Origin of the sequence: Amphritea sp., assembly GCF_050300915.1 — a bacterium.
Lineage (GTDB): Bacteria > Pseudomonadota > Gammaproteobacteria > Pseudomonadales > Balneatricaceae > Amphritea.
This window is the reverse complement of the sequence record NZ_JBNKYN010000008.1, coordinates 17,454-75,124: the sequence shown is the minus strand read 5'-3', so window position 1 is coordinate 75,124 and position 57,671 is coordinate 17,454. Positions and strand designations below refer to the sequence as shown.

Here is a 57,671-nt window from a genome sequence, read left to right as displayed (position 1 = left end):
AATTTGTGTGAATCACTGCGGCTGGATCTGCAGGGCAGTGGGGTAAAGCTACAGCTAATCAACCCCGGTTTCGTCCGCACACCGCTGACCGATAAAAATGAGTTTTCGATGCCTGCCCTGATGGAGCCGGATGAGGCGGCCAGGCGGATAATCAAAGGCCTGTTGAGTGGGCGGTTTGAAATTATTTTTCCCCGACGCTTTGTTTATCTGCTAAAACTATTCAGGGTGCTGCCCTATCGCTGGTATTTCTGGCTGATTAGCAGAGCAACAGGAGCAGGTGGAGATGTCTGAAACAATTGATCATAAATATACCGAAATTTTGAACCACTACGCGATTAGTCTGGCACAGCTCAGGCCTGCAAAAGTGGCTGCGCTGGGTGAATTGGTGGCTGATGATATCCGCTTTACCGACCCCTTCAATCAGATTCAGGGAAAAAGCGCCTTTCTTGGTGTGATGGAGGAGATGTTCCGGCAACTCAGTGATGTCCGCTTTGATCTGCTGGAGTGGCAGATTCGGGGGCGTACCGGTTATCTGTTCTGGCGATTTTCGGCTGATTCTTCTCTGACGGGGGCGTTTTCTACAGAGGGCACCAGCCGCATCTGTTTTAACGAAGCGGGGCTGGTGATCAGTCATCAGGATTTCTGGGATGCCAGCATCCTGATGCAGCAGTTTCCGCTGCTGGGCAGAGTGATCGGTTATATCCGTAAGCGAGCGGCTTATAAAGAGGAATAATCACTCTTGTTCATTTGTTTTGACTTACGGCGCTTGGCTAGCGTGAGGATAAGCACCATCGAGGCCAGCACCAGGGTTACCACATTAGCCAGTATCACCGGAATATCCCCAAGTATCAGCCCGTAAACCAGCCATAAAGCAACGCCGATGGTGAACACTGAATACATCATCAGGGATATGCCGTCGACATTCCCTGTGCGTAATATATGTATCACCTGAGGCACAAAAGAGCAGGTGGTACAGGTGGCGGCGAGAAGCCCTATCAGGGTGAAATTTTCCATCGTTTGCTAATCAATATGCGATAAATGAGCGACGATCATAAAGTCACTGTCATGTTTATACAAATGATGTTTTCTAATAATTAAAGGACGTTTTGTTGCCTTCAGGGAGTGCTGTTTACCAGTTGGTATAGCCCGACATCAATACTACCCTCTTCAAAGCCGCCTTCGCAGTAACAAAGATAGTAACGCCATAAACGTCTGAATTGTTCATCATAGCCCAGCCGTGCCAGTTCGGCCGTCTGCTGTTCGAAGTTTTCTCGCCAGCGTCTCAGAGTGCGGGCGTAATCTTTGCCGAATAGCTGTTTCTGTTGCAGGGTAAAACCATGTTCGGCGAACTTTTGTTCCAGTCGGCTGATACTCGGCAGCATGCCACCGGGAAAGATATAGCGTTGAATAAAGTCGGCCTGATTGCGGTAGGTTTCAAACCGACCTTCTTCGATACTGATCACCTGAAGTACTGCCGAGCCTCCCGGTTTAAGTGATTTTTTCAGGGTAGTGAAATAGCTGTCCCAGTATTTTTCACCCACCGCCTCGAACATCTCGATAGAGACAATTGCGTCATACTGACTGAGCAGATCGCGGTAATCGGTGAGACTGATGTTGGCTCTTTTATCGAGTCCGGCGGATGCGAGTCTGTTACGGCTCCACTGTAGTTGTTCTGCCGACAGGGTAATGCCATGAACCCTGACATTATGTTGCTGCAATAGCTGCTCGGCAAAGGCTCCCCAGCCACAACCGATCTCCAGTATATGAGCATTGTCCACCGGTTGCAGAAGATCAATGATCTGTTGGTATTTGGCTGTTTGAGCCTGCTCCAGTGACTGCTGTTCGGAACTGAACAGCGCCGATGAATACGACATGGTCGGGTCCAGCCAGAGCTGGTAAAAATCGTTACCCAGGTCATAGTGGGCCGCAATGTTGCGCCGACTGCCACTGCGGCTGTTATGGTTGCGCCAGTGGTGAATATTATCAAACAGTTGTTTGATAAAGCTGGCTTTGGCGAATCCCTTCAGGATTGCTTCGTTTTGCAGGGCCCAGCGAACCAGTGCCGTCAGATCAGGGCTATCCCACTCCCCGGCTATATAACCCTCAGACCAGCCGGTAATACCTCCGGTAAATAAGCGCACAAGACAGCGCAGACTGTGCAGTTGCACCGTGACCTGGAGCGCTTCACAGGATTGCTTCTGGATAGTTTCAGTGCGGAGATGGTCGTCATCAGTAATCCCTTTACCAAACGCCTGCTGATAACCGCCAGGCATGATCAGATGGATGCGTCCGCGGGTTTCATTGAGGGGAGCACTGAGTCGCTTAAGCAGCCGTTGTTCAATCCAGCTTGGCGCAATCGAGCCGCTAAACTCACGTTTATAGTCGTGCGGATAGCGCTGTTGTGAGAGTGATTGATGCGCCAGGGTTTTTACCTGTGACCGGCCAGCAGTTGGGGGCGTCTCGTAATTACAGGTTTTCATAGTGCGTTTCTCCGTTGCGATCTGACCAGCTGATGCTGAAACTTTTTGAGGTGTGGCGCGGCACGAGTTTTAATCCTTTCAGCCACAGTCTTAATGCTTCCCAGTGGATTGCACCCATAACCTTGAAAGTCATCAGAGGGTGGCTGAAAAACAGCCGGAGCAGGTTTTTGTCGTTAATCTCCTGGCGCTGCCCGGTAAATGTGGCGTTGAGTATCGGTTTGATATCAGTTCCCCGCTGGCTGCTCTGATGAATACAGACGGAAACGCTCTCCCGTGGCGGCAGAATTCTGAAACTGTAGGCGGTATCCATCGGCATAAAGGGGCTGACATACATCAGCTTATGGCAACTGTGGCGGACAATTTTTGCATTCGGTTTATCATTTACCAGCAGGTAGCTGTGTCGCTGGCCGAAGGTGTTGCTAACTTCATAAAGAATCACTTCCACCTCGTTGTCAGGGTTGTAGCAGAAGTAAACGCTCAGTGGGTTGAAGGTATATCCGAGAATGCGTGGATAGCAGAGCAGTTCTATCCGGTTTGTGGCTGAAGCGTATCCCCGTGATGACAACAGTTCGGTGATCTCCTGACGTAGCAAACCCTCTCCCCGGCCATAATCTTTCTCATGAAACGAAAACAGGTTGAAGCGGTTGATGGCAAAAAAACGGCAAGAGCGGTTTAGCTGCGGCAGTTCATCGAGATCGACGCAGAGGGAGAAAACCCGGTAGATAAAGCGGTGCCGTTTAGGGGTAAAACGGTGATGCATCACTACGCCGGCGAACACCGATGAGTTGAGTTTAGCCATGAATACGTGCCCTTAACTCAACGTTGCTGCTGTCATGGGCGGAAATATCAGCAACGAAAATCCGGCTGTTGGGATTGTCCAGGCGCCAGGGGCGGGGAATACCGCCCAGCTGCTCCGCCACCGCCAGACCGGATTGAATACCATCTTCGTGAAAGCCGTAACCAAACCAGGCACCACAAAACCAGGTGTTCTGGCGTCCCTGCAGACGCCAAAGGTTTTGCTGTTGAGACAGGGAATCACGGCCAAACGCCGGATGGTCATAGAAAAAGCTGCGTATCAGTTTATCTGCTGCGGGCTCTTTGAGTGGATTAAGAGAGACGATAACCGGCTGTTCGGTTGGCAGTGGCTGCAGACAGTTCATCCAGTAACTCACCGACACCTCCCGGTCATTCCGGCCGCTGCCAGAAGCCATATAGTTCCAGCTGGACCAGACCGCTTTATCCTTGGGAAGAAGGCTCTGATCCAGATGCAGAAAAGCCCGGTTTCTCTGGTAAGGGAAACTGCTCAGCAGCTGTTGTTCATCCCCGGTAGGGTTAACCAGCAATGCCAGTGCCTGATCCGCATGGCAGGCCAGGACAACATCGTCATAATGCTCCCGGCCACCGTGCAGGTCCTCGATTATCACCCCGTCTTGCTGACGGATCACTTTGTGGATATGGCTGTTGAGGCGTACCTTGCCTGTTAATGTCGCGGCAACTTTGTTGACATAACCGATGCTGCCACCAGGAATTGTATGCCACTGAGGGCGGTCACTGACTTGCAGAAGTCCATGATTTTTGCAGAATCTGAGGAAACTTATGGCCGGATAATCGAGCATCTGGTGCACCGGTGTGGACCATATAGCCGCGCCCATCGGCAGCAGGTGGTCATAGATAAAACGCTCGCCATAACCATGTCTTTCAAGCAGTTCGCCCAGGCTGATGTCAGCCAGAGCGGGATCAGCCATCATGGTGTCAGCGGTGCGATAAAACCTCATCAGGTCTTTAATCATCGACCAGAAAGCGGGGTTTATGATGTTCCGTTTCTGAGCAAACAGCCCGCCCAGTCCTGAGCCGCTGTATTCTAACCGGCCATTCTCGATGGAGACTGCGAACGACATGTCGGTCTCGCAGGTTGGCAGATTGATATGCTCAAAGAATTTCACCAGATTCGGGTAGTTTAACGGATTAAAGACGATGAAACCGGTATCAACATCGACTTGAGTTCCATCGAGATTAAAACTGACAGTATTGGAGTGACCACCCAGCCGGTCATCCTTTTCGTAGAGGGTGACCCGGTGCGCTTTATTCAGCAGCCAGGCGCAGCTTAATCCTGCAATACCTGAGCCGATAACAGCAATCTTTTTCGGGCGGATAGCGGTAATATTCATCTGTGCAGTCCATACTGTGATCTGTTTGAGGCGCTTAGAGCAGCTAAAACAACGTCATAGTCAGCGCTCTATTTGCAGGGCTATACGTGAGGGTTGCAAAATAGGATCACAGGTTCTGTTATGAATACACAGCGCTCATGGCAAGTTTTTTTCAGTCAGGATGATCCGGAATGTTTAACTAATACGTAAAGAGGCATATGAAAAAAAGACCACCGGGAGAGGATGTGGACAACATTGTGCAACTTAGTCAGACCGAGGCGGCCAGTTCCGATTGGAGCGATCTGTTAGGCCGCCTGGCTGCCAAACCTGACAAAAGTATCTATGCCCGGTTGTTTAACCATTTTGCACCCCGGGTTAAGGCTTATATTTTACGTCTTGGCGTTGCGGTATCTGCCGCTGAAGAGGTAACCCAGGAGGTTATGCTGTCGGTGTGGCGCAAGGCGCATATGTATCATCCGGAAAAGGCTGCGGCCAGTACCTGGATCTTTACCCTGGCGCGAAATCAGAGCATCGATTGGATGCGAAAACAGAAATACCCCCAATATAGCCTTGATGAGTGGAGCGAAACCGCTGCGCAAGCAGGACAGGGGGAGCAGGAAGTGTTGTCAGACCGGGTCGCTAAAGCGATCAGCCAGCTTCCTGAGAATCAGGCGCAGGTTATCTATATGTCATACTTCGAAGGGCGATCACATGGGGATATCGCCAGCCGTCTCGATATCCCTCTGGGAAGCGTTAAATCCCGAATCCGGTTAGCATCGGAAAAGCTGAAGCAGATCTGGGGAGGTGAAGAGTATGAGCATTAATCACCACCTCGATGATGCAACCCTGGTGAGTTATTCTGCCGGTGCCCTGTCTCAGGGAATGGCGCTGGTAGTCGCGTCCCACCTGTCGATCTGTCCGCAGTGTCGGGAGCGGGCCGGGATCAGTGATGCTGTTGGCGGTGCGCTGCTGGAATCACTGGAAGCGGAAAGCGTTGCCGATGACATGCTGGCCTCTCTCCTGGCTCAGTTTGATAACCTGCCGGCATCGCCTGCAACCCCGGTCGTCACTATTATGGCTGATCCTGAGCTGCCTGCGCCGTTAGCCGAGTATATCCACTGTCCTCTGGACCAGCTGGAGTGGAAGCGAATTGTGCCCGGCGTTGCCTACTATGATATGCCCTGGGAGGGGCGTGGCGTCTCTCGTCTGCTGAAAATTGCACCGGGTAAAGCGATGCTGGCGCACACCCACAATGGCAATGAACTGACGATGGTGCTGCGTGGCTCATTTTCCGATGAAGTCGGGCGTTTCTGTCGCGGCGATGTCGCTGACCTGGATGACCAGATTGAGCATCAGCCGCTGGTAGACAGTGAAGAGGATTGTATCTGCCTGATAGCGACTGATGCGCCGCTGCGGTTTACCACCCTGTTTGGTAAGCTGGTACAGCCAATCACCGGTTTCTGATCCGATGGCAGCAAACAACAGATTCAACCCTGATAAACTGCAGCTAAGTAAATGGACCGCCGTTAAGCCGCAAAACAAAGAGAAACATTTTTTAGTGACACAGTTACTACGGGATGAGGCCGGCGTGGTGCAGCAGTGTGTTCTGGAGGCTATATTGAGTCGCCGAGAGCAGACTGTACCCTGGCAAATACTGACGGATAGTGAGAACTGGAAGCAGGGTTGGCGTTAAAATATTGTGTTAAAAAGCCGGATATCGTTGTCCGGCTTTTTTATTGCGCTTCAGCAATAGCATCGGAGATGCTCTGGTTACAGTTTTAACGCCTTCATCTGCCGCTTAAACTCTTCGGTCACCTCCCTGGCCTGGTCGCGGTTTTTGATTGCCGTCGGGGTGATCATCACCACCAGTTCAGTGCGGCGGCTGGTTTCACTCTTCGAACCAAACAGATAGCCAAGACCGGGCACATCTTTTATTCCAGGTAAACCGGCATCTCCCAGATCTTTGTTCTCTCTGATAAGGCCGCCCAGTACCAGGGTATCGCCACTTTGTACCGCGACGGTGGTTTTAATCTGGCGCTGGTTGATGGTTGGTGACTGAATACCGGAAGAGGTTGTGACTGAGGCATCACTGACGTCCTGATTGATCTCCAGCACGACCATGCCACCATCTTTAATTTGCGGCGTTACTTCCAATAGAACACCGGTGTCCCGATATTGCACCGAGGTGGTGATCAGGTTGCCGCTGCTGTTTGAGGTATTGGTGGTTTCAGAGGTTGAGATGGGCACCTGATCACCGACTTTGATCGAGGCTGACTGGTTATCCAGCACCATCAGCGAAGGGGAGGAGATCACATTGATGCGGCTGTCTGAGGCCAGTGCCGTTAGCAGGGCCAGTGGGTTGTTGAGTCGATCCAGAACCTGATATTTGAAGCCCGTAGAACTTTGCGGGCTTGTCAGTGAACCGTTACCGGTATCACCGTTGCCAAAGCCATTTTTGAAGAACCAGTCGATGCCGTATTTCAGATCTCCGGAGAGCTGAACTTCCACAATGGTCGCTTCAACCAGCACCTGCTGGGGCAGCACATCCAGCTTCTGCAGCGCCAGTTCGACTACGCCGTAATCGGCCTGAGTGGCCAGCACCAGCAGCGAGTTGTTCTCTTCGTCGGCAATAATACTGATCTCGCCAAGGTTGGACAGTGAAGTCTGACTAGCCAGCGGTGTTAACGTCCCCTGACTGGTCAATACTGCCGGTGTCGCCGCTGATGGCGCTGCCGCAGAGGTCGGTGAGGGCGAGCGGGGGCCGCTGCCCTGGCTGCCTGACTTTGAGCGCTGCCCTGAAAAAAGCTGCTCAAGCATGCCCGCCAGGTGCGAAGCTTTGCCGTATTTGACCTTGTAAACATGCAGTGAGGTGCTGGCCAGATTGTCCATCCGGTCGAGCCGCTCGATCCACTGCTGAGCACTTTTCAGGTATTGTGGCTGAGGGGTGATCACCATCACGGTATTCAGTCGTTCGATCGGGACAAACTTAACCAGCCCGGCCATTGGCCCCGAGGATTTATCGCCAAAGACATTTTCCAGTTCTCCGAGAATCGTCCGGGTATCCACTGACTGTAAACGGAACAGGCCGATTGACATCCCCCGTAGCTGGTTAACATCGAAGGTTTCAATGGTGTTGAGCAGGGTGTTCAGCTCGGTGCGGGAGCCGGACATCAGCAGCAGATTATGGGGTTCGTCGACGGTGATTCTGGCACCCTCTGAGGCCACCGATTTGAGAATCTTCTCCATCTCTTTGGCGGCGATATAGCGCAGTGGCGTCACCAGTGTCTGGAAACCCTGATCATTCTGCAGCTTCAGCTGCGGCGCACCACCGGCCAGGGTATTGCTCTTGGGCATGATCTCGATCAGGTGGCCGTTATCCCGCAGCACGGCGCCATGCATAAACAGCAGGGAGTCGAGAGTGGGGATCAGGGCATCACGGTTAAGCGGCTGGCTGGTGTGCAGGGATACCTTAATGTTGACGGCGTCATTGATCGCATAGTTGCGGTTAAGAATATCTCCAAGAATGGTTTTGGCCACCTCATGGATATCGGTGTCGTTAAAGTTGAGGGTGATATTCCCCTCGCCACTGCCGCTTTCTGCCGGTTGGCTCTGGGTGATCATCGGCCGGGCTTCAGATACCAGTTCAAAGCGCTGTTTATCAGGGGCTGAGCCCGGATTGGTCTGATTCTGCTGAAGTGCAACCGCTGTCGTGTTGTTGGCACCGGCAGTGCTGTTGCGGTCCTGATTGCGCTGGTGAATAATCTGACCAACCGGCTGGTTAGGGGTAAGGCCCTCATCCTGATAGATGGCTGAACTGTTACAACCTGTCAAACCTGAAAGGGGGACCAGCAGCGATATAACTTTCCACATAGATATGTTGTTCATCAAACTCTCCTGCTACTGGTTATCCAATGGACGCACGACTTTGCCATACTGACTCTGATTGGTAAAAAGAGAGGAGGAGCGGCTGCGTGGTGCCTGTTCGGCCCTCGGCGCTGATGGCTTGATCAGCGGCATCTCCATTTCATTGCCATTGTTGCTGAACGTTACGCTGTCCGGCGTGATGGTATCGAGGGTCCAGTCGCTGAGTTTCATTCCGCGTCTCAGTGACTCGAAGTTTTTCTTGCCGATAGCGCTGAAGAGTGCCACGTTATCCTCTCCATTGATAATAATGCCTGACAGAATCCAGTCCTGTTCCGGGGTACGATCGGGTCTGCGGGTGGCAGTCATGGCGGTGCTGATCTCCTGAGGCCTGCGGGTAGAGTAAAACAGCGGACGTTCACTAATCTCGATAAACTGACCGGGCTGCAGATCGGCTTCCGGAATCGATGGTAGTTCCGGGAGAACAGGCTGCTCAGCGAGTTGCTCATGTGTCACCCGTGTCGGCGCAGCCAGCGGAATCATAAGTTGAGCAGCAAGAATAGCGCCTAGTATCGCCATCACACTCAGCTGCAGCAGGGTTAGCCGGGTCAGGTAGCGTACTGCTTTCATAACGCCTCCCTGCCAGTGGTGTAGCCTGTGAGATTAAACCTGATATCCAGTGGTGGCAGCACCTGTTTGCGGGCGTAGCTGGAGGTGCGTATCGGGGCGGAACTGATACTCAGGTCTTCGACATAGAGTCCGGGTTTACTGGTTTCAAGGGCAAACAACAGCGCTTTAAGTTCATCGATGCCAGCCTTATATTGCACTTTCAGGGTAATGCTGCGTAGTGACTGGTCATTATTCTGGCTTGATGGAAGTCCCTGGGTGCTGACGATCTGGCCGCCGGTGCGGGCAACAATCTGTTTCAGATGCTGTTGTAACTTAGCGGAAACCACTGAGCGGGTTTCCCCTTCAAGAAAATAGGCTCTCAGAGGCGAGTCCTGTTTAACCTGTTGCAGTAGCGCTTCTTCATTGGGACGGTTGTCGTTCAGGTTTTGGTAGCGTTGCAGCTGAAATGTCAGGGTTTCAATCTGTTCATTGGCCTGCTGATAGTGGCTGATAACCGGGCCGATAATGAGTAGATAAAGCAGCGTCAGCAGTATTGCCAGTATGCCCAGGGCCAGATAACGTTGCTGCGGTTTATTTAGTTGCATGGCGCGCTCCCTGACTCTGATTGGCTGAGATCATGAAACGCTCTTTACCGGTACGGGGGTCCTGAGTCACCGGAGAGTAAAAACTGACATCGGTGAGCTTGCCTGAGTTTTGCAGCAGGGCAATCAGTTCTGATGCGTTGTCTGCTTCACCCTGAATGCGCAGTGAGCGGCCCTGCATCGACATCTTACTCAGCCAGACTTCATCCGGTAACAGCCGGGTCAGTTCGGCAATCAGTGACAGAACTGAGCTTTGTTGCTGCTGCAGCGTGATATAGTCTTGCTGTTGTTGGAACAGGGTCTGCCGCTCTTCACGAATCTGAAACACCTGTTCAGCCTGGCTGCGCAGCTGTGCTACCTCATCTGTCAGTGCTTCTATCTGCGACTGTTTCTCTGACAGCGGCAGGCTGATAACCGAAACCAGCAACAGCAGGTTGATACAGATCAGAGCAAACTGAAAGCGCTGATAGCGGGACCGTTGTGATACCTCATCGGATTCAGGCAGTAGATTGAGGTTGCTGTCCTGTTGGCTGAGAAATGCCTGCGGTATTATTCTGTCAGGGGTAATACCCAGTAGCTGCAATTGATTGAGGAGCGTCTCAAGTTTATCTTTGGGAACCAGGTACAGCTGCGTATGGCACTGCTCTGTTCCCGGCTCATCAGTCACGGGGCCTGTATCGAAGTAGACCTGATCAGCCCTGAAGGGTGTCAACCGATCCATCTCAAAACGAACCACATTATCGATATAGTCTCTGGCATTGCGGGGCACTGTGACGCGGGTCTGCAGAATCATATTCTCAGGCAGGCAGAGCGTCGCATTTTGTGCTTTGGCGATGAGCGGTTTTAAAGTATCAGGCAGGGAGGCTTTTTCCCAGGGAGCTTGCAGCGTCCAGCGTTGCTGACCCGCGCTGAAGGTCAGCTGCTGATCCTGTAGTTGCAGAGTGAGGTTAAAACTGTCCTGCTGCCATCCCGCACGGATTCTGGCCGGCAGCATCTGGCCCAGTTGACTAAACCACCAACTGAGGGCACTGGAAAGTACCGCAATAGTCCCCCGTAACCTCTGCGTAAACAGGCCGGGTGTTGAGCTGTCTGTCGTCATCTGCTGGTAACCCCCCGGTTTTCAGCATCTGTTATAAGCAACTGGTTTGCTTCAGTTGCACCATTGTTACGAGATTTATAGAACTGTAATGACTACTCTGGCTGTATTTGAACGCATTTTCAAACTATCAAACACCTTGTAGGTGAAGACTTCACGTCCTGTGAATCCTTCTACTGGTGTATAAGAGACTGTTCCATTCAGGTTGACAGAAACAGCCCCGCCCATAGAGGGCTGATGAATAATTTTAACCGATGTAGGATCGATATTATTCTCCGCGTCCGTATCATTCGCAACCACATCTATAATTTTAGTCCGGTTCCGTCTGAGTCTTACATAATCTGTATTTGCTACTGGTGCTGTGTCAAGGTTCAGTGTAACAGTTACTTCATTGCTGAAGGCCTTGCCATCGAATGAAACATAAGTGAATGTGTCAGTTTGAGCCGTATCTGTATGTACATATATTAGCCTTCCGCCTCTATTCATAGTCAGGCTACCATGTTGAGGTGGAGTGACTAAATGTGCACTTAATTTATCAAGGTCTGCATCTGTGTCATTGGTTAAAACCCCCTCTGTCGCTTTTATGACGGTTTTGAGTACTGGATTGAAGTAATACTGGTCATTTCGGCTGACTGGAGCACGATTGGGTTGGGCTAGAATATTTAATAGATTTAAATAGGCAGACTGGGCATTGATGAGTCCGTGCCCGGTATTTTCATCGGCCCCCGACAGGTCGATATCGGTTGCAGTCTCTATTATCGCTTGCTCCAGTTGATCAACTGTCGCTGTTGGCATTGCACTTTTTAGCAGTGCCATTACACCGGATACATGGGCCACGGCAAACGAGCTACCGCCAACCCACTCGGTATAAGGCTGGCCGCTACCGTAGGACATCCCGGTGGTCTGAACATCAATGCCGGGTGCTGAAACGGTTGGAAATACGGCGTTTACATCGCAGGGAGATGGACCCCGACTGCTGCTACGGGCAACACTCAGTGAACCGTCTGGGTTTTGTTGCAGAGCCCCTACCGACATTACCCCCGGTTGGTTAGCCGGACTTAAACTGCTGTTGCTATAAGGGCCGGAGTTGCCAGCCGCAAAGGTAACGGCAATATCTGAGTCTTTCAGCGCCTGAATATCCGCCTGGAACTCAGTATTGCAGGTTCCCAGTGTGCCGTATAACCCCCAGGAGTTATTAACAATATCGGGGGCATCATCGGTGCTGGGGTCCCCATCGGGATCTAGTGCCCACTGCAGACCCGCATGCAGGTCACTGAGAGAACCATAACCGGTACGATCGAAAACCCTGGCAGCTATCCACTGTGCATTAGGGGCCATACCCAGTGCATTTCCAGAGCTGTCTCCCCCTAGGATGAGTCCGGTCACGTTGGTGCCATGGCCAAAGCCATCAATGGGCGTGGTACTGCTGCTGTGCATATCAAGCCAGTCGTGACTACCTCCGCGAAATTTTCCGGCCAGATCCGGGTGTTCGCCATCAACACCACTATCTATGACTGCGACGACGATACCGTCACCGGTAATTCCCTGACTCCAAAGAGGTGGCACATTGATACTGTCGATGTTCCATTCGGGAGTTGAGGGGGGAGTATAAGCCTGACCCGGTGCTGCGGTTAGCAGATCAGCTCTCAGGGAGGAAACCTGGGGTAACTGTGACAGTGTTTCAACCATATAAGCGGGCAGGGTCAGAGCCACTGAGTTAATCAGCCAGAGATCTTTAATCTCTCCCTGTGCAGAAAAATCCAGTAACGGATCAAGCTCTTTTCGTGAACTTATCAGCTGTTCACGAAGTGAGTGAATAATATCGGAGCGTAATAGTCTGCGCAGCTGCTTTCTTTCCGTTTTGCTCAGCTGATTGTTCGTTTTAAGCAGTTGCCGAATAGCTTTGCGGACCTGCCGCAGGGTTTGTTGGCTGCGGTTCTGATCGTTGAATTGTAAGATAACCATTACCGGATCAAAACTTCCGCTAGCATCCAGTTGCAGTTGTAACTCTTCAGAAACCACCGCTGCGCTGCTGATTACAGAAAATAACAGTGCCGTCGAAAAGCAGAGAGGGCTGAATAAAGGCCAGATAGTTTTCATTATGCTGATAACTCCATCTTTAGCTATCACTGACCTTTATCCCAGGTATTTCTAGTTTGCCTATCTGAATGCTGACCTCATCACCAATATTTACCTGGCGACGAGGATTGGCAAAGAAGATGAAATAGTTAGTATCAGCCCTGGGTTCTCTGGATGACTGGCGTAGCGGGCCTATCTTGGATGGGGCTGGGACCTGCAGATGGTTACCGGTTCGGGTAACGATCAGTTGTGGTTTGATTGACCTGTCCAGCACTTTTTTAGCCTTCACCGGGTCAGTCACTTTGTAGCGAAAGTCGAGCATATAGCCTGCAGCAGACTGGCGCAGAGAGATAACGCGGATGCCCCATTGCTGTTCCAGTTCTAGCTGAATATTTTCTGGTAAAATTGCGGATGCGGCCGCTGGCTGGAGAAGTAGCGCGGCGCAACAGAGCAATAGTATCTTCAGTGAATTAAGCGTGTTGATTCTGAAAAAGCTGTTCATCGCTCTTCCTCCCCCCATTGATTAACCTAGGACTGTCTCCAATTCCATTACAGACAGTGTGTTAAGAGATAGGCAATAAACACACCATTATTCTACTCTTATTTTTTTATTCATGTTTTTCATAGTGTTACAGGTGTTGTCTTTTGGTGACAGTTGTGCGGAGCAAAATTATCTGCTTTTTTTCTCAATATCGACAGAGCGCCAATATACGTTTTGTCAAAACTGAGAATGAATAGAAAGTGAACTACAGTATATGGATTGATGGTCAGGTGGACTTAATAGATAGTGGGTACCCGTTCATGTTAGTCTTAGTCTTAGGGTCTATCTGATAGCAGACTTTGCTTAGCATAGGGACAGAATTATTAGGCGAGCTTAGAATGATAGATATTTATTTCATCTTAGTGCACAGAGAAGGTTATTCAAATAAGAGCGAGAATATAGTACTTAATATTACATAATATTAAGTGGTATTCTGATATTTTTTTGTTTTTAGTGGCTTCTAAGAAAATTTTAATTGGTTTTGTAATTGCTATTATGTGTTTGAATTTAAGGAGGATATCTTGAGGAAATGTGTTTTACATATAGGGATGCATAAAACAGGTAGTACTTCGATTCAATGTTTTCTGGATAAGTATAGAAGCTGTTTGGGTGACGGGGTTGTATATGCGGACTTAGGATTTTTAAATCACTCGATGGTATTTCAATTCGGATTTATGAAAGATCCAGGGTCTCTTGCTTTAATAGCTAATATGAAACTTTCTGGCGAAGAGATGGATAAAAAAAGATTCATATTTAGAAATAAAATTGAAGAGTCGTTAGAGTCAGACTTTAAAGTAATTTTTTTTTCAGGTGAAGGTATTTGTCATCTTTCAGAAGATGAATTGATTAACCTTAAGTCTAAACTTCTTGAGTATGTTGATGAGATTGTTGTTTTTGCGTATGTCAGGCCCGTTGTTGCATATATGAGCAGTGCCTATCAGCAGCGATTGAAGCTCAAGTGCATTGATATTTCATCGAGTCTGGCGCCTAACTATAAAAATAGATTCTCTAAATTTGAAACTGTTTTTGGTGAGGTTACATATAAGATATTTGAAGCTAAATCATTGTTGGGTGGAGATGTAGTCAAGGACTTTTGTAACAATTTTGGTTTACCCTATTATCCTATAGAATCGGCTAATAGTTCTTTGAGTTTATTGTCGATTAAGTTTTTATATCATATTCAAAATAATGTGTCTTTGACGAGCAATGTTACTCCAAAACCTGGAATTTTTACTCGATCTTTAAAAGTAATAGGAAAGGAAAAGTTTTATTTACCCAGTTATCTGGTTGAAGAGGTATTGGAGAAAAAGTCCTCTGATATAGCCTGGATGAATGAAAGATTGGGTTTGGATAACAGAATTTCTGAGATCCCTTATAATGTTGTAGATGAGATGGAAAGCTTTGATATCATTTCTTTAGCGGATAAAGAAGAGATTTTAGGTCTGGAGTCAGATATTATTTTTGCTAATCATGTTTTTGAACTTACGGGCAAAAGAATAAGCGAATTGGTTGAGGAATGTTTTATTATTAAAAAATAAATGAGTAACGATCTCGTATATTAGATTATAAGATTGAGCGCTAGGGAATCTCATGGTTCTTATTATTGCCTGCTATCTCTAGCGTGTCCGTTTAAATAATTTGGTCATAAAAAAAGGGGAGCCTCTATAGGCTCCCCTTTGGCAAACAGCGATCCTGCCGTGGATTCTGCTTGCTGGGGGGTAGTTTCTAGTTAGTGGTTACGTTGACGATAACCTTCCCAGGACGGGAGATTAAGCCAAACTCATCTCTTACTCTGTATTTGAATACATCAGTCCCTACAAAGTTAAGAGCAGGGGTGAAAGTGACCACGCCCGTTGCAGGATTGACAACGGCCGTTCCTCCTTGAGTAGGTTCCAACGTAATAACAAGAGTGGACGGGTTGATAATACCAGTGTTATCAGTGTCGTTGGCCAGTACATCGATCTCAATAGCGGTGTTCAAAGTCGTTGAAACACGATCTTTTACCGTTATGGGAGCTTCATTCACTGGATTTGTACTGGTGTCAACATTAATGGTTATTGTTCCCTGAGTAACGCCACCATAATTATCGTTAACCGTGTAAGAAACGGTATCGATCCCTGAAGTGATTGCTGGAGGAGTATAGATAAAACTTCCATCGGCTGTGATATCCAGGGTTCCTCCTAACGTGGTGGCTTTAGATTCAGCCTGAATAGAAATCGAATTCATATCAGGGTCAGAGTCATTAGCCAATACACCCGGTGCCGCAACCGCTAGCGACACATTCAACCTGAGATCCAGGTTATACACGTCATTAACGGCTACTGGTGCAGAGTTCACGTAAGGCAATCCACTACTCCAGCTCATAGCAGTAATATCAGCGTATCCTGGGAGACCTGCGTCTACCGTCATGTCCAGACGTTTTTTCAGTTGGCCTGTGGTGTTGTTTAGCCCAAAGCTACCGCTGTATGAGAGAATATCTTCATCCGTTGTGCTAGGAATCCCCACAAAAGGGTTGATATTACCAACAATGCTGAAGAGTAGCTGGTTGGCATCGGGATGTGTTAAAGCATCTATATCCGCTGCAGCTGCATTGAAGTCACTACTAAGATCACTACCATCGAACATCTGCTCCCAGGTTCGGGTGGCCTGGCTGAAACGAATGACATCTTCATCATATGCATTTTGAGTAAGCCCGGTAACGTAAGCTCCACCTACAGTTGAAATTAGCAGATCACCATTAACATCAACGCTGAGTGCATCGATATCCTCTGCATCTGTATCCAGACCAAGCTCTACAGCGGTATAAGCAATACTGAACTCATTACCTACATTTGAAGGATTAAAGAGTATCAAGTCTGAGTCATCAACAGAGCCGAGGTTAGGTACTATTGTTGGTTCGCTGAAAGATAACATCATCCGGCCATCGGCAAACACATGTAAGGCATCAATATTTGCCATGGTTACACCATCTGATGCTTCGACAAGATTGTAGGCAGAGCCATCAAGAACAAGTGTCCATACCCCAGTTGCAGGGTCGAAACTCGCCACATCTCGGTTTTCGATACTCAAGCCGCCAACCAGGGTTGTACCGTTTCTGGTTGTAAGGTTTGCAAACATGGAAAAGTAGTAGAGCGGATCCGTGCTCGCGGCGGCTCCCGAAACGGCAAACTGGTTTACCAGACCTCCACCCACACCACCGGCAATGGTGGTATTCAGGCGACGATCAAACAGGGACAGTTTTGTAGTACCTTCCCCTAGGGTTATCAGGGCATCCTTTGACTGTCCAGGCGCCAGATTCACAGAATACTGACGTCGAGGATAGGGGTAGGGATAGCCTGATTCAGCAACCAGATCCATCGTGTCGCCCAGCAGGACTGGGGCGTGGGTGTCAAGATCCATGTTGATCATCCGCAGCAGCGTTGTACTGCCGGCCGGACCGATATCTTCTGGTAAGCTACCGACATTGTATGTTGCTCCGTTAACCAGAAAATACTTCGGCTTATAGTCGATAGTACTGGTCATTAAACACTCATAATTGCCGGTAGCTGGGTTTAGGGCAGGGTTGGCACAATTAGCACCATACTCGCCATTGTTGACTGCGTCGTGTAAGACTGGATCTATGGCACTGTAGATCAGAACTTTATCCTGATCATAGGCTACGCCTGGATAGGCCGTATTGGCGGCCTCATTCTGGACCATTGCCCCATAGAGGCCCATTTGTACCTGAACCTGGACATGGGTCCCGGACTGGTAAGGGTAGGTACCGGGTTTAATGTTGTTCCAGGTATACACGCCAGTAGTTCCCGGGGCCGTTTCAGCGACAAAAGAACGAATTCTGTCCCGTCCCTGTGGATCGGTGAAGGTCACAGGCGTTCCGCCAACTGAGGGCAGTCCCTGACCCGGAACCATCACCGATGTGGCATCATTGGGCAGGGTATTACGCAGATTAATGGTCAACGACGTATCACCCACTGGCACATCAAGCTGAGGTCCCGGAACCGTTGCGTTACAGGTGGTTCCGGTGCCGCCGTCAATTCCATATCCCCACATACGCACGGCGAGTGGTACCGATGGAATGTTTGTTTGTGTTTCGCCTACGCACAGGTCGTAGGTTGCCGCTTGTATCGATCCAGATGTCAGCATCAGGGATCCGATTAGCAAAGCGGAGTGTCTCAGGATATTCATAATAAGACTCCTTTTTCCTTAATTCTCTGATGCCAATCCTATGGGATTGGTACGCCAGGTGGTTCAACAATCAGCATGGTCATCATGCCGCCGGGGAAGATATCATTGTTGACCAGTTCCTTTTCTGTGTGGGAGTGCCACATAAAGAACAGGCCGCCATTGAGGTTGAGACCTCCTTCACCGGGAGGCAGGGATTCCATCGAACCCAGGTATGGGCTACCGCTGTAGAAACCACCAAAGGTCAGGTCAAGGTTTTCAGGTAGATCAACGGGAATCGGAACGTTGTGGTAGCGACAGTCCTCAAAGCTAACGGGGTCAGTACTGTCTGATGGCCCTGGAAGATTGTTACAGAGTGCTCCACTACCGCTGGTATGACCGTAGATATCCCAGCCCATGTTTCTGCCAGTCCACTCGAAGATCGCATCATAGGTAGCGCCAGGCAGAACCTGCTGGGTATAGTCACCAAATGCAAGGTCAGCACCGATGGTGGCTGCATTAGCCGGGTCGCTGGTCAGTACCTGACCATCGCGGGCAATCTGCAGGAAATGGTTACCATGGGTATGCAGAGGGTGCATATCATGGCCAGCACCAATAATCCGCAACAGGACTTTCTCTCCTGGATGCATCCGTGTCAGAGAGCCGTAAGGCTGATGAGGCATCCAGGCAACATTGTTATCGAACATGGTGTCAGGACCATTGCGGCCATTCATAAACCACAGTACTGCATGGAAGTTACTGGTATCAGGTTGCAGACCCAGGTCCACCGCCTGATGAATAGACGTATCCATCTCGGTCAGGAAATAGAGATACTCATGGTCATAGGCCGAGTCAGCATTATTGTAAGCCTGGCTGTTGGGATTGTTAGCCGGGCGAACGATAAGAGCACCACTCAACCCCATCTCAACCTGCAGATCCGGGTTGGAACCGCTGTGGTATAGGTAGGTTCCGGGTTTGCTTGCAGTGAAACTATAAGAAACCGTTTCGCCTATGCTGGCCTCCTCTGTGAGTACAACACGGTCGGTACTGCCATCGATATGGAGGTCGTTAGACACGACAGCGGTAACATTTGCCATACCTGGAAATACTATTGACACCGGCTCGCCGATATCGGTATTGGTCAGGTTGATGGTGACCGCATCACCTTCATGCACGATGATAGTAGGCCCCGGATATTGCACCTCAGTTGATGGGTTATCCCGATCACCATAGGCCCAGATCAGCAAGTTATCACCGTCAGGGGTGCTGATGGCCGCTGCTGCGGCTTCGAGGTTAAAGGTTTTTTGGTGGCCATCGGTGGTAGTACCCTCGATGCCGATGATCTCCGCCTGCACTGTCAGGCTGGTGGCTGTAAGCACCAGCGCGCTGGTCAGTGCGGCAAAGCTGCGTAATAGTTTCATGATAATTCTCCTTGCCTGCTCAGACTCAGTTGACAATGATTTCAGTCATCATCCCGCCAAAATCTTCATCACCGTTACTCAGGTAGTTGAGATTACCCGTGTAGAGGTAATACTTACCTGCAGAGACATCAGCTGTATCCAGCAGCACATCAATTGCCTCACCGCCACCGAGAGTGACAGAGTTGGTTTTATAATAAAGTTTGTTCCCTGCGGGGCTGATGTGTTGCTTGGCGCCCATACCGACCACCTGCATGGGGATACCCAGAGTGTTCAGCGAGTAAAAGCGGGTGACGTTCAGGTTGGAAAGTCTTAATAGAATCTTCTCGCCCTGATTGGCCTCGATATGGGTAGATACCTTCTGAGTTTGCCGACCGGGTTTAAACGGGATGCCTGGATCTAGGTAGCTATCAACAGATGGCAGGGCTCCCTGGACAACAGTGTCCGGATAACCCCGACCATTCAGCATCGGGTAGTTATCCGCCATATTGGCGAAGGGCAGGGGCTGAACTCCTTCACTGGCATCATGGAAGCGTGAGTCAAAAGAGCCGATCTGAATCGGTACTTCGACATCGTAGCCAGTAGAGCCATCCCCATCGTTGTAAACAAACTTTGAGTGGCTGCGAATGCCATCGGGATCGGGCAGTACCTGGCCATCCTGTTTCGGATGGACATAGAGATTTCCCAGCATCCCCATCTGCATATGTTCAGTTGCCTCTACGTGACAATGGTACATATAGGTACCGGGGTCCTGAATATTGTAGTAATAGGTCAGGCTGGCGCCCATATTGATAGCTATTCCGGTATCCGGCAAACCGTCAAACACCGATGACGCATTGGGAAAACCGTGAAAGTGCACGGTGTGCGGGTCAAACAGGTCGGGTCGCATCACCATCCCTACGTTAGACAGTGTCAGGTAGAAAGGCTGGCCCTCTTTCAGCTCGATGCTGGGGGCGGGAAACTCTGCGCCAAGAACCCCTTCAGTCATGACCTGTCCGTCGGGTATACCAGTCATATTGCCAAAACCAAACATGTACATAGGGCGATCATCGGCCATTTTCAGGTAGCCATCACCGCCGGACAGGTGCATACATTTAACGGTAGAATCTTCTCCCGCGTCGATATTGTCGCCGTCACCATTCAGGTCGCCGGGGCATTGTGTATAGACGGTTGCGCTGGCGAGGCCGGCGCAGCTGATCATCGCACCGGCAATAACAGCTCTGACCATCAGGCTTATTGCTTTCTTGTTCATGGTTTCGCTCCTTTAACTTTTGAGCTGATACCTGTCAGGGGCGGCCAGCAGGCTGGCCGCACTGACTGTTATCGTTGCAGTGGGATGTTTCGCAGCGCACGGTTACCAATGCGAACGCTTATTTTGGTTATACCGGTTGGATCTATTCCCTGATCGTTTGCATAGATCCAGCGGCCGTTTGCCTTCGTGATTTTAAAATCAGCCATTGGTGTACCGGAAAGCGTACCATTGGGATAGATGCGAACCCGGGTTCCTATTGGGAATGTGCTCCAGCCATTGACCCGCCACAACTGATCACCGTTTGACTGTGTGCGAGCAAGAGCACGCATGACAGAGATGTCCTTAATTAGGGTGACCGTCGCTTCATTTGTCAGAGGGCTTGCAGAGTCTTTGTATTTGAAACTGAATGTACCGACTGATTCAGGGCCTGTCGGAGTGAACAGGCTGAACATATTTTCTGCAGGGTAGTTCCAGCGGAGAACCGTACCAGCAGTTTCGCTACCGATAACAGGTACTGCAGCTCTCCAGTCGAGTGCATTTATATCGTTACTCAGCAGGCTGTTTATCGCCAGTGAATACGCTTGCAGATCAGCAGTTGTCGAGCCTGCAACGTTCACAAAACGGGTGTCGTCAACGGCTACAGGAATAACTCCAGCCTGGATTTCCTCTGCACCCATTTCAGGGCCTGTATTGTAGAACCTGGGCGTGCCATAGAAGTCAGCACCGCTAAGGTTTGTATTGCCTGCCAGTACATCTGCCAGACCACTGTCAATGGCCCTGTTGGTGGGGTCATTCGCCAGGCGATAGTTACCACGTAGCTCAGGGTCTAATGATAGAGGACCAAAGCGAACATCAATGAAGTTTCCTCCTTCATCCAGTGCAGCAGCTATATTAAGGCTGGTTGTCTGTTCCTGTTGCATCAGGGTTTGCCCTGGCTGTCCATTTGCCAGGGGATTGGCAAAGATCATATGTACATCCTGATCCCTGGCCAGTAGGTTACCATCAACAGCATATACATTATTATCGGGCGTTTGAGTTAGCAGAGAGCTTTGCGGATGCAGGCTCAGAGTTGCGTCATCAACAACCGCAATATCACTGTATACTGGGATATCTCCGTTACCGATATCTGGAACCAGACCAAAGGTCTGAGGCGCATTGGCGCCATTGATAAACCAGTAGAAACTACGGTTACGCAGGATAATATTGTTGATCAGTTCAGGATCAGAATATGTCTGACCTGATGCCGCCGCAAGTTCAACAGTGTGGCGATGTGATGCAACACCTACACCCGGTTGTGGGCTGGACTCCCGGTTGACACCCAGAGCAGGGTTCATCACCAATGCGGTAGTTGCAGTGCTATCGTTATAAGCAATCGTGTTATGCACTATGCTGACAGCGCTGGCATCATGGATAGAGATACCACCACCATCACGTCCGGCGACGTTGTTAACAATAATGTTGTCGTACAGCTTGATGCTGTGCCACAGGCTGCTGGTGGCAGGATTTGCTTCAACGTCGGCGCCATTAATATAGCTCAGCTTGACACCACCGCCGCTACCGGCACCGGCCTGGTTGCCCATAATCATATTGCCTTCGACCAGTACGGAACCCGATCCAGGAGTCTGAGCAACACCACCAACAGCGTTGGCCAGGCCCTCTTTACCGGCGATATAGATACCACCACCGTGTACCTCAAGACCCTGATTAAAGGTCTGGTTGTAAGCGATAGTGTTGTTAGCGATTACACCATTGTTGCTCAGACCCAGATGGCCGATACCGGCACCTGAGCCCATGCTGAAGTTACCGCAGAGCATGTTGCTGGTGACCTGATAGTTATCGCTGCCGGTATAGAGTGCTACACCGCCACCGACACCGCCGTTGCCGCCGTTCTGGTTGATCTGGTTGTTGTGGATATTGATATTGTTGTTTTCAGCATCAACATGAACCGATGCATTGTTAACCGTGGTAACCAGATCAGGGTAACCAACACGGATACCACCACCGAAGTTACCGGAGTTGGTGTAGACTTTGTTGTTACTGATTTCGAGGTTATCGATATAGCCAGCAACAAAGATACCGCCACCATCAATGGCACCGGTGATACCCAGACCATCGATACGTGACTGGCTACCTGCATATTCACCGATATTACCAACGACAAGAATTGTCGGACCCTCTTCAGTACCGAAGATAGGCACCTGGTCGACGATATTCAGTCCACCCAGTGTCTGGCCTGGGAGCAGGTCAAAGGCCAGATCAACAGCCAGTTGATAAACCTTATCACGCCAGTTCTGCAGTTTGAGTGCAGGTGCACGTACCGCATTGATTGTGGTAGAAGCTGCACCGAAACCCTGCAGACGAACCGGCTTGTGCATAATGACCAGCTCATGGTAATCGCCAGGAGAGACCAGAATCAGGTCGCCTGGATTCGCAGCATCAATAGCATCCTGAATTGGAGTGCCGGACAGACTGTTGGTTGGATAGACGGTGGTAACGGATTCACCCGGTGCAAGAATATTCAGCGTAACGGAGTTAACAGACTTTTCTCCGGTAGCGCTGGTGATTTCCAACTGACCAGTTGATGCGCCTGCAGGCACATCGAAGGTGATTGTTTCGTTGCTCCAGATGGCATTGGTAATGGGCGTTCCACCCAGGGTTAAGGTGCCAGATGTGCCGAAGCCATAATCACGGGCAACTGTTTTCGTTGTGTTAGCGGTTCCATCAAACTCTGGGTTTGGTACCTGAGCGATGCCCTGAGAGGTAATCGTGACGGTATCGCCGACATTAACAGCCGGACCCGTTGATGCATTACTGCTGGTTACCGTTAAGATACCGGGAGTCTGCGTTGGCAGTGCACAATCCAGAGCAAACTGGTTTGGACCTGCGAAAGCTGCTACAGGAACAACCGGGGTATCCAGATAGGTGGTTGAGCCAGGCATATACTGGAAGGTATAACAGAACTGGCTGTATTGTGGGTCATGGAATGGATCTGCTTCCAGTTTGCCGGTCGCCGGATTAAAGATCGGGCTGGCATCGTTCATACATGCTGTCAGCATGTTAGGTGATACGCCAGTAGGCATCGGCAGGTTAACCGAATAGGTGGAAGGTAGCAGTGCGTTAAAGTGACCCCATTCATCGGAATAGGTACGCAGAATTTCACGGCCGGTCCAGTCTTTGAATGAGACTGGCAGCCATGGTGGCGCATATTTCTCACCAAAGTTCGGTGAGTTAGGGTCAAACTCGTTGGCAGTATCATCCAGAATACCACCGACAACATGCGCGGCGATTGGCACATCGGTGAACATAAAGAAGTCCGCTGCAGCGTTTTTACCGGTTGTCAGCAGTACTGATTTACGGTCACACAGAGGGCGGGTCTGGCCTGCAAATGGAGCTGCATCCGGAGTCGAACCGGTTACCAGAGGGGCACCATTAGCATCGGTCAGATAGCTCATATACGGTGGTACTGTGTGATTGTCACCAATACACTCAGGTGGTAGTTGAAGAGGAGCAGGTACATAGGTATCGCCGTAATCTACGTTACGATCTTCCTCTTTCACCAGCTCATATCCTGCGGGCAGAACCGCCTCAACGATATAGGCTCCCTTTTGCAGATCGCTGAAGGCATAACCACCATCGAATACACCGTTGGTAATCTGGTTGAAGTTACGCAGACCATCATAGCAGTCGGTAGTGAAATCACCGGTCGGAGCAAGCTCAGGATGCGCGGTAAAGCTATCCCCCTGGCAGGCTGTGGGATTGGAATCATCCCAGCTATCGGCATAGGTGACCTGAATTGCATCACCCAGATCGAAGCTACCGTTACCGTTACGGTCGGTGTCCTCTGGTCCGGGGAAGTTGCCTAATGGGTAGAGATCGATATCTGGTGGAGTATGCTGAGAAACGCCGTTAACACGTGGAGCATTACCACCGCCAGCAGTATCAATCAGACCATCATTTTCGGCATCTTTATAGAGGTTAACCTGCACCCTGGGGATACCCGGCTCCCACTCTTCACCCACGGCAAAACGGGGGTCATTTTCTGCCCGGGTAATGGCGTAGTAGATAATACCTGAGATGCCACCGTTTTCGCCGTCAGGGTAGTGTCTCTTACCAAATTCCAGGCGGTTGGTCTGGCCAAGGAAATCCTGCATCCCCAGGGTCAGAATCTGCCCCTGAAGGGTGGTTGACAGGTTGTTACCGGTATTCGGGTTAATGGCCGGGTCACCAGCGGTTGCTCCGATACAGGCGGTATCGCCCATATCAGCAGCGACATCAATACGTGCCTGAGTACAGAACTGAGGCTGTGGATTGAGTTTGTCGAAGGTGGGGTCATCCCAGCCCGCATCGGGACGGACTTCACCGCCGTTATCAACAACGTATGTCACCCCGGTTGCTTTCAGGGTGGCAAAGTCGACCTCGGCTACCAGCCAGTGGAAGAATGGGAACACCTCGTCAAACGGCGCTTCACCTTCGGTGTCGACAGGGAAAGACTGGTAGATGGTACCGTTACGGAAACGCAGATTAACCGCCGAGGCATCAGCCCCCAGATTTGTTTCGCCTGGATCACGGAAGCCGTTCTGGTTTTCATCGTTAAATATACCGGCGCTCAAACGGGCAAACCAGTTGAAAACCGGCAACTCCGCCAGGTCAACTTCTACATTTGGCGTGGCCGGAACAGTGACATTCTTCTGCGCGATAACAATATCCAGGTTGGTATCCCAGATCGCAATGGTATAGTCGCCCGCAGGTACATTACTGAATGTAAACTCGCTGTTGTCATTACAGGGCTGAACATCAATAGCGCTCAGATTAGGCGCCCGGTTCAGACCGACCCAGCAGCCTGGTACAGGATCACCGTTATAGAACGCCAGCTCGGGGGGGCGGGACATATGGTTGTTAACCACCTGGCCGGTAATGGTTGCGGTACCTGCGTTATCGGTTTTGTAGGCGGTATCTTCAACCTGCTTGGTGAAACCAAGGAAGGCGTGGAACCCGGGAGGACCGAACTCAACAAAGTAGGAGGGTTCATTCGCCGCAGGCCAGACATCAATCACCGCCGTACCTTCGATGGTGGAGGTTTGAATCCAGCCTTTGCCTGTAGGCGGCGTAACGATAACCCCATATTTTGCGGGTGGCAGGTTTTTAACAACGACGTAGCCATCCGCTCCCGGGTGGATGATGCCATCACCCAGTGACACAATAATGGGTGAGCCATCGACGTCAAGCACAGCATTTCCCTGAGCATCGTATTGATACTCTGTACCCAGGGGGTTGCCGAAAGCGTCCTGTGAAACAGGTCCACCGGTGGCACCGTAACGGCCACCAGCTTCTTCAACCAGCACCCGGAACTGAGTCGGATCAAAGTGACCACCGTCAGGCTCATTAATCCGTGAGGGGTTGATGCTGGTGGCAGGGTTCTCTTCTGGGAGATCCGGAGCGCCATTGATCGGGCTGAAATCTTCAAACACTAAAACAGAGAACTGCGCAGTGGGCAGTGGCAGAGGGTTTACAACCACCTGAACATCGGTGGCACCCTCGTTAATTTCTGCTCCACCAATAGTATAACCACTGTGCGGGGTTACGCTGAGGAAGTAGCGTTTTGCCGGGTCCAGATCGGGTGAGCTGACCGGTGATTGATTCCCCATTGCCGATTCACCTTTCGCGATGACCGGTGAATGGCTGCTATGGAAGCCTGTGGCCAGGACTTTTCCTGTTGCAACACCTGGCTTTATGTTCCAGGTGTTATCCTCCTCGATCAGCCAGCGGAAGCCATCCACAGGCAGAAAATTATCAGGATTAGCAGGATCAGGTGTTACCACATTAATGTTAACTGTCTGAGCCTGCACCGGTGAAACAGCGAGAAAACTGGCGAAAAGCAGAGAACAGCCTATCGCTGCCTTGTGTGCTCCATCACCGCATTGTCGCTTGAATTTTTTGAAACAAGACATGGCGTCGAACCCCCTCTTGTCGTTCTCTTTTTATGAATCATCGTAATGTCGGCTAGCAAAAAAATGTCCCGATACTGCGACGTGAATAAGGTTATCCTTGTCAGTTAACTACGCAAAAAGCGCACCAAATGCAGAAGTTATTTAAAAATCTTTTTAAAAACAGATGGTTGTGTTGAGGTTTTGTTGAGTGGTTGGTTTGTTGCCTATAGGTAACATTTTATTTCTCTCATTTGAGACAGGGTGTGGAGGGGGGATTTCTTAATATTGCAAAAAGTTAGACTGGAACTGTTATTGCTCTGGAGCAGCCCAGTATTGACGTGCTTCTTCAGCAGAACCGTCGATCTTTTTGAGGGGGATAAGATAACTGCCTTTTGATGCAAAGCGCTGTCCTGGAGCAAGACTAAGGCGTTGATATACAGAGGTTTCCGGGCTGTTCTCTAACATATGTTCTATACGCTCAATGAGATAGTCCTGTGAGAAATTACTGCGGATATGCATCATCGATTCAGTCAGAACGCTCAGCGCCAGGTAGGTGTTGGATTGTAATCTTTCATAGGGTGTCGCGATGCCCCGGGCATATAGCCAGGTTTTACTGCGGACCCTCTGGCCACTGTTTCCCGGAAGGCTATAGGGGTGTAGCAGCCAACTTTGTTGGCTTAGCCATTCGGGTATCTGATCAAGCTGACGATTCAGCAGCGTCGAGGAGAGAATGGTCGTTGCATCGGTCAGGCCCGACTGCGGCGATAACTTTTGCAGTTCAGACCCGGTAAGCCAGAGAATATACAGAGTATTGGCGCTATTCTCAGAAGTGCGAGAGGCGCTGTTGAGGTATGCAGAAAGCGGCATAGTCTCTGAAACAGGCGCAGGGGATAGCGAGGTCACTCTGTGTGTCAGCGTCTTCGCTGCAACCGTTGAGCGAATGTCCTCGCCCGTCACCTGAATAATCTTGTTGTAGTGGGTATGCTTCTTCAGGAAGTAGATCACCCGGCGGGCTTCCAGGTTCATACCCGCTGAGAAATAGATACTGTAATGTCCTGGCCTGTCAGGCGGCAGATCGGTATTGGGAAACAGGCAGGGCAGGGCCTGGGCCTCACAAAAAAGGCTGATGGGTTCCCAGCGCTGATGGCTGGTTCCCCCGACAACTGCAAAAACCGGGTTAGCATCATAATACTGCTGCAACTGGGCGAACCAGGTAGACGGGTCGCCCCGTAACTCCCAGAGATTCAGTTCCCAGTGGCGGTAGTTATCGTATTGCCAGTCTTTATGCCAGGGGGAATATTTTACCCGCCGTACCTCATGCCGGGTTTGAGCATTTTTCTCTTTAACAAACTGATTCAGAGTACTGAGAAGCGCCTGCTTCTCCATTGCAGAAACGTCATCCGTAATGATGGTTGCCAGTTGAAGGTTATCAGCACTGACGCCAGGGGGAGCAGAGTAATCCAGCGTGTTGAGGTAGTTAATCAATGCATCGGTCTGGGCGTCGCTTAACTGATAACGGGGCATCACTTTACTCAGTGTTTTACCTGTCGCACTGATCCCCTGGGTGATTGCCATTCTCAGAGTATCCCGGGTATAAGCCGGGCGGGTATAAAAACCCTCGGTGCGTTCAGCGTAGAGTTCTCTCTGTTTTACCTCAATAGGGGCAAATAGTGTGGGGCCGGTAATATCGGGAACCTGGTAGCCGCCTTCGCTGGTGCCCAGACCACTGTGGCGATGACAGTTAGCACAGGCAAACAGTTCCCCCGGTAGCGACTGTCCCTGACTGAGTACTGAGATTGAGGAGCCGTCCGAAGGTTGGCCGGTCATAAACAGTGAACGTCCCTCGGAGGGTTGATTTCGTGCAAATCGGTTTGCCAGGCTCGTCTCTGTGGCTGAGTCAGGTGTCAGCTGCCTGATGATCGACTGAGGGTTTACTGTCTCTGTCTGAGCATGGGTCTGCCCGGCCTGCCCGGCAAAGGGCAGGCAGCCTATGGCAACAACAAACGCTGCACTCAGTAAGGCATTTATGGTCGGCATGGAGGTTATTCAGTGGCCCATTTTCATATGATGGTACTCACTGACCAGTTGTTCACTGCTGGGGAAACCATCGAGCCGGGTCCAGGGTTTATCAGCACTGGCGCGCAGATAAGTGACGGGTTCGTGGTTCATTTTACTGCCGCGATAGATATCAAAGGCTTTTTGCAGTTGAATACTGTCCTCAACTGAACCGGTTATAAAGCTCCAGTTATCACGCGCTTCAAATTTTTTCGCGTAACGTTGCAATGCTTCTGGGGTATCCTCTTCCGGGTCTATCGAGATTGAGATCATGCTGAGGTCTTCCGCGCCAGCCAGTTCGCGGTTGACAATTGAGAATGTTGAGCTGAGAACCGGGCAGATTGTCGGGCAGGTGGTGAAGATAAAGTTGACCAGTACGGGCTTGTCGCTGTTCAGTAGTTTATCTATTGCTACCGGTTCGCCGTGCTGATTAAGCATGGTCAGGTGAGGAGCTTTATAGTCATGGCTGCTGCGCTGAACCTGATCTTTCCCAGCCATGTTACTCATCATCGCTTTGTGATGGGCATGAGGATCTTCACCTTCAGTGGCCATTGTATGACCTTCATGAGCGTTGTGATCCATTTTCATCTCAGCCATCATCGCTTGATGTTGCGTGTGGCTGTCTTCGCTGTTCATCTCCGTTGTCTGTTGGTGCTGGTTTGCTTCATGAGCCTGGAGTAATGAGGTGGATAGCACAGTTAATGCAGCGACTGCCAGTCCTGCTTTAACTGGTTTTGTGAGTAACGATTTGATGTTTTTCCTGTTCATGGCAATACTCCCCCGTTGAGTGCCAGTGTGCTGCCAGCGATGAAAACGCCAGCTCCTCTCTCAGGTAGTCATTTTCCATACTCAGACGCTGAAGTCTGAGAAGCTGTGAAACAGTGATAAGCACCTCTTCCTGACACAGTGGTTCAATCAGAAAGTCACTTACCTGTTGCACAAACTCGGGGGTTCCGGCGGGGCTGGCGGTGGCTGATAAAATTGCAATCAGTTTTGCCATCGGTGCCCTGGCATGAAGTTTACGAATCAACCGTTGTGCAGATGTATTGGCTAATTCAGCCGAAAATATTATCAGTTGAGGCTGTTCCCGTCGTAATACCTTCATGGCCGAATGATAATCACTGGCAAACGATAAACGATTTCTGGTAGGCCTGAGCCAGGTAAATAGTTTCTGCTGGTTAGAAGGTGATTCATCAATAATTAAAATAGTTGATGTCATATCACTGTCCGCCAATTATCGCATAGCTGATCATCCCCCCGAATGATTTACAGTCGTACCGTAACTCCATTTCGGTACACCTGAGAATACTCATTGTTATTCTGTTGCTTTTATGACTTGCGCTTTGCTTTTGAGCCTTCTTACTGATCCAGTCAGAGTGACAGGATCCAAGGCTGATTGTTAATGGTTAATAGATAAAGCAATACTTATTCCTAAAATATTAACTATATGTTTTTTAAAATACTTTATTTTCAACGTTAATATTAATTCCCTCTTTTATCGCAGCTATGATGTTGAATACTGGTCCTCTTTATCAATTTTGAGAAGCGAAGTAACTGCTGGATTTTGCCTGCTCGAGTACAGTGCGGATATCCGCCAGAGGCAACGGTTTGGTCATGACTTTGCGCACTCCCACCGCCTGTAGACGGGTAATGAGGTCGCGCTTCTGGTCACGTTTATCATTCGCCTGACCGGTCAGTGCGATAATCGTTGTGCGGGCATAACGTTTGAGAATCTCCTGGCACAGACTGATGCCATCCATATCGCTGATGCGTATCTCCGTAAGGACAATATCCGGTTGCCAGCTGGCGGTTTTCGCAAGTCCTTCGCTGGCAGTATCTGTGAGTTCAACATCAAACTCATACTGTTCCAGGTAGGCTTTCAGATTGGCGGCAAAGGTGTGTTCATCATCAATGACCAGTACTTTGGAACGCTGGCTGGACACCGTTGGCAGTATCACCGACACCGTGGTACCTTCGCCCTCCTGACTGACCAGTTCAAGATGACCACTGTGGTGCATGGCGATACGTTGGGCCATCATCAGGCCAAGGCCCAATGCATGCTTTTTATTACTGCTGAAGGGGCGGAATACATTTTTGATCTGTTCCTGTGAGATACCGACGCCGTTATCCGCAATATCCAGACGCAGATGATGCTTGTCATGGTTTTGCTGCCGCACAGTAATAATACCGCCGTCGGGCATCGCTTCGAGGCAGTTGTCCAGGATAATTCCCAGGAGTTGACGCAATAGCGCTGGATCCCCACTGACAGGTGCGTAGGTTTCAAACGGCAGTAATTCAATAATAATACTCTGGCGGTTGGCCTGTTCGCTGATCAGTTGCAGGCTCTCCTCAACCAGCCGGTCAAAAACAACCACCTGATTATCAAACCGGGATTCGGTCTCGGTGAACTGAATGAATTCACCGATCCACTCCTGAAGTTTGTCTACCGACAGAATTATGTTCTCAGACATCTTTGCTGCGCTGGAGGGGGAGAGCAATGCCAGTTCCGCGCTCGAACGAATTGATGCCAGCGGATTGCGAATACCGTGAGCCATTGCAGAGGTCATCTCTCCAATGGTATCCAGGGCTTCAGACTCAACAATCGCTTGTCGCTGACGTTTCATTGTCCGGCTGGCTTTACGGACAATTGAAAATAAGACAATAAAGAGAATGCTGCCGCCGACTGTCGCCCCTGACCAGATGTAAACTTTAATCTCATGCAGAGTCTGAAATAGATATTCAGGGGTTTTGTAGAGTTCGACGACGGCAACCACTTTGCTTTGATCCGAATTCCACAGAGGGATATATATCTCGATGACCTGATCAAACTTTTTAGCGAAATAGTTCAGATCGGTTTTATCATTGTTATCATCCAGGCTGCTCAATTTTTGTTGGCTGAAGGTTAACTCTCCTTTAAAGGCTTCCGTCAGTTCCGAATTATCTGAAAAGTTCTGGCCTATCAGAGTATGGTCGGTTGACCAGACAATACTCTGGTCCGTTGCATAGATTTTTACCAGTGGGGTGTTGGGGAGGCGACCAATACGTTGCAGATAACCCGCCAGCCAGCGTTTATTATTCAGGAAGTCCTCCTGATAAGGGCGTTCTGGCAGTCGCTCAATGCCGGCAGCGCTCTGAATAAATTGCTGGGTGACGAGGGCATCCTCTCTGAGCATCCGCATGGTGACAATCTCTGTCAGCGAATAGGCCCCGATGGTGCTGATGATTAAAATAGTCATCAGACTCAATAACGTGAAGTTGCGTAACAGGTCCGACTCTCGATGGGTCGATCCTGCGGGTTTGGATTTACTTGATACCTGTTGCGCAACGGGTAACGGCTCGTTCTGTTCAGGTGATAGTGGTTTATTCATTTGTCATTGTCCGATGGCAGAGGACCGATAACACCTTTAGCAGAGCGTGCAACATAGCCTTTCAAGCCGAGTCTATCCAGCTGCCGATACAGGGTGGCGGTTGACAGACCCAGTAAGCGCGCAGCTGATTCACGGCAGCCTTCTGTGCTCTCAAGCGCAGCGACAATATGTTGTTGTTTAAACTTTTCTACGGCGGTGTTCAGATCAGAGAGCGAGCCGTTGTCATCCAGCTGTAGTTTTGCCAGATCTCCCGTCTGCAAGGCAAGGTCTCTGACGCGTATAGTATTGTCATCACAAAGCACCGCGGCACGTTCAAGAATATTTTTAAGCTCCCGGACATTGCCTTTAAGAGGTTGATTCATCAGGTGATGGATAACATCGTTATCGATATCCATCACCGGGCGCTTCAATTCCTCCTTGAGTCGTTGCAGAATCAGAGACACCAGTGCCGGTATATCTTCCATCCGTTCTCGTAATGGCGGGGTTTTAAGGTTAACCACATTGAGGCGATACCAGAGGTCTTCACGGAACTCGCCGTCGGCAACCATTTTGTCCAGATCTCTGTGGGTGGCGCAGATGATCCTTGTATCAACGGGGACAGCGGTATCACTGCCGACAGGATAAACCTGATTATCTTCTAACACCCGTAAGAGTTTACTTTGGATCTGCAACGGCATCTCGCCTATTTCGTCGAGAAACAGGGTGCCCCCTGAGGCCATGCGAAAAGCGCCTTCCCGGGTTTGATTCGCGCCGGTAAACGAGCCTTTTATATGGCCGAACAGGTAGCTTTCGACCAGGCCATCGGGAATAGCTGCAACGTTAACCGGCACGAACAGGCCGTCAGAGTTAAGGGATTTCAGATGTATTGATTGAGCTACCAGTTCTTTGCCGGTGCCGCTCTCTCCCTGAATCAGAACGTTTGTATTGGATATTGCGACTTTGCCGATCAGGCGGCGTAGTTCGCAGATCTGGGGGCTGTTGCCCGCCAGCATCTCAAGGTTTTCTGAGTCCTGGTGTAGTCTGTTGCGCAGGTTAGCATTCTCATTCAATAGCTGCTTGTACTGCAGGGCATTTTCTACTTTGTGCTCTATCTCCAACAGTGGAAAGGGCTTGATAATGTAGTCATGCGCGCCGCAATGAAAGACATCCAGCGCTGTTTCAAGCGAGCTATAGGCGGTCATCACCAGGATAATACTGGCGGGTGCCACCTCTTTGATATGTTCAATTAATTCTGTGCCGTTAGTATCTGGCAAGCGCATATCACTCAGCACGACATCAAAAATATGCTCAGCAAGCAGGGCTTTGGCGGTTGCCTTGGAATTAGCCGAATGTACCTGATAACCTTTGCTAGTCAGAAATTGGTTCAGGTTCTCATTGAGCACCGGTTCATCTTCAATAATCAGAATATCACTCATTACAAACTCCCTTGACCTCAGTACAAACCTATTCTTTAAAATCTCTTTTCCGACAGCATTGTGCGGGGAAGTTAAGCGACACCCGGGTGCCGCCATCGCTGGTTCTGGAGATGTTAATTGTGCCCTGATAGCTCTCGACTATCTGCCGTGTGATCATCAGTCCAACTCCCATGCCCTGATTGTACAGATCATTTTGTGTCAGCATCTCCGGGCTTAAACTGCGGCCATTATTGGTAACGTTCAGATTAATCCCCCCATTTTCTGCTGGTGTTACACTGACTTCGATCCAGCCTCCTTCTCCCGCCGCTTTGATGGCGTTATCGCAGATATTATCCAGTAGCAACAGCAGGTGTTTTTCGCTGATATCCAGTAGGGGAATATTGGGAGTGACTGCATGACGAATTTCGGTTTCTCTGCCCTGAGGGCAGAACTTCAGCAGATTCAGCGTACTCGGAATAAACTCATTAAGGTCGATACTTCGGTCATCAAGTGGTGAACTGTCTTTCATGATCCCGGACAGTTCGCGCAGGATTACTCTGATTCTGCTCACCAGCTGAAGGCAGGTTTGCAGGTCTTTATCGGGTTGCTGCTGTTTACTCTGCATCATTTCCAGCTGGCTGTAGAGGGCGCTGACCGGATTGCTCAGCTCGTGGGTAATACCTGCAGCGGTCATACCTAAGCGGTAAAGTTTCTCTGGTATATCTCTGAGTGTCTGGTGATTCAGTGCTTCAGTCGGCTCTTTAATAATGATCACTGCGCCCCGTTCAGGCTGGCTGACAGGATAGATATCAACTTCAACATCAGCATTGTTCTGCTTCAGAAAGATCACCCGGCCTTCCGAGCTGGTCATCTGTTCTAACGCCCAGCGTACGCTGCTGGTAATGGTGCGGCGCTCGTCCAGTTTACTGCTGATACTCTCGATATCTCTCAGATTGCGGCCAATGTTGCAGAGTGTTAAGCCCGTTTTATTGGCGTTAATAATATTAAGGTCGGCATCAACCATCAGCATGGCATCATTGCTGCGCTGGAATAGCAGATCCCAGCCGAGCAGTGCTCTGTCACCGGGTGCGTTATTATTATTTGGTAGCATAGCTACCCCCTTGTTCTGGCAGAAGCTGTGCTGCCATTTCTGTTAAACCTGGAACGGCGTAATCCCATGCAAGTATGTGAAAAGGTTCTCTGATGTTGCCTGGCTGAAGTGCTATCGTTGAGGTCAGTTGGAGACTACTGAAGCCAGACTGTTCAGCCCGCGCAGAGATCTCCAGCAAACGGCTGCTGGCTGCATTGAAGAAACGATGGGATTGATTCGTGGTAATCCCCATCGCCTTTAAAAGCTCTGGTCGTGCGGCGGCCATATCTATGCTGTTTTGCCCGGAATAGATCGTTAACAATGGGGCTAATCTGAGATACAGTGCGGTACTCATACCCATCACCCGCTGCAGCTCAGCAACACTTTTAAATGGCTGGTTGGTGGGCAGAAAGGGATGGTCGGCCAGCAGATAGTCGCGCCGCTCGGCTCCGTTAAGCCGGACCAGTTCATCACCATCACGCCAGTCAAGAATACGGTCTGTCATTGTATCTGCCCACTGAGGGTCATCTATTAGGCCTTGCATTATCTTGCGCAGCAGAGGGTCAGATATCTGGTTAATATCCGCTTTGCCCACTTCACTATAGACGGTGCTGTAGAGCCTGAACCCTCCATAGATGGGTGGTTCGTCCGCTGCCGTGTTTTCCGAACCTGGCTGCAGCTGATGACTCAGTAAGTTGTACAGGGTCAGATGAACAGCGGCTTCAGCCGCATAGCGCGCCTGAGCCTGAAGTAACCATTGTCGTGTGGTATCCGTACTATAACGCTGGTTAGCGACCAGGCTACCCGCCAGCAGTGAGAGAATAGTGACCACCCAGAGGACACTTAGCAGGGCGACTCCCTGCTGCTGGCGAAAACAAGGGGCAGAATCAGATCGCATGACGATGCCTCCTCGGCTCAACAGTGAGTGGAAGCCAGTCCGGTTGTTCAGTATCAGGCTGATAGATACGAATTAACTGGGGTAGCCTGTTCCGGTAAGGCCAGCGTTCTAACCAGTTTATGTCGTTGCCGCCGGAGTCACTGTACTCAACCCGCAGGGGAGTGCTGGTTGTCAGCGTTAGCTGTTGTTGCAGATCCGGGTTGTCCGTTCCATAGGGGGTTATCTGAATATCGAGTTCCGCAGGTTCGGTTTTGATCGACACCTGGTAACTGTATAAGCCGGCATCACCTTGCAAGGGTGAAAGCTGAGCGACAAATGCGATACTGTCTTCACGACCCTCAAACTCAATCGGGCTGTTACGCTGCTGGTCATTGCTAATCAACAGGCAGTTTTGTAACTGTTGACGCAGATGTTGTCGCAGCAGGTATTGCTGCTGCTCGTTATCAGTGTGGGTTGAAATGCTATGCCAGCTGCGAATGCCCTGATAGAAACTGCCATATACCACCGTTAGCAGGATGATGGTTATCACCATTGCTACCAGCAGCTCAAGCAGTGTGAAGCCGGATGAATTGAGTCTCTGCCGGGTCATGAACGGGCTCCCAGCCGCAGGGTTTTTAATACCACTGGGTAATCCTGCCGCTCACCCCAGCTGACCTGAACCTCTATCTGATACAGCATAAACGGATAGCGAACCGCCTGCTCAGTACCCGTTTCCCAGGGCGTGATGCTGGCGCGCCAGCGATATCTGGATTCATTGCCTTCCAGATCATTGGCACGTAACGGGTCGCTGGCCAGTTGTTCCAGCCTGCTTTCGGCAACCTGAACGGCATTCCGATAGTCTGAATTGATTGCCGCACTTTTTGCGGCGCCGGAGAACAGGTTGAGAATCACACCCAGTGTCAGTGCAGCGATCACCATCGCCACCAGCACTTCGAGCAGGGAAAAACCACGCTGTAACTCAAAGGGTTTCATATCTTACCCCTCCGGTCAGCCAGTTAATGCTGAAGTTTGTCTTTTTATCCTGTTGGGTCAATTGAAGGGTGGCGCCGTTGCTACCTGCGTTGGGTATAAATAGCAGATAACCGCTTTCCAGGGGTTGCTGTTCTGAGTTGATAAATACCAGTTCACTATTTTCTGACCAGCTAAACAGTGTTTCACCTGCACTATTGATCAGACTACGGTCGGCAGTTGACAGTTCCAGCTTGACTATCTGGCCTGTTTCACTGGCTGTGTTACGTGCCTGGTTCAGCGTTGTGGTCAGATCATGCACCTGTTTCTGGAACTGTGCGCCGGAGAATGCAGCGCCGAAACGGGGGATAACCAGTGCGAGCAACATCCCTGCTATGGCCATAACGACCAACAGTTCCAGCAGGGTAAAGCCGGTCTGTCGCTGTGAATGTGGTTGCACTATAATCCCCCGGTTTTCTTTGTTAGTCTCTGTTCCCCATGTGCCTACTTCCAGCTGGCAATATCTGCATTTTCCCCTTCGCCGCCTTCATTATTATCGGCGCCCAGAGAGAACAGATCGTACTCGCCATTCTCACCGGGGAACTTGTAGCGGTATTCGTGTCCCCAGGGGTCCATACGCACGACTTTCTTCTTCAGATAGGGGCCGTTCCAGCTACTCACACCTTCCGGGGCATTGATAAGGGCATCCAGACCCTGTTCGGTATTGGGGTAACTGCCAACTTCGAGTCGATACAGGTCAAGGGCGGCCCCCAGTTCCTGAATCTGCAGCATGGCCGTCTTGGTCTTGGAACTGTCCAGATGTTTTAACACTCGGGGACCGACCAGACCGGCCAGCAGTCCCAGAATGACCAGTACCACCAGAATCTCGAGCAGGGTAAAGCCCCGTTGTGTGTGCGTTGACTTGTTTTTCACATATCTCTCCTTGATTAGAGTGCTATATCGTTAATCCCGATAATGGCGGACAAAAGGGACATAATCAGCACTGCAATGATGAACCCCAGCGATAGAATCAGCGCTGGTTCCAGAATATGCAGCAGCCTTTGCGTTTCAGTTTCAATTTGCCGGTCGTAGATATCAGCTGTTTTTAACAGCATGCCGGGTAGTTCACCGGTTTCCTCTCCGACCTGGGTTAACTGGACGACCAGTGGTGGCACCCGTTTACTGTTTCTCAGTTGGTCAGAGAGGCGACCGCCTTCGCGCATGCGGGTGGCGGCGAGGGTAATCTCTTTTAACAGAGTGTTATTGGTGAAGGCCGCACTGGACATCTCAATGCTGGACAGCATCGGTACGCCACTGTTGATCAGGTTGCCGAGACTCCGGCAGAACCGGGTGTACTCGATTTTTACATGGAGCTTACCGATTAGCGGCAGATTTAAACGTAGTGCATCCCACCAGGTGGCGGTTGAGCCGCTGGATATCGTCCGGTAAGCGATAATCAGTAACAGTGATAAGAGACCCAGAGCATAGACACCATAATCGATGCTCATCTGGCTTAACCACATTACAAAGCGGGTTTCCGGGGGCAGTTCTTGACTAAAACCAGCAATGATGTCGGCGAACTGTGGTACCACATAGAGCAGTATCATCAGAATCGATAGCAGCGACACGCCCAGTAATATGATCGGATAGAGCAGCGCGGCAGAGACCTTCTCTTTTAACTGACGGCTACGCTCCAGGTGTTGACAGAGGGTTTCCAGTCCGCGACCGATCTGGCCACTGGCTTCAGCTGCGCGGATCAGGCTGACATAGAGAGGATTAAAATAGCGCGGGAATTGTTCCAGGGCCTGGCTGAATGTCTGACCGCCCCGCAATTGTTGACGCAGTTCATGAATCAGTGCCTGCAGAATAGTGGAGGGGGTACCCTGTTGCAGAATCTCAAGACTCCGGTCAAGTGGAATTCCTGCTTCAACCAGATACATCAGTTCCTGAGTGAACTCAAAGATCAGTTCTCCACTGGCTGATCTGAAACGTACGGCTTTGGCCCGCTTCTTTTGGTTTTTCGGTTGCTGGCTGTCCGCATAGATAGGCACTTTACCGCTGGCCTGTAACTGGGTAATCACCTCTTCGCGGCTACCTGCCGAGATAATACCTTCTGTCAGTTCACCATTAATACCGATCGCCTTGTAATAGAAGGTGGTCATCTCAGCTCTCCTGAGTGACGCGCAGTACTTCTTCCAGGGTAGTAAGCCCCGCCAGCGCCTTACTGCAACCGTCGCTATACATGGTTTTCATACCATGCTCGACCGCCAGTTGCTGTAACGCTCTGGCGTCGCAGTTCTGCATGATCTGTCGCCGGATAATGTCATCAACAGGCAGCACTTCTGAGATGGCGATACGACCGTTGTAACCGGTATTGCGGCAATGTTCGCAGCCAACCGGGTTGTAGAGCCTACTCTGGGGATCAATTGTTTCACCGCTATTGCGACTAAGCCGCGCCAATAGTTCCGGCATCGGCTGGAACGGTTCAGCACAGTGCTGACAGAGTTTACGTACCAGACGCTGGCTAACCACGCAGAGCAGGGTAGAGGTCAACAGGTAATCTTCCACGCCCATGTCGAGTAAGCGGGTGATACTACCGGCGGCTTCGTTAGTATGCAGGGTAGATAACACCAGATGACCGGTGAGTGCTGACTGAATACAGATTTTCGCGGTTTCCAGATCCCGCATCTCACCTACCATGATGATATCCGGATCCTGGCGGACAATAGAGCGTAGTGTTGTGGCGAAATCCAGTCCTATAGAAGAACGCACCTGAATCTGGTTAATCCCTTCAAGTTGGTACTCTACCGGGTCTTCGACGGTGATAATCTTTCTTTGCTCTGTATTCAGCCCCTGCATTGCGGTATAGAGGGTGGTGGATTTACCGCTACCGGTGGGGCCTGTGACCAGGATCATGCCGTTGGGTTTTTCCAGCGCACTCCTCAATCGGGCCAGAGGTTCACCACTCATGCCGAGACTCTCAAAATCCAGCACCAGACTATCTCGCTGCAGAATCCGCATAACCACGCTTTCGCCATGTACAGTCGGGATGCTGGAAACCCGGATATCGATAGTTTGCCCCTGAACCCGAAGATCGATGCGGCCATCCTGAGGCAGACGACGTTCTGCGATATTCATATGGGCCATGATCTTAATACGCGAGATGACTGCGGCACTTAAGTGTGCCGGAGGGGCTTCAACCTCCTGCAATAAACCATCACAGCGAAAGCGAACTTTTAGTTTGTCGTGGAACGGCTCAATATGGATATCTGAAGCATTATGTTTGCAGGCGCGTTGAATCAGCAGGTTTACCAGCCGGATAACCGGAGCTTCGCTGGCCATATCTCTGAGCTGTTCGACATCGGCATCGCTGTTGTTGCCAGAATCCTCAATCTGATCGGCAATTTTCCCCAGTTGCGACTGACCCTCGCCATAGAATTGATCATAGAGTGTGTCGAGGTCGGTTTTGCTGATAACGACCGGCTGAACCCGTTCTGCTCCGGAAGCCAGTCTGGTGCTTTTAATAACAAACTGATCGCCAGGATCAAGCATTGCCAGGGTGAGTATGCCGTTACTCAACTCCAGGGGGATAACTGAGTGTTGTTTGAGGAAGTTTTCAGTAATCAGGTCGGCACAGGCCGGGGTTGCCGGAAAGTCTTCAAAAGATACTTTGCGTAGCTGAGTAATCTCAGCCATACAGAGGGCAAGGTCTTCAGCGCTGACCTGGCCCAGTTTGAGCAACATCAGCGGCAGGCTGGTTGAGCCGCTCTGCTCTCTGGCTAACGATAGGGAACGGTTAAAAAGCTCCTCAGTAAGCTTTTTCCGGGAGGTAAACCACTCTTTAATCTGTTGTTCAATTAGTTCTTTGTCGTCACTGTGTAACGCTTCGGCATTCCCCATCCTCACATCCTTTTGTTTTTATTCGCACAGGTGCTGGGTTCTGGTTAAGAAAATTCCGTTTCAAACTCCTGCAGTCATGTAACCGTGTTTGTTTAGTTTAGATGAGAAAAGAGGAAAACCACAATTGCTTAATAGTCATGTTTTAAACAATCATCATGAAAATTATTGCCAATAAAATTATTCACTATTACTAATTTTATATTAGCAATAGTGAATATGATAATTGGCTTTCCGTTGCATCAGAAATCGTGACGGTAGCCTAAGTTTATGTAATAACTGTTAGTTTCCTGGGTATCGTCGGTGAGTTCGCGGTTGGACACTTCGCCCCCCGTCTCAAATTCGAAACGGGTTTTACGGGTCCAGCGGTATTCCAGACGAACCGAGGGGCGAACATACCACTGGGAGGTATTATCGTCGGTATTTTCGCGATATTCTGTTTGAAAACGTGGATTGATTCTTAACTTTTCGTTGACCGGATAACGGCTGTTAAATGTTAAGGCCAGCCGTTGGCTGGTGGTTGCGTCGGTTAAACGGATACCGACTATTCCCAGATCTCCCTGTTTAATCAGATTATTGCCGATCGCTTGTACAAACAGTGAGTATTCATAATCTGTTCCCGGAAAACCATCGACACCGCCAGAGGTTTTACTGTCGCCCTGCTTGGAAATAGTCAGGTCGCCACTGAGTTGAAAATCATCGGTGATCGGCTGCACCATACCCAGGGTGGTGGTAAAGCTGCGGGTGGTGCGATCCAGTGCGTACTGACGGGCTTCGTCCTCGGTGATACCCGTTGCCAGCAGTTCACTCAGGGTACTGACAGGCTGGCTTTGAATTGCCGTGGTGGTGGTTAGTACCGGACTGTTACGGTAATCGACAGAGAGGTTGAAGGTCTGCTCTTTCGCATTGGTCCAGCTGCCCAGTGTAAACAGGGTGTTCAGTTCGTTGAAAGAGATATCATAATCTAACAGTGTAAACAGGGTTTTACCCGGCTGGAAATAGCGCACCTCGCCACCGATTGCCCGGCGGTCCAGTATGTTTTCATTCCGTTGTTCGATCAGAAAAATGTTATAGTCCCAGGCGTTGTTGAAGGTTCCCAGATCAACGTTCACGCCGTAGAACCACCGGTCCAGATTGACCTCTTTGTAGGTGGCTGTTTCAACCGGAAAGCCTGCGACCAGGTTCACCTTAACGGTTTCATTCAGGGAATGGCCTGCCAGAACCCCATCAAAACGACCTAACACACCACCAGAGCTGCTGGACTGTCGTCCCAGACGCAGAGTATTGCTAGCCTGCTTGTCCTGAATATCAACGTACAAAGTGCTGATTCGTGCTTCACTTTGAGTGCTGTCGAGAAAGTCTTCCTCATATCCACCCGAAAACCGGGTACGTATATCATACTCATCGCCCCGGTAGCGACCTGTCAGGTAAAGGTCGTTGGAGAGCGCGTCGCGGTTGACTGAGGTGGTTTTGAAGTCTTCAGTTTCAGTCGAAAACTCATCACGGCGGTAGAACTGCGAGATGCCACCGTAGACATCCCAACGGGATGGTTCTGCTTTACGGGTTGTAGTGGTTCGGGCCGTAGGTGTTTGTGTTGCGGTGATCATTGCGGTAATACGCTGACGGACACGCAGGGCGTCTGCGCCATCGGGATATTTCTCCAGATACTGATCCCAGGCTGCTTTTGCCTGAGCCTGCTGACCTTTGCGCTCCCGGGCAACACCGGTAAATTCCAGCGCCTGGCGGCTGTACTGGTTTTCTGGCTCCCGAAGAATTTTAGTATACAGCTGGATAGCCCGATCATACTCCTGGGCAATCATGGACTGCTCAGCCTGGAGCATTATTTTTCCCAGGGGATCATCGCTGTCAGTGGCTGAGGTGCCTGACGTACCGGCAGAGGTGATAACCACAATCGGCTGGCTGGAGGACGGTGATAACTCCGTTGTCGTTTTCCCGGTTTGCTCTGTTTCTGTCACCGGTTGTGTCGTCTGGGATGCTGCGGCTGCCGGCTGGTTTTCTGCTGTTACTGCAGGCGGGGTGCTGCGGTTCACTTCAGCAATGGCATCACTCTTTTCGGCTTCAGGAACCTTGGTGATCCAGAGTTCAGGATGTCTGTCGCGGATTGATACCGCTAATGCTTCGGCATCTTTCGCGCTGGGGAAAAAGCCAACCCTGACCCGGTACCACTTTTTTCCGTCGACCACTGAGCTGGTGATATAGGTTACCTGACTTTTAAATGGTAGTTCCCTGATCACCTGTTCAGCATCTGACAGGTTTGCCAGAGAGGCTACGTGAATTGCATAACGGCCGCTCGACTGTATGGCTGAGCTCTCCGAGCCCTGGGTCTGAGCCGCTGCGTAACAGGGAAGGGTGGTGAGTGATCCTCCAGCGATAACAGCAGCAATAATAGTCGATAACAGGGTTTTAGTCGGGTTATGCATTATGTTTTCTCAGTTTCAAATTCGAATTACTGGCATTTGGCCTGCTGGATTCGGTTGGATGGGTAGATCAATACCTTAATAGTGCGGTAATCACTTCCCTGGAGCACTTCAGAGCGAACCACTTCGCGATACTGCAGCGTCAGATAAGGGCCTCCGGAAAAATCCCCCTCGTAGACCACCTCATCCAGCAGATCGTGATCTTCCGGTGTGGCGGACTCCCGAAGATCGCTAGCGTTCTGATCGATCTGAGCGACCTGTATATGCTTAATGCGTACCCGTAACTCATCACTGGGGTCCTGCGGGTAGTGGCTGATATAGCGCACCGGGTAGTGCATGTGGATGATGGCCAGATCCGGGTCGCAGGGCGACGTACTCCGGATCAGTTCGACCCCTTCCATGATATTCTCACCAATGGGCTGTGCCTGAATCAGAGTGGCCGGCAGAACCAGCGCGCTCAGCAGTAATGCTTTAATTAGTTTGTTCATTAGTCCCAATTCCTATCTAGAACACTGTGTTCCGGCCTGCTTTGACGGTGACAGCTGCCCGCACAGTTACGGGCGGTGGAGACCGTGTCGCCTTCATGTTTACTCGGCCTGAAGTCATTCGCGTGACAGCCTGCACAATCCGGTGCATATGCCGGTGTTGGCCAAGGGATTGTCTCGCTGTTAGAGGTATGGCATGCATTACAACCAGGGTTGGCTCTGTGGTCGCCCGGATAGGAGCCAGAGCTGTGGTTGAAGTTAATACCCACGAATGAGGTTGTGTTATGGCACTCATCACAGGCTACCGAGGTAACAAAGTGGTTGCCCGGTTTGCCGGTTGCAGTATTGCCGTTATGGCAGCTTTCGCAGGTGCCTGGCGATACATTATCGTGATTGAATGTCGCGCCGAGCCAGCTATTGGTGTTATGGCAGTCATCACAGGTGTTACTGCTGGCAATATGGTTGGCGGATTTACCTGTCGCAATCACACCGTTATGACAGGTGTTACAGGTACCATTCACCTCCGCATGGTCAACCCGCGTGGTCGGTACCCACGCCACCGAGGAGTGACAGGCTTCACAAACATTGGAACTGTTGATATGGGTACCGTTTTTGCCGGTGGCTGTGGTGCCGTTATGACAGCTTGAACAGCTGCCGGTGACGCCACTGTGATCGAAGACTGCATCTGCCCAGCTGGTGGTGTTATGACAGTCATCACAGGTGTTACCGCTCTGGATATGGTTGGCGGACTTGCCCATCGCAATGGTGCCATTATGGCAGCTGCTACAGGTGCCATTGACCTCGGTGTGATCTACCCGGGTTACGGGTGACCAGCTGACCGGAGTATGGCAGGACTCACAGTTGTTAGTCGTATTGATATGGCTGCTGTTTTTACCCGTTGCCGTGGTGCCGTTATGACAGCTAGAGCAGCTGCCAGTCACGCCACTGTGATCAAATACCGCGCCGGCAAAACTGGTGGTGTTGTGACAGTCATCACAGGTATTACTGCTCTGGATATGGTTGGCGGATTTACCCAGTGCAATGGTGCCATTATGACAGCTGCTACAGGTGCCACTGACTTCGGCATGGTCCACCCGGGTGACAGGTGTCCAGCTGACCGGAGTATGACAGGACTCACAGTTGTTAGTCGTATTGATATGGCTGCTGTTTTTACCCGTTGCCGTGGTGCCGTTATGACAGCTAGAGCAGCTGCCAGTCACACCACTGTGATCAAATACCGCGCCAGCAAAACTGGTGGTGTTGTGACAGTCATCACAGGTATTACTGCTCTGGATATGGTTGGCGGATTTACCCAGGGCAATGGTGCCATTATGACAGCTGCTACAGGTGCCATTGACTTCGGCATGGTCCACCCGGGTGACAGGTGTCCAGCTGACCGGAGTATGGCAGGACTCACAGTTGTTAGTCGTATTGATATGGCTACTGTTTTTACCCGTTGCCGTGGTGCCGTTATGACAGCTAGAGCAACTGCCGGTGACATTGCTGTGGTCAAAGACTGCACCGGTAAAGCTGGTGGTGTTATGACAGTCATCGCAAGTGTTACTGCTGGCAATATGGTTGGCGGATTTCCCAATTGCAATGGTGCCGTTATGACAACTGCTACAGGCACCGCTGACCTCAGCATGGTCAACCCGGTTAACTGGCGTCCAGCTTGCCGATGAGTGACACGCTTCGCAGTTATTGGTGCTGCTGATATGGCTGCTGTTCTTACCGGTAGCGATAGTGCCGTTATGGCAGGTACTACAACTACCATTAACCTCACCATGGTCAACGCGGGTAACCGGAGCCCAGCTGGTTGATGAGTGACAGGCTTCACAGTTATTAGTGGTGTTAACGTGGGTGCTGTTCTTGCCAGTGGCTATCGTACCGTTATGGCAGGTATTACAGCTGCCATTGACCTCTCCATGGTCAACGCGGGTAACCGGAGCCCAGGTGGTTGGGGTATGACAAGATTCACAGTTGTTAGTAGTGTTAATGTGTGTTGCATTTTTACCTGTTGCGGTGGTGCCATTGTGGCAGCTGGAACAGTTGCCGGTGACACCGCTGTGATCAAATACCGCCCCGGTAAAGCTGGTGGTGTTATGACAGTCTTCACAGGTATTACTGCTTTGCACATGGTTCGCGGATTTGCCCAGCGCAATAGTGCCGTTGTGACAGCTGCTACAGGTACCATTCACCTCCGCGTGATCGACACGGGTTACCGGTGACCAGGTTGTCGGCGTGTGACAGGCTTCACAGTTATTGGTGGTGTTGATATGAGAGCTGTTTTTACCGGTCGCAGTGGTGCCGTTATGGCAGCTGCTACAGGTGCCATTCACCTCGGTATGATCAACCACCGTGACCGGTGCCCAGCTGTTTGAGGTGTGACAGGCTTCGCAGTTACTGCTGCTATTGATATGGCTGGTACCTTTACCGGTTGCCAGAGTACCGTTGTGACAGCTGCTGCAGCTGCCATTCACCTCAGTATGATCAACCCGGGTGACCGGAGACCAGCTGCTAGGCGTGTGGCAGGCTTCACAATTATTGGTGCTGTTGATATGACTGGTATTTTTACCGGTGGCCGTGGTGCCGTTATGGCAGCTGTTACAAGAGCCGAGCACCTCGGTATGGTCAACCTGGGTTACTGGTGTCCAGTTGGTATTCACATGACAGCTTTCACAGCTGTTAGTGGTGTTGATATGGCTGGAGTTCTTACCGGTGGCTGTGCTGCCGTTGTGACAGGTTGCGCAGTTTTGCGTCACATTGCTGTGGTCAAATACTGCATTGGCCCAGCCTGAGTCGGGGTTGTGGCAGTCAGCACAAGTTGCGTTCGTTGGTACATGACTGGCGGATTTTCCGGTAGCAATCGAACCGTTATGACAACTTTCACAGCTGCCCTGTACCTCATTATGATCAACCCGGGTTTCCGGAGACCAGGTGGAAGGGGTGTGGCAGGCTTCACAGTTATTAGTCGTGTTTATATGGCCTGAACTCTTACCGCTGGCGGTAGTGCCGTTATGACAAGTAGAACAGGTGCCATTTACCTCATTATGATCAACCCGCGTTACAGGTGTCCAGCTGGTATTCGCATGGCAGCTTTCACAGCTGTTGCTGGTATTAATATGGCCGCTGTTTTTACCGGTGGCAGTACTGCCGTTGTGGCAGGTAGAGCAGTTTTGCGTCACATTGCTGTGATCAAAGACCGCATTGGCCCAGCCGCTATCCGGGTTATGGCAATCGGCACAACTGGCGGTAGTGGGGACATGGGTCGCAGACTTTCCGGTAGCAATAGAACCGTTATGGCAGCTTTCACAGGTGCCTCTCACTTCATTATGGTCAACCCGGGTCTCTGGGGACCAGGTGGATGGGGTATGGCAGGCTTCACAGTTATTGGTGGTGTTAATATGGCTGGTGCTTTTGCCTGTAGCTGTAGTGCCGTTGTGGCAGCTTTCACAGCTGCCGTTAACCTGTCCATGGTCAACCTGGGTAACAGGTGACCAGTTGGTTGGTGTGTGACAGCTTTCACAGCTGTTAGTGGTATTTATGTGACCGCTGTTCTTGCCTGTTGCTGTCGTGCCGTTATGACAGCTGGAACAGTTGCTTACCCCCGGCGGATGAGCAAAGGTAGCATCGGCCCAGCCACGGTCTGGGTTGTGGCAATCTTCACAGGTATTGCTACTGGGAATATGGTTGGCCGATTTTCCTGAAGCAGTGGTGCCGTTGTGGCAGCTTTCACAGCTACCATTGACTTCACCGTGGTCGACCTGCGTAACCGGCGACCAGCTGGTACTGGAGTGACAGGCTTCACAGTTATTGGTGGTATTAATATGGCCGGAGTTCTTGCCTGTTGAGATGCTGCCGTTATGGCAGGATGAACAGTTTGTCGCTCCTGCGTGGTCAAATTTTGCGCCAGTCCAGGTGTTGACCGAGTGGCAATCCTGACAGTTATTGCTGCTGGGAATATGGTTTCTGGTTTTTCCAGTGGTGTTGAAACTACCGTTATGACAGCTGCTACAGTTGCTGCCATTGTCCGGATGGTTCCATAAGCTGATGTCACTAAAGTTGGTTGGACGGTGACAGTCTTCACAGACATTGTTGGTGGGGATGTGATTACCGCCCTTGCCAGTGGCCTGGGAACCATTGTGGCAACTAACACAGTTGTTTTCGATGCCGCTATGGTCAAATGATGAGGTCTGCCAGCCGCTGGTTGCGTGGCAGTCTGCACAGTTATCGCTGGAGGGTGGGTGATTACTCTGTTTACCGAAAGCGACCTGGTTGTTGTGGCAGGATACACAACTGCCGGTGACTTCATCATGGTCTACCTTGGGGACATCGGTCCAGCTACCCGGGCTATGACAGCTCTCACAGTTTTTACTGCTATTAATATGGTCACTGGTCTTGGCGGACGCAGGCACAATACTGGATGAGGAGTGACACGCAGAGCAGGTGTTCGGTGTACCTTTAAACATCCCTTTAATATGGCAGCTGGAACACTCTAAGTTGGCGTGCTGGCCATCCAGCATAAAGCCCGTGCTGAGGTGGTCGAACTCTTCACGGTTGGCTTTTGTACGGACGGAGCTCTGCTCAGTCTTCTGGGTTTCTGTATCCAGCTGCTGCAGTTTGTCCGGATCGGACATTGCCTGAGCGGCGGTCGGCAGCATCAGGCTGAGTAACAGCAGCATCAATAAGGGGATAAGTTGCCGCAGCATACTGGCGGCTGATGGAACAGATTTAATTGTTATTAATGACATACTTATCACCTATATCCCCCGGGTCTATTGACCCAGGTTGCTTGTGTCGTCAAACGATTCGGTCGTGTGGCATCGTTCACAAAAACGTCCGAAACCGCCAAAATGAACATCGTCGCTGCGGTGGCAGCTAAAACAATCTGAAGCCTGGTTGATATCATCCAACTCTTTAACAGGCTTAATATGGCAGGCATCACAGGGCTGTTCTTTGTGTTTGCCGGTCAGTTCAAAATCGGTCTGGGTGTTATGGTCAAACTGCCAGATACCCCAGTCGTTGGGCGTGTGGCACTGTTCGCAACGACTGCCCAGCGTTTCTTTGTGAACATCGTCGTCCTTATGGCAGTTGCTGCAAGCCAGGGCCGTATCTTTGAATGTTTGTTCCAGGTGGCACTCTTCACAACTGGTAATCGCGTGCTGGCCGATCAGGGGGAAACGGGTCAGATCGTGGTCAAAACGGATGACGCCAGTAAAGGACTCTTCATTGTGGCAGCGGTTGCAGCTGTCACCCTGTTGTCCTTTGTGGACGTCGTCACCTTTGTGACAGCTGATACAGTCCGTTTCAAGCTTGTCTTCGAGGCTTCCCTTATGGCAGCTATGGCATTCCAGGGGTTTATGGCTGCCTTTGAGTTTGAAATCGGTGTCCCGGTTGTGATCGAAGCTGCTTTTCTGCCAGTTGTTTTCGCTATGACAGTCCTTACATGCAGTACCATTTTTGCCCTGGTGGGTGTCATCGGCACGGTGGCAGTCGATACACTGATCTCCGGGTGATTTGTCATAAGGAGGATCGACATGGCAGTTATTACAGCTGGTCTCTTTGTGCGCGCCCCTGAGGCGGAATTCAGTATCGTTATTGTGATCAAACTTCAGTTTGTCCCAGCCTTTTTCGGCGTGGCACTTCTCGCACTCGCCACCAAAGTGACCACCATGAGCGTCGTTCAGGCGGTGACATGAAACACATTCTGTCGGGATATTTTTGTATTGCTCATCGGCGTGGCAGCTACTGCAGTTGACGTCGGCGTGCTTATCCAGCAGTGGGAAGTCCGTGTCATCGTGGTTGAAGCCGGTATCCTGCCAGCCGGTCTCTTTGTGGCAGTCGTCACACTGTTCGCCCAGCTTACCATTGTGCTTGTCACTCTCTTTGTGACAGTCGATACACTGGTCGGGGGCTTCACGAAAGCGATGCGACGCCTCATGGCAATTGCCACAGGCGGCCGTCCGGTGTTCGCCCTTAAGTGGATAATCGGTAAGGTCATGGTTAAACGTGGAGTGAGTCAGCTGGACAATGTCGGCGTCTCTGCCCATATGGTCAGAATGGCAGGTTTTACATTCAATGTTTTTGCTGTTTTCCATCCGGCCGTGGAATCCAGTTCCTTGTTCGATATCTTTGGCGATATTCTGATGATCGTGGCAGGCCAGACAGCGATTGCGCTGTTTGGTCTGATCAAAAGATTCATGGCAGCTATCGCACTCGGTTTCGAACTGCGCGTGGCCATTGATCACTTTACCGGGCATGAGGATAGTTTCGAAGATATTGGCTTCTCCAGGCACACTGAAGCCTAGCAATACCACCAGGGCAATGTATTTCAGCGTTAAGATGCGATCAGAGAGCTTCACTCAACCTCCGGTATAGTTATGCCGCAAACCCTGATGCCTTAGGGGTGCGGACGGAAAAGCGGAGGAATAAATAGAGATGGCCATTCCCCCGAACAGGCCTGCTGTCTTGATATGTTTCGTCTGCACAGATTGTATTAGTCGGAATTAGTTAATCGATCGGGGGCATTAAGTAATATCACCCCGGCAATAATCCGTGCGTTAATTCTTTAGTTATTAATAGCAATAACCAGACCCTTTTAAGTAAAAGCTATATTTATCAGTATGTTATGTTTTTTTGTTAAGGGTTCTCTCATAAAAGCGCGAAACAGCGGATGTTGATGTTGTCTCAAAGTCCATACGCAAAATAAGTGATAAGTTAACTTTATTAATAATATCAATTACTTACGGTGTCTCTGATTTGATACTCTCAATAATGAGAAAAAATTCTCACATGAAAATTAATACATATGAACGGCAGCAACGTGAATCAAACCGGTAATCAGTAGCATGCTAAAAAAGACCACATGAATTTTGTGCCAGTTATGAAAGAGCTTCTCATAGAAGGTGTAGACCGCCATTTTGCGTATCGCTCTGAGTAGTATGTCTACCAGCTTGCAGCTCTCTTTGAACTGTTTTTTCTCCTGTTTTTTGTCCCAGCCAGAGAGACGGGCCTGAGTGGCAATGATTGGTCGCAGGCGCCGACGCAGGCTGAAATAGGTAAGCCAGGTGCTTATGCCGATGAAGATCTTGCGTGGAATAAAGCTCAGTGCTCCAGCGCTGGGTTTCATGACATATTCTTCGAACTCTTTGATTTTATTTTGAATGGTTGGGGCCAGTCCGCTGGTTTGTTCAAGCATCTTTCTCGCTTCATGGCTGATATCCATCAGCTCTTCAATGCGGGCATGGGTGCCGAACAGGCCGTAATGGATCTGGGCGTAGATATAACGCCCGGCAACACCGCTGGCCACCACGAATAGCATCGAATAGAGGGCAACGTTACTGTTGGTCGCGCCGAGGGAAAAATTGCAATGAAAAGCGATCATCACCGGAGCAATAACACCGATAAACATGTGCAGGTTAAACCAGATTTTAATCGCCCCGGTACTGCGCATAAATTTGAATTTTTTCCGCACGGGATAGATGAAAATGAGTAGGAAAAAAACACCGGCTACAAGTCCTAGCCAGTATCCCAGCCCCCATTCAGCGGTAATCAGGTATTCATCCCGCTGTTGCCACCCCCATAGCAGAAACAGACTCAGCGCCACTGAGACGAAGGGCGCTGCAAACTGTTCAAAAGGCGAGAGGTGGAGCTTGTTTATATCGGCTTTTTGCTGTTGTTCCGCCACGTCGTTAATGCTCATCTGATTAATTTTTGTTATTGACGAATCTGGTTGATTTCAATGGTTACGTTGTTTCCAGCGGTGGGATCAATGGTCTGACTAAACCCTTCCAGGTCACCCGGAGTCGCAGTGGCACTATCACTGAACGAGATACGTGCGCCAATCACGACTGCTGTCGCGGAAGACAATTTACGGTCGGGTATCACGGCGTTGCTATCATTCAAGGTGAAGCTGAAGGGCAGTTTTGCCGGAGTCTGACGGATAGCGGCTAATGGCATTGGTGGCCCTTTATCCGCCCGGGCAAAGATAAACAGCGTGGCATTTTTATTGTTCAGTTGTTGGGCCAGCTCGGGGGTGATGTTGACGCTGCCACTGACGGATGCCTGAGCTTTATCGGGACTGTCCTTAAGCGCCTGATCAATCATCACTGCAGTCAGATTGCGGGATGTTTTGGGTTCCGGGAAGACCCGTGAGGGCTGGGCGGGCGTCTTCGCTGCCATGCCACTACGTATCTCAGCAAGACGGGCGGGTGCGAGTCCCAGCGCGGTTGCTTTTGCATAGGCTTCGTCAGCCGCAGCCTGATTATTCATGTACTGATAAGTACGTCCAAGTAAGACCCATCCCTCCATATCATCCGGTTCATTTTGCAGCCGGTCTTTCAGCTTTTGAGCCATTTGATCAAGTGGGCCAGCCTCCATGGTCGCGGTGGTTTCGGCTGCCTGGACTGCCATAAGGGAGGATGGAGTGGTGTCCCGTTGAGTCATGCCACCGGCGACGTTACCAGATTGAGTAGAGTTGCTGCTGGTCAGGACAAATGCAGTAACGGCCAGGCCTGTAGTTAAAGCCAGTGCAGTGAACAGGGTATTGCGAGTCATACTATAAGAAACTCCGTATATCAGTTTTATTCTATCAATGCATAAGTTGTACCGTTTTACTAAAACCTATGATTATCAAACAGATAATTAAATTTTATGTGTGTTATTTATCATTGTTGCGAATTTTTAATAAACGCTCTGGGTTTGGGTGTGTACTGTTGGAGACAGTTGTTGTTGTTAGTTAATTTGATTAACGTATTAAATAGCAAATCGGGTTTTCTTTTTGATAGGAGAGAGATGAAAGGGAAGGCTTCACGCTCATATTTAGTGAAGATAGAAGATCCGGACGTTTTAGTTTTAATAGGTATTACACATGAACATACAGCCTGATATTTATCAGTATATTATTATTGGCGCACCGCTACTGGCGATCTGGATGCTGTATAACTGGTACAAAACCACTCAGACCCGTGCCAATCTGGCGATTAAATCGGATGCAGTTGCTGCCGGTCTGACTGAGCCGGCATCACTGCATCCGATTATAAACAGTACACTGTGTCTCGGTTGTGGCTCCTGTGTTAATGCTTGTCCGGAGGCTAAACATCAGGTTCTGGGGCTGATTGATAATAAATCTGAGTTGTTAAACCCCTCTGACTGTATTGGTCACGGTGCCTGTAAAACGGCCTGTCCCGCTAACGCTATCGAGTTGGTATTTGGTACAGAGCGGCGGGGGCTGGATATACCCAATGTTAAACCGGACTTTCAGACGAATATTCCCGGAATCTATATTGCCGGAGAGCTCGGCGGCATGGGGCTGATTAAAAACGCCACCGAGCAGGGGCGTAAAGCGATGGAGTCGATTGCCAAGGCGCCGGGAATGGGCAGCGGTGGTGATCTACTGGATGTGCTTATCGTGGGGGCTGGCCCTGCGGGAATTACCGCCACACTGGGAGCAATGGAAAAAAAACTGACGGTTAAAACCATTGAGCAGGAATCGTTGGGTGGTACGGTGGCGCAGTTTCCCCGCGGTAAGCTGGTGATGACCGCCCCGGCAAAACTACCACTGGTGGGGGAGTTTCAATTTAAAGAAACCACCAAAGAGAAACTGATCGACTTCTGGGCTGAAGTCGAACGTAAGACCGGCCTTAAGGTTAACTATAAAGAGCGGGTTGATCATATTGATCACCTGCCGGATGGCGGCTTCGAGGTGACTACCAATAAGTCGGTATACCGTACCCGGGCCGTATTACTGGCAATTGGTCGCCGGGGAACTCCACGTAAACTGGGGGTTCCGGGAGAGGAACAGAGTAAAGTAGTCTATCGTCTGGTTGATCCGGCGCAGTATAAAGGTAAACATGTTCTGGTGGTTGGCGGGGGCGATAGTGCTCTGGAAGCCGCCACCAGCATCGCGGAAGAGCCGGGCACGACGGTGACGATCTCCTACCGTAGTGCCGCATTTGGCCGGGCGAAAGAGAAGAATCGCCGTAAAGTTGAAGAGGCTGTTGCAAGTGGCCGGTTGAACTTAATGTTAAGCTCGACAGTCAATGAGGTATTGGAATCAGAAGTGGTGCTTAATTGTAACGATGAGCTGCACCGGTTACCCAATGACAGTGTGATCGTATGTGCTGGTGGTATTCTGCCGACCGGTTTTTTGAAGCAGATAGGTATAGAGGTCGAAACGAAATATGGTACTGCCTGATCGGGCTGTTGATTCGCGGTGGTGGTCCGCCCCACTTTTCATTCTGGCAATCTGTTTGCTGAGTTTACCTTTCAATCTATCCCCGGCTTATGGTGCCCACCAGGAGCTGGGCGATGTCAAAGCCGCTATTCGTGTTAAGGATTATAGCGGCGCTCAGGCGTTACTCAGGCCTTTGGCCGAAGGGGGTGATGCGGAAGCACAATATATGCTCTCTACGCTCTACCGTAACGGTCAGGGGGTGACTAAAAGTCATGAAAAAGCGGTGTACTGGCTGGAAAAAGCCGCAGATCAGGGGCATGTGAAAGCGATCTATAACCTGGCGGTTATGTATGAAAAGGGCTGGGGTGTCGAGCAGGATTTAGCGCGGTCGGAACAGTTGATGGCCCTTGCGGCTGATGCGGGACATCCGCTGGCACGGCGTCAGATGCATAAAGACGCATCAGAAACCCGGCAAAAGAAACAGTTAAAAGAGTATCGTGCGGTCGACACAGACAAGGCCTTGTTGTGGCTGGCGCAGAAGGGAAGTAATCACGAGTTAAAACAGTTGCTGGAGCAAAAACCGGATATCAACAGCCATGATGAAAATCAGCGCACCGCCTTGTACGAGGCCGCTGAAGCCGGACATGTCGAGACTGTAAACATTCTGCTGCAGGCCGGGGCTCAGGTTGGGCTGGAGGACAAGTTTGGTGTCACCCCTGTGATGGCCGCCGCGCAGAATGGACATACTGAGGTTGTCAAATTACTGCTGAAAGCGGGAGCGGATAAAGCGGCGCATGATGATAATGGTAATACGCTGATGCACCTCGCTGCCGGTAGCGGCCATCTGGATACTGTGAAGTTGCTGGTCGCTTCCGGGGTAGGGATGAATGGTATTAATCACAGTGATTATACCGCCCTGGATCTGGCAGTTAACCGCGATCATAAAAAAGTTGTTAGCTGGTTAAATGCTAAAGGCGCGAAACGCAACAATCTGGCACCTCCTGAACGCGATGCCTCACTGGTAGCACTTGAAGCGTTAAACTCAGTTGATCAGGTTGTGACCGGAGACAGCAATCCTTTCCAGGGCTGGTCGGCACTGATGCTGGCTAGTTGGCGTGGTCAGGATAAAGTGGTGGCTGAGCTGTTACGCAGCAAGCCCGATCTGAATCAGGTTGATCAGGAGGGGCACACACCGCTGAGCCGAGCGGTGTGGCAGGGTAACACTGACATTGCAAAAATGCTGATCAATGCCGGTGCCAATGTAAACCACCGGCTGCCCGACGGGCACAGTTTGCTGATGCTCGCGGCTGAACGGGGCTTCGATAAGATTAGTGCCATGCTGATTAAAAAAGGTGCAGATCAGCGGCCACTGTTGGAAAACGGTGATGGTGCACTGATGCTGGCGGTTAAAAACGGACATGCTGAGATTGTTAAACAGCTGTTGGACAGTGGCTCTGGCAAGCTCCTCAAACGGGAACAGGCAAATGTGCTGCTGGAAGCATCCGCATCTGACCTGCCACAGCTGATTGAACTGCTTGTTAGTCATGGTGTTGATCCCGATACCCGGGATAAACAGTCGCGAACTGCGCTCTGGTATGCCGCTGATCATGGTGCGTTGAAGGCGATGCAGGCTCTGAAGGACAAGGGGGCGAATCTTAATCTCGCTGACCTGAATGGCAGTTCACCGCTGATCCGGGCGATCTCGCGTAAACAGATTGCGTCACTGAAATGGCTGATTGCTGCCGGAGCCGATATTAATCAACCGGATGGTAAAGGTAATACGCCGTTGATGGTTGCCGCCGCAGCGGGTGATCGCAACAGTGTTATTCTGTTGGCGGAGCAGAGTGCCGCAATCAATGTGCGCAATCAGTTTACTCAGACCGCGTTGATGCTGGCGGTTAATGGTGGGCATGTTGAGGTTGCTGAATGGTTGTTGGATAACGGTGCTCAGCCACGTCGTAAAAATCAGCTGGGCCAGGATAGTTTCAAGCTTGCTGAAGCCACTGGAAATAAAGCGATGCTTGAGCTGTTAAGACAATATCGTTAAGCGCCGAAGCTATACAGAGTCATTCTGTTTAGCTTTGGTTTGCCCTGTTTCTATTTTAAACCGCACCTCTGGCAGGTTGGTCAGCTATCTGAGTAGCTGGAAAGATCTGCCCCGGAAACTGAAAACCAGTGACTCAGGTCTGATCTCCGCCAGTCGTAAGTCACTGTTCAGGTTCTGTCCCTCATGTAGCATTTTGCCATTTATTCTCGCCATCCGCTGATCCGGAGCCTGCGCATAGATATGCACCGATACTTTCAGGTCGGGAATCGTGTTCTGAGTGTCAGCGTCCAGCTCACTGAGTAGCGGAATTCTGGTGCTGTGGTTATCTGTGAGTGCCAGCGCATCCGCCATTGAGGAACTATCTGGCGCAGTCGACGGCGCTGCTGCTATCTGAGGGGGGGGAGGTTGTCTTAATGGCGCCAGTTGTTCTATCAGTGCCTGGTTGAGAAGGCTGCGGTTGAGTTGCTCAACATCGGGGTTGGGGAGGGCGATCGTGGTTTTTGTGGCGCCAGCAGCTTTCATTGCGCTAGGCGCTTCTGTAACGGACAACGGTGCTGCGGCTGCAGGTTCCGGGTCTCCCTCCAGTGGTGCAAACGGATCACGATGATAGCGTTGTATCGGGCTTGCATCCTGAGAATCATTCGTTAACGGGTCTGCAGTCATCGGCAAAGAGGGCGCTGTACGACGGGTCTGGGAAAGGCTCTCTGGGCTGCTGATCACCTCAGGCGTATTTTCGGCGGCTTGCGGCGGCAGACTGCGCGGTTCTGTCAACGGAACAAAACCGGCTGTAACGGCGGTGGTGTCTGATGATGGGGCGGGCCATATGAGCAGAACAATATTTGCGGTCAGCAGCGCTGGAACGATCCAGAGCCATTTTTGGCGTTCAGGTTTGGGCCTGGAAGGGTGGCTTTGGGGCGTAGCGATATCGATGACTGGCTGGCTTTTACGCTCCTGTTCCGACTTTTTCAAGGCATCGAGAATATACGACATCTATGGCTCCCGGTTGCTCAGTAGTAGCGGAATATTGCGGTCCACCAGGGTGTTGAGACGAATCAGTGTTTCGGGGCCGATAATGCCATCCTGCAGCAGGTTCTGACTGCGCTGAAACGCCTTGACGTAGAGTACCAGCTGATCATCAAAAGAGTCATTCATCACGCTTTGAAACAGTGGCGATAGCTGCGCCAGTTGCTGCTTAATCCAGAGAATATGGGGGCCGTTGCTGCCGGGCTTTGTTAGCTTATGGTAGCCTTCGGGAGGTCGCCAGAGCAATGTGTAGTTAAGCAGACTCGAATCATCCAGCTGAGATAACGGGGTTGTCCAGCGATGGTAACCATCGGTGAAAATGGCGACACCATTATCGATAGCTATAAGTGTCTGACTGTTGAGCACGGTATTTTGGCCGAGTGTGCGCACCAGCGCCGGACGGTTATTGCGCTTTAGTTGTTGCCAGCTCCCTTGCTGATGCAGGCAGCGTAAACCGTTATCCAGAGCAAACAGGCACGGGTCCTGATTATCCGGCATCTGCAGTTGCCAGATGTCGAAGAGAGACTGATAAGCCCGGACTTCAGCATTAACCCCGGTATCAGTCGTGGGCTCGGCGCTCGCCTCAGACTGGTGTAAATCACGGGCCGGTTGAGTGGCTGGTGGGGGCTTATCGGTGAGGCTGGCTGCTATCAGTGATGAGTTGGAGGTCTCTTCGCTCGCCGTGACGCTCTGTATCAGCGGAGACGGGGCAACCGGGTTAGAGGGTTCCGGGTCGAAGGCTGTTGCCGGCTCGGGAGAGGCAGCGGATGATAATGGCGATGGCTCAGTTGCTTCTGGCGATGTTATGGCGTTGCTTGTCTCTGGTTGCACTGAGTTGGTTGCGTTAGTCTCTGCTGCCACCGTCGCTGTTGGCGCTTCCTGACTCTGAACGATGGTTGCCTGTGCTGCTGTCGTTTTCGATAACCAGTCACTGGCTGTTGGATAGAAGCGATAGATCAGCAGGGCGATAAAGATACTGCCAAGAGCGACGGTTAGTGGGCCGAGAAAAGAACCTTCAGGTTTGGATCGGTTTTCGCCAAAGACCTCTTTGGCTGCCTGATAGAGTATCTCTGTGTTGATGGCGGGCTCGTTGCGGGCATAAGCTCCCAGCAGCGCCCGGTCACAGATAATGTTGATCAGCCTGGGAACCCCGCCGCTGAGGTAGTGAATCTGTTTGATCAGGTTGCCTGGCACCGGGCTGGGGGTTTGCGCCACCGGTTTATAACCGGCTATTGCCAGGCGGTGATTGATATAGTGCTCCGTTTCTTGTAGTTGCAGCGGTGCCAGATGAAACCGGGCGGTAATTCGTTGTGCCAGCTGTTTTAGTTCCGGGCGTTCAATCAGTGTCCGTAGTTCGGGCTGCCCAAACATGACGATCTGCAGCAGCTTTTTCTCCTTGGTTTCAAGGTTGGTTAACAAACGCATCTGCTCAAGTACTGCGGGGCTGAGATTTTGCGCCTCATCGATAATCAGAATGGTATTCTTACCCTCACCATGGCGCTTTAACAGGTGATGATAGATCGCATCCGAGAGTCGCTTGATACTGAGGTTTTGCTGGTCATAACCGATATGCAGTTCATCGCAGATGCTCGCCAGTAACTCTTCTGAACTCAGCGTTGGATTGAGGATAAAGGCGACTTCGGTATCTTCCGCAATATGATCCAGCATGCAGCGACACAGG

General features: G+C 50.6%; 43 protein-coding genes (1 of these 43 only partly in view). 8 read left to right on the top strand and 35 right to left on the bottom strand.

Annotation, left to right across the window (positions count from 1 at the left end; translation table 11 throughout):
* Window positions 1–291 carry the 3' portion of an SDR family NAD(P)-dependent oxidoreductase gene (locus tag ACQY8X_RS03725; protein WP_428033799.1) on the top strand. Its footprint begins 612 nt before the window's first position, so 291 of the gene's 903 nt are visible here — the last part of the coding sequence; the start codon falls outside the window, past its left edge; it ends in the stop codon at window positions 289–291.
* On the top strand, window positions 284–733 hold the full coding sequence (locus ACQY8X_RS03720; protein ID WP_428033798.1) for a nuclear transport factor 2 family protein: 450 nt from the start codon (window positions 284–286) through the stop codon (window positions 731–733). Before ACQY8X_RS03725 ends, ACQY8X_RS03720 begins: the two co-directional genes overlap by 8 nt.
* On the opposite strand, the gene ACQY8X_RS03715 is transcribed toward ACQY8X_RS03720, so the two are convergent.
* The 4 genes from ACQY8X_RS03715 to ACQY8X_RS03700 all read right to left on the bottom strand — a co-directional run bounded on the left by ACQY8X_RS03715 (window position 718) and on the right by ACQY8X_RS03700 (window position 4,648).
* Entirely contained in the window at window positions 718–1,014 is a 297-nt protein-coding gene (locus ACQY8X_RS03715; protein ID WP_428033797.1) for a SemiSWEET transporter, read from the bottom strand. The two genes, ACQY8X_RS03720 and ACQY8X_RS03715, sit on opposite strands and share 16 nt — an antisense overlap.
* A 101-nt stretch (window positions 1,015–1,115) precedes the next feature.
* Complete coding sequence (locus ACQY8X_RS03710) at window positions 1,116–2,480, bottom strand: class I SAM-dependent methyltransferase (RefSeq protein WP_428033796.1); 1,365 nt, start codon at window positions 2,478–2,480, stop codon at window positions 1,116–1,118.
* Entirely contained in the window at window positions 2,467–3,279 is an 813-nt protein-coding gene (locus ACQY8X_RS03705) for a DUF1365 domain-containing protein (RefSeq protein ID WP_428033795.1), read from the bottom strand. Before ACQY8X_RS03705 ends, ACQY8X_RS03710 begins: the two co-directional genes overlap by 14 nt.
* On the bottom strand, window positions 3,272–4,648 hold the full coding sequence (locus ACQY8X_RS03700; RefSeq protein WP_428033794.1) for an NAD(P)/FAD-dependent oxidoreductase: 1,377 nt from the start codon (window positions 4,646–4,648) through the stop codon (window positions 3,272–3,274). Before ACQY8X_RS03700 ends, ACQY8X_RS03705 begins: the two co-directional genes overlap by 8 nt.
* 197 nt (window positions 4,649–4,845) lie before the next feature.
* Between ACQY8X_RS03700 and ACQY8X_RS03695 the strand changes: the two genes are divergently transcribed.
* Genes ACQY8X_RS03695 through ACQY8X_RS03685 form a run of 3 tightly spaced genes read left to right on the top strand, consistent with a single transcriptional unit; the run spans window position 4,846 to window position 6,320 of the window.
* Window positions 4,846–5,451, top strand: coding sequence for a sigma-70 family RNA polymerase sigma factor (locus ACQY8X_RS03695; protein ID WP_428033793.1), 606 nt, complete (start codon window positions 4,846–4,848; stop codon window positions 5,449–5,451).
* Complete coding sequence (locus ACQY8X_RS03690) at window positions 5,441–6,091, top strand: ChrR family anti-sigma-E factor (protein WP_428033792.1); 651 nt, start codon at window positions 5,441–5,443, stop codon at window positions 6,089–6,091. The genes ACQY8X_RS03695 and ACQY8X_RS03690 overlap by 11 nt, the downstream gene beginning before the upstream one ends.
* Before the next feature lie 4 nt (window positions 6,092–6,095).
* Window positions 6,096–6,320, top strand: coding sequence for a TIGR02450 family Trp-rich protein (locus ACQY8X_RS03685; protein WP_428033791.1), 225 nt, complete (start codon window positions 6,096–6,098; stop codon window positions 6,318–6,320).
* Between the two features lie 77 nt (window positions 6,321–6,397).
* Here the strand turns inward: ACQY8X_RS03685 and gspD are convergent, their stop codons facing one another.
* The 6 genes from gspD to ACQY8X_RS03655 all read right to left on the bottom strand — a co-directional run bounded on the left by gspD (window position 6,398) and on the right by ACQY8X_RS03655 (window position 13,376).
* A complete protein-coding gene (gene gspD, locus ACQY8X_RS03680) occupies window positions 6,398–8,512 on the bottom strand; it encodes a type II secretion system secretin GspD (RefSeq protein WP_428033790.1) in 2,115 nt (704 codons plus the stop codon).
* Window positions 8,513–8,524: 12 nt separating this feature from the next.
* Window positions 8,525–9,118, bottom strand: a complete 594-nt coding sequence (locus tag ACQY8X_RS03675; protein WP_428033789.1) for a hypothetical protein — start codon at window positions 9,116–9,118, stop codon at window positions 8,525–8,527.
* Window positions 9,115–9,702 carry a type II secretion system protein GspM gene (gspM, locus tag ACQY8X_RS03670; RefSeq protein WP_428033788.1) on the bottom strand — a complete coding sequence of 196 codons (588 nt, stop codon included), beginning with the start codon at window positions 9,700–9,702 and terminating at the stop codon, window positions 9,115–9,117. The genes ACQY8X_RS03675 and gspM overlap by 4 nt, the downstream gene beginning before the upstream one ends.
* Window positions 9,689–10,798, bottom strand: a complete 1,110-nt coding sequence (locus tag ACQY8X_RS03665; protein ID WP_428033787.1) for a PilN domain-containing protein — start codon at window positions 10,796–10,798, stop codon at window positions 9,689–9,691. Before ACQY8X_RS03665 ends, gspM begins: the two co-directional genes overlap by 14 nt.
* Window positions 10,799–10,873: 75 nt before the next feature.
* A complete protein-coding gene (locus ACQY8X_RS03660; RefSeq protein WP_428033786.1) occupies window positions 10,874–12,895 on the bottom strand; it encodes a S8 family serine peptidase in 2,022 nt (673 codons plus the stop codon).
* Window positions 12,896–12,914: 19 nt separating this feature from the next.
* Complete coding sequence (locus ACQY8X_RS03655) at window positions 12,915–13,376, bottom strand: hypothetical protein (RefSeq protein WP_428033785.1); 462 nt, start codon at window positions 13,374–13,376, stop codon at window positions 12,915–12,917.
* 644 nt (window positions 13,377–14,020) lie between these two features.
* Between ACQY8X_RS03655 and ACQY8X_RS03650 the strand changes: the two genes are divergently transcribed.
* A complete protein-coding gene (locus ACQY8X_RS03650; protein WP_428033784.1) occupies window positions 14,021–14,953 on the top strand; it encodes a hypothetical protein in 933 nt (310 codons plus the stop codon).
* Window positions 14,954–15,140: 187 nt separating this feature from the next.
* Here ACQY8X_RS03650 and ACQY8X_RS03645 read toward each other — a convergent pair whose 3' ends face one another.
* The 23 genes from ACQY8X_RS03645 to ACQY8X_RS03535 all read right to left on the bottom strand — a co-directional run bounded on the left by ACQY8X_RS03645 (window position 15,141) and on the right by ACQY8X_RS03535 (window position 51,302).
* Complete coding sequence (locus ACQY8X_RS03645; protein WP_428033783.1) at window positions 15,141–17,600, bottom strand: Ig-like domain-containing protein; 2,460 nt, start codon at window positions 17,598–17,600, stop codon at window positions 15,141–15,143.
* Between the two features lie 38 nt (window positions 17,601–17,638).
* Window positions 17,639–18,997 (bottom strand): multicopper oxidase domain-containing protein, encoded by a 1,359-nt coding sequence (locus ACQY8X_RS03640; RefSeq protein ID WP_428033782.1) that lies wholly within the window; start codon window positions 18,995–18,997, stop codon window positions 17,639–17,641.
* 25 nt (window positions 18,998–19,022) lie between these two features.
* A complete protein-coding gene (locus tag ACQY8X_RS03635) occupies window positions 19,023–20,246 on the bottom strand; it encodes a multicopper oxidase domain-containing protein (protein WP_428033781.1) in 1,224 nt (407 codons plus the stop codon).
* A 68-nt stretch (window positions 20,247–20,314) separates the two neighbouring features.
* Complete coding sequence (locus tag ACQY8X_RS03630; protein WP_428033780.1) at window positions 20,315–26,194, bottom strand: hypothetical protein; 5,880 nt, start codon at window positions 26,192–26,194, stop codon at window positions 20,315–20,317.
* 288 nt (window positions 26,195–26,482) lie between these two features.
* On the bottom strand, window positions 26,483–28,210 hold the full coding sequence (locus ACQY8X_RS03625) for a c-type cytochrome (protein WP_428033779.1): 1,728 nt from the start codon (window positions 28,208–28,210) through the stop codon (window positions 26,483–26,485).
* A gap of 9 nt (window positions 28,211–28,219) precedes the next feature.
* Complete coding sequence (locus tag ACQY8X_RS03620) at window positions 28,220–28,996, bottom strand: SCO family protein (RefSeq protein ID WP_428033778.1); 777 nt, start codon at window positions 28,994–28,996, stop codon at window positions 28,220–28,222.
* A complete protein-coding gene (locus tag ACQY8X_RS03615) occupies window positions 28,953–29,447 on the bottom strand; it encodes a response regulator (protein ID WP_428033777.1) in 495 nt (164 codons plus the stop codon). Before ACQY8X_RS03615 ends, ACQY8X_RS03620 begins: the two co-directional genes overlap by 44 nt.
* Window positions 29,448–29,760: 313 nt before the next feature.
* Window positions 29,761–31,596: an ATP-binding protein gene (locus ACQY8X_RS03610; protein WP_428033776.1), complete on the bottom strand. Its 1,836-nt coding sequence runs from the start codon at window positions 31,594–31,596 to the stop codon at window positions 29,761–29,763.
* Window positions 31,593–33,011: a sigma-54-dependent transcriptional regulator gene (locus tag ACQY8X_RS03605; protein ID WP_428033775.1), complete on the bottom strand. Its 1,419-nt coding sequence runs from the start codon at window positions 33,009–33,011 to the stop codon at window positions 31,593–31,595. The genes ACQY8X_RS03610 and ACQY8X_RS03605 overlap by 4 nt, the downstream gene beginning before the upstream one ends.
* A gap of 28 nt (window positions 33,012–33,039) precedes the next feature.
* The gene (locus ACQY8X_RS03600) at window positions 33,040–34,101 is read right to left on the bottom strand and encodes an ATP-binding protein (protein WP_428033774.1); all 1,062 of its coding nucleotides are present in this window, start codon (window positions 34,099–34,101) and stop codon (window positions 33,040–33,042) included.
* Complete coding sequence (locus ACQY8X_RS03595; RefSeq protein WP_428033773.1) at window positions 34,088–34,978, bottom strand: general secretion pathway protein GspK; 891 nt, start codon at window positions 34,976–34,978, stop codon at window positions 34,088–34,090. The genes ACQY8X_RS03600 and ACQY8X_RS03595 overlap by 14 nt, the downstream gene beginning before the upstream one ends.
* Window positions 34,968–35,567: a PulJ/GspJ family protein gene (locus tag ACQY8X_RS03590; RefSeq protein WP_428033772.1), complete on the bottom strand. Its 600-nt coding sequence runs from the start codon at window positions 35,565–35,567 to the stop codon at window positions 34,968–34,970. Before ACQY8X_RS03590 ends, ACQY8X_RS03595 begins: the two co-directional genes overlap by 11 nt.
* A complete protein-coding gene (locus ACQY8X_RS03585; protein WP_428033771.1) occupies window positions 35,564–35,950 on the bottom strand; it encodes a type IV pilus modification PilV family protein in 387 nt (128 codons plus the stop codon). Before ACQY8X_RS03585 ends, ACQY8X_RS03590 begins: the two co-directional genes overlap by 4 nt.
* Window positions 35,937–36,386: a pilus assembly FimT family protein gene (locus tag ACQY8X_RS03580; protein ID WP_428033770.1), complete on the bottom strand. Its 450-nt coding sequence runs from the start codon at window positions 36,384–36,386 to the stop codon at window positions 35,937–35,939. Before ACQY8X_RS03580 ends, ACQY8X_RS03585 begins: the two co-directional genes overlap by 14 nt.
* Before the next feature lie 44 nt (window positions 36,387–36,430).
* A complete protein-coding gene (gene gspG / locus ACQY8X_RS03575; RefSeq protein ID WP_428033769.1) occupies window positions 36,431–36,859 on the bottom strand; it encodes a type II secretion system major pseudopilin GspG in 429 nt (142 codons plus the stop codon).
* A gap of 14 nt (window positions 36,860–36,873) precedes the next feature.
* Window positions 36,874–38,088 carry a type II secretion system F family protein gene (locus tag ACQY8X_RS03570; RefSeq protein WP_428033768.1) on the bottom strand — a complete coding sequence of 405 codons (1,215 nt, stop codon included), beginning with the start codon at window positions 38,086–38,088 and terminating at the stop codon, window positions 36,874–36,876.
* Window position 38,089: 1 nt separating this feature from the next.
* Window positions 38,090–39,826, bottom strand: coding sequence for a type II secretion system ATPase GspE (gene gspE / locus ACQY8X_RS03565; protein WP_428033767.1), 1,737 nt, complete (start codon window positions 39,824–39,826; stop codon window positions 38,090–38,092).
* A gap of 239 nt (window positions 39,827–40,065) precedes the next feature.
* Window positions 40,066–42,264 carry an SPOR domain-containing protein gene (locus tag ACQY8X_RS03560; protein WP_428033766.1) on the bottom strand — a complete coding sequence of 733 codons (2,199 nt, stop codon included), beginning with the start codon at window positions 42,262–42,264 and terminating at the stop codon, window positions 40,066–40,068.
* Window positions 42,265–42,290: 26 nt separating this feature from the next.
* Window positions 42,291–42,749: a hypothetical protein gene (locus ACQY8X_RS03555; RefSeq protein ID WP_428033765.1), complete on the bottom strand. Its 459-nt coding sequence runs from the start codon at window positions 42,747–42,749 to the stop codon at window positions 42,291–42,293.
* A complete protein-coding gene (locus tag ACQY8X_RS03550) occupies window positions 42,749–47,497 on the bottom strand; it encodes a hypothetical protein (RefSeq protein WP_428033764.1) in 4,749 nt (1,582 codons plus the stop codon). The genes ACQY8X_RS03555 and ACQY8X_RS03550 overlap by 1 nt, the downstream gene beginning before the upstream one ends.
* 24 nt (window positions 47,498–47,521) lie before the next feature.
* Entirely contained in the window at window positions 47,522–49,108 is a 1,587-nt protein-coding gene (locus ACQY8X_RS03545) for a cytochrome C (RefSeq protein WP_428033763.1), read from the bottom strand.
* Between the two features lie 437 nt (window positions 49,109–49,545).
* Complete coding sequence (locus ACQY8X_RS03540) at window positions 49,546–50,448, bottom strand: hypothetical protein (RefSeq protein WP_428033762.1); 903 nt, start codon at window positions 50,446–50,448, stop codon at window positions 49,546–49,548.
* Window positions 50,449–50,462: 14 nt separating this feature from the next.
* Window positions 50,463–51,302, bottom strand: coding sequence for a c-type cytochrome biogenesis protein CcmI/CycH (locus ACQY8X_RS03535; protein WP_428033761.1), 840 nt, complete (start codon window positions 51,300–51,302; stop codon window positions 50,463–50,465).
* Between the two features lie 313 nt (window positions 51,303–51,615).
* Here ACQY8X_RS03535 and ACQY8X_RS03530 point away from each other — a divergent pair, with 313 nt between their 5' ends.
* Both ACQY8X_RS03530 and ACQY8X_RS03525 read left to right on the top strand, forming a co-directional pair.
* Window positions 51,616–52,941: an NAD(P)-binding domain-containing protein gene (locus ACQY8X_RS03530; protein ID WP_428033760.1), complete on the top strand. Its 1,326-nt coding sequence runs from the start codon at window positions 51,616–51,618 to the stop codon at window positions 52,939–52,941.
* 55 nt (window positions 52,942–52,996) lie between these two features.
* Window positions 52,997–54,967, top strand: coding sequence for an ankyrin repeat domain-containing protein (locus ACQY8X_RS03525; RefSeq protein ID WP_428033759.1), 1,971 nt, complete (start codon window positions 52,997–52,999; stop codon window positions 54,965–54,967).
* An 84-nt stretch (window positions 54,968–55,051) separates the two neighbouring features.
* Here ACQY8X_RS03525 and ACQY8X_RS03520 read toward each other — a convergent pair whose 3' ends face one another.
* Window positions 55,052–55,957: a general secretion pathway protein GspB gene (locus tag ACQY8X_RS03520; protein ID WP_428033758.1), complete on the bottom strand. Its 906-nt coding sequence runs from the start codon at window positions 55,955–55,957 to the stop codon at window positions 55,052–55,054.
* Window positions 55,958–57,671: AAA family ATPase (locus ACQY8X_RS03515; RefSeq protein ID WP_428033757.1), on the bottom strand; the 1,714-nt coding region annotated here is incomplete at its 5' end.

Bases quoted from the DNA above. Each gene is read 5' to 3' on its own strand.
- ACQY8X_RS03535 (WP_428033761.1), bottom strand. From the start codon at position 51,302: ATGACTCGCAATACCCTGTTCACTGCACTGGCTTTAACTACAGGCCTG.
- ACQY8X_RS03640 (WP_428033782.1), bottom strand. From the start codon at position 18,997: ATGAAACTATTACGCAGCTTTGCCGCACTGACCAGCGCGCTGGTGCTT.
- ACQY8X_RS03610 (WP_428033776.1), bottom strand. From the start codon at position 31,596: ATGAATAAACCACTATCACCTGAACAGAACGAGCCGTTACCCGTTGCG.
- ACQY8X_RS03570 (WP_428033768.1), bottom strand. From the start codon at position 38,088: ATGACCACCTTCTATTACAAGGCGATCGGTATTAATGGTGAACTGACA.
- ACQY8X_RS03555 (WP_428033765.1), bottom strand. From the start codon at position 42,749: ATGAACAAACTAATTAAAGCATTACTGCTGAGCGCGCTGGTTCTGCCG.
- ACQY8X_RS03655 (WP_428033785.1), bottom strand. From the start codon at position 13,376: ATGAACAGCTTTTTCAGAATCAACACGCTTAATTCACTGAAGATACTA.
- ACQY8X_RS03695 (WP_428033793.1), top strand. From the start codon at position 4,846: ATGAAAAAAAGACCACCGGGAGAGGATGTGGACAACATTGTGCAACTT.
- gspM (WP_428033788.1), bottom strand. From the start codon at position 9,702: ATGCAACTAAATAAACCGCAGCAACGTTATCTGGCCCTGGGCATACTG.
- ACQY8X_RS03635 (WP_428033781.1), bottom strand. From the start codon at position 20,246: ATGAACAAGAAAGCAATAAGCCTGATGGTCAGAGCTGTTATTGCCGGT.
- ACQY8X_RS03660 (WP_428033786.1), bottom strand. From the start codon at position 12,895: ATGAAAACTATCTGGCCTTTATTCAGCCCTCTCTGCTTTTCGACGGCA.
- ACQY8X_RS03560 (WP_428033766.1), bottom strand. From the start codon at position 42,264: ATGCATAACCCGACTAAAACCCTGTTATCGACTATTATTGCTGCTGTT.
- ACQY8X_RS03675 (WP_428033789.1), bottom strand. From the start codon at position 9,118: ATGAAAGCAGTACGCTACCTGACCCGGCTAACCCTGCTGCAGCTGAGT.
- ACQY8X_RS03530 (WP_428033760.1), top strand. From the start codon at position 51,616: ATGAACATACAGCCTGATATTTATCAGTATATTATTATTGGCGCACCG.
- ACQY8X_RS03600 (WP_428033774.1), bottom strand. From the start codon at position 34,101: ATGCTACCAAATAATAATAACGCACCCGGTGACAGAGCACTGCTCGGC.
- ACQY8X_RS03630 (WP_428033780.1), bottom strand. From the start codon at position 26,194: ATGTCTTGTTTCAAAAAATTCAAGCGACAATGCGGTGATGGAGCACAC.
- ACQY8X_RS03710 (WP_428033796.1), bottom strand. From the start codon at position 2,480: ATGAAAACCTGTAATTACGAGACGCCCCCAACTGCTGGCCGGTCACAG.
- ACQY8X_RS03590 (WP_428033772.1), bottom strand. From the start codon at position 35,567: ATGACCCGGCAGAGACTCAATTCATCCGGCTTCACACTGCTTGAGCTG.
- ACQY8X_RS03595 (WP_428033773.1), bottom strand. From the start codon at position 34,978: ATGCGATCTGATTCTGCCCCTTGTTTTCGCCAGCAGCAGGGAGTCGCC.
- ACQY8X_RS03720 (WP_428033798.1), top strand. From the start codon at position 284: ATGTCTGAAACAATTGATCATAAATATACCGAAATTTTGAACCACTAC.
- ACQY8X_RS03715 (WP_428033797.1), bottom strand. From the start codon at position 1,014: ATGGAAAATTTCACCCTGATAGGGCTTCTCGCCGCCACCTGTACCACC.
- ACQY8X_RS03615 (WP_428033777.1), bottom strand. From the start codon at position 29,447: ATGACATCAACTATTTTAATTATTGATGAATCACCTTCTAACCAGCAG.
- ACQY8X_RS03585 (WP_428033771.1), bottom strand. From the start codon at position 35,950: ATGAAACCCTTTGAGTTACAGCGTGGTTTTTCCCTGCTCGAAGTGCTG.
- ACQY8X_RS03705 (WP_428033795.1), bottom strand. From the start codon at position 3,279: ATGGCTAAACTCAACTCATCGGTGTTCGCCGGCGTAGTGATGCATCAC.
- ACQY8X_RS03625 (WP_428033779.1), bottom strand. From the start codon at position 28,210: ATGCCGACCATAAATGCCTTACTGAGTGCAGCGTTTGTTGTTGCCATA.
- ACQY8X_RS03550 (WP_428033764.1), bottom strand. From the start codon at position 47,497: ATGTCATTAATAACAATTAAATCTGTTCCATCAGCCGCCAGTATGCTG.
- ACQY8X_RS03690 (WP_428033792.1), top strand. From the start codon at position 5,441: ATGAGCATTAATCACCACCTCGATGATGCAACCCTGGTGAGTTATTCT.
- ACQY8X_RS03620 (WP_428033778.1), bottom strand. From the start codon at position 28,996: ATGAACAGGAAAAACATCAAATCGTTACTCACAAAACCAGTTAAAGCA.
- ACQY8X_RS03605 (WP_428033775.1), bottom strand. From the start codon at position 33,011: ATGAGTGATATTCTGATTATTGAAGATGAACCGGTGCTCAATGAGAAC.
- ACQY8X_RS03685 (WP_428033791.1), top strand. From the start codon at position 6,096: ATGGCAGCAAACAACAGATTCAACCCTGATAAACTGCAGCTAAGTAAA.
- ACQY8X_RS03665 (WP_428033787.1), bottom strand. From the start codon at position 10,798: ATGACGACAGACAGCTCAACACCCGGCCTGTTTACGCAGAGGTTACGG.
- gspE (WP_428033767.1), bottom strand. From the start codon at position 39,826: ATGGGGAATGCCGAAGCGTTACACAGTGACGACAAAGAACTAATTGAA.
- ACQY8X_RS03540 (WP_428033762.1), bottom strand. From the start codon at position 50,448: ATGAGCATTAACGACGTGGCGGAACAACAGCAAAAAGCCGATATAAAC.
- ACQY8X_RS03700 (WP_428033794.1), bottom strand. From the start codon at position 4,648: ATGAATATTACCGCTATCCGCCCGAAAAAGATTGCTGTTATCGGCTCA.
- ACQY8X_RS03520 (WP_428033758.1), bottom strand. From the start codon at position 55,957: ATGTCGTATATTCTCGATGCCTTGAAAAAGTCGGAACAGGAGCGTAAA.
- ACQY8X_RS03645 (WP_428033783.1), bottom strand. From the start codon at position 17,600: ATGAATATCCTGAGACACTCCGCTTTGCTAATCGGATCCCTGATGCTG.
- gspD (WP_428033790.1), bottom strand. From the start codon at position 8,512: ATGAACAACATATCTATGTGGAAAGTTATATCGCTGCTGGTCCCCCTT.